Below are 43298 nucleotides of genomic sequence, written 5' to 3'. Positions count from 1 at the left end.
TCTCCTCGCAGCACGTTAGATGGCACCGATCTATTTTCCGGGCCATGACGACATCGCTGATGTCACGACATGTTGCGTGTCAGCTAAGTCAGGCACCGCCGATCAATGCATCGACAAAGGTCGCAGCCGACTCCTTCAGTTGCTTGCGGCTATATCCGGCGCGCTCCATCACCGCCAACCCGCGCGTGAATGTCACGACGACGCGCGCGAGACGATTGGCTTCCGGCAAAGCCGGACCATCGGGCGCAGCATTGATTGCCTTGCCGACGGCCCGCTCGAGCTCGCCGAGCAGGTGTTGCACACGGCCGCGCACGGCTTCGCTCGCGATCCCCGCATTGAGTGCGGTGCGCGTGGTCAGGCAGCCGCGCGGCGGCGAGCCGCCGGTCATATTGACGATGGCGCTGTCGAGGAAATTCCGCAGTCTGGTGGCCACGTCGCCATTGGCCAGCAGGTTTTCGACCGAGGCCAGGAAATCGGCCGCATATCGGTCGAAGGCACGCAGGAAGATCGCTTCCTTGTCGCCATAGGCGTTGTACAAGCTGCCGCGTTGCACGCCGGTTGCCTCGGCAAGGTCCTGCATCGTCGCCTCGCCCAGCCCCTTGCGCCAGAACACGTTCAGCGCCAGCGCGATCACTTCCTGCTCGTCAAACTGACGCACGCCGACCATTTGGCTCACCCTTCTCCGCTCCAGCCATTATCGTCATTCTTGACACCAACGTCAAGTTTGACATTATCGTCAATAATGACACGGCTGATCAGGAGGCGCCATGACTTACCGTTTCGACCCCGATCGCATCTACCGGATGCCGACGCATTTCGGACCGGCGCCCGGCCCGCGCCAGATGCCTGACGGCGTCGCGGCGGATCCGAAGAAAAGCCCGCGCCGGCTTTCCGTCGCCGCAAGTTTCCTGACCGACGGCGCGCGGCTCGAGCGGCATTTGCCTGAAGGTTTTACGCTTGCGGGCGAGCCTGTCGTCACGGTCGAATGTCACCACATGACCGAGATCGACTGGCTGGCGGGGCGCGGCTACAGCATGATCTGGGTGAGTTGGCCGGCGAGCTTTCGCGGGCGGCAGGACCGCGCAAGCGGCCGCTTTCTTGCCGTGGTCTGGGAAAATCTGGCCGATCCCATCATCACCGGACGATGCGAGATCGGTCACCCCAAGCTTTACGCTGAGATATCGGAGCCGCGCACCTGCGATGGCGTACAAATCTGCAACGCCGGCTGGATGGGTTTTCGCTTTCTCGACATCGGCGTGTCGGACTTGCGCGACGCACCGCCGGCGGCCAAGGCGCCCGCCGATGGCACGCTGATGCTCAAATATGTGCCGCGCACCGGCACGTGGGGCGAGAGCGAATTGCAGCAGGTCACGTTGTCGCCGCCGGCCGACCCGGACCTGACGATCGAACGGCAGCAGAGCGGCACCGGCAGCGTGCGGTTTCACACGGCGACATGGTCGGATCTTCCGACCATGTATCATGTCGTCAATGCGCTTGCCGAATTGCCGGTGATCGAGCCACGCGGCGGATCGCTGACCATGTCCCGTGGCGGCAAGACCTATCGGGATCAGCGCGTACTGGTTTGAAGGTGCGGCCGATCGGCAACTGCCGCCGTGGGACGCGATCTCTCAAAGCTTCCAAGTGAGATCAGAATCAATTAACGGTTGTTTCGACGCATTCATATTGAAGTGCCCGATGAATCGCCACGAGCGCAGGGCCGCTGCCAAGGGCTCCAAGACCGCCCAGACCAGCTCGGCGGCAGCGACGCCGGCCGCACTCCATGAGGCCGGTCTTCGGCACTTGACTGCGGGCAACCTGCTCGAAGCCCAGGTCTGCTGCCAGAAGGCACTCGCGCTCGATGCGGAACACGCCGACACGCTGCACCTGACCGGGCTGCTCGCGCTGCAGTCGAAGCAGTACGATCACGCGGTCGAATGGATATCGCGCGCGATCCGCAAGCAGCCCAAGACGGATTATCTGACCAGCCTTGGCACTGCGCTTCAGAAACAGGGACGGCGGGACGACGCCATCGCGATCTTCGAGAAGGCAACCCAGCTCAAGCCAGACGATGCCGCCCTCTGGGGAAATCTCGGCAAGGCGCTGGCGGAGATGGGACGCCCGGAGCGCGCGCTCCAGAGCTGTCAACGCGCGCTCGCGCTCAAACCGGATCACTGGGGCGCCGCCGACCAATGCGCGACGATCCTGCTTGTCCTCGGGCGGGCGGAAGAAGCCCTGGCCTACATCGATCTTTGCGACAGCATAAGGCCCAACCGCGCTCCGACGCTGCAGAAGCGCGCCGCCGTGCTGTTTGGTCTCAACAAATTCAACGAAGGCCTGGCCGAAATCGAGCGCGCTTATGCGCTCGATCCCGCCAATGCCGAAATCTGCAACAATGTCGGGGTATTCCTCCGGCGGCTCGGCCGCGAGGAAGAGGCGCTGGCCTTTTTCGACAAGGCGCTTGCGATCCACCCGAATTTCGTCGGCGCGCTGCACAACAAGGCGTTCGCGCTGGCTCAGTTGCAGCGCTTCGCCGAAGCCATCGCCGTCTACGACGCGATCAAGGCGATCGAGCCCGACAACGCCGAAGCCGACATGTATGCCGCGCTCCTGCATCTATTGACCGGGAATTTAGAGCGTGGCTGGGCCGGCCGCGAAGCGCGGTCGAGGATTGCGAAACTCCAGATCACCCATTTCAACTCCCAGCAGCCGAGATGGCTCGGGCAGGAGCGCCTCGACGGCAAGACCATTGTTCTGCACACCGAGGAAGGGCTCGGCGATTCCATTCAATTCGCTCGCTACGCCCCGATGGTGGCCGCGCTTGGCGCGCGCGTCATTCTCGTCGTTCAGGATGCGTTGTGCCCGCTGCTGTCGGGGATGGACGGCATTTCGCAATGTCTGCCGACGTCAGCCACCGCGTTACCGGCATTCGACTACTATTGTCCCTTGTCCAGCCTGCCGCTCGCCTTTGCGACGAGCCTTGATACGATACCTGCAGCGAGGGCGTATCTGTCGGCGCCGTCCGACAGCCGGCGGATCTGGGAAGAGCGCCTCGGCCCACACGAGAAGCTGCGCGTCGGCCTGGTCTGGTCCGGCAATCCCGCGCACCTCAACGACTACAACAGGTCGATCCCCCTGAGTAAGCTTGCGACGATTCTCGATGTCGATGCGAGCTTCCTGAGCCTGCAGAAGGACCCGCGACCCGCGGACAGAGCAACGCTGCTCACGCGGCCGGAAATCATCGACCACACCGACCACCTCACCGATTTTGCCGAGACTGCGGCCCTGATTTCGTGCCTCGACCTTGTCGTTACGATCGACAGCAGCGTCGCGCATCTTGCGGGGGCTCTGGGCTGTCCGACCTGGATCCTGCTGCCCTATACGCCCGATTGGCGCTGGCTGCTCGACCGCGACGACAGCCCCTGGTATCCGAGCGTGCGCCTGTTTCGTCAGGACCAGACGCGCGACTATGCCAGCGTCGTCGCGCGGGTCAGGCGTGAGCTGATGGCATTGATCTCTGCAAGGCCGTGAGCGCGCTCACGCCACCTTTGTGGTTTCCTTGATCGAGGACTTGTAGCGCTGAAGCGCGAACGCCTTGTCGCTGGAAACGATCAGCGCTTCCAGGATGCGCGAAATCGTCTGGAAGTCTTCGCGGCTGAGCGGGCCAAACTCGACGTCGTTGATCTCCCGCTGATAGGGCGCGAGCTTGCGGAGCAGCGCCTTGCCCTTTTCAGTGATCGCGAGCGAAATCCGGCGACGGTCGACGCTGTCCTGGGTCTTCTCGATCAGGCCAAGGGTCTGCAACTTGCTGGTCACCGTGGTGACGAACGCGCCGCTCATGTGCAGGTGATCGGCGATGGTCTTGACGTTGACATCGCCGTCGAGCCCGAGATGCCCGATCGAGATCAGGATGGTGTATTCGACACCGGCAAGCCCGACCTGCCGCGCATGACCATCGCGGATGCTTTCATGCCGCGCCATGAAAGCGAAGATGTTGTGCACGAGCTTGCGAAAGTCGCGGTCGGTGCCGTCGTTGAGAAGCTCGGGCCGGGTCACGGTCAGCGGCAGACCGCCACGCGCGGTGTTCGGCTCGGTGCGGCGCGGCGTCTGACCTCGCTCGGCTTTGGCTTTTTGGCGCGACACGGGCGTTCTCCGTTTTGAAGAAGAATCAGTTCAAAAGGTCCAGGCGATGGATCATGTGACCACCGGCAGGATGTCGATATCGTAAGCATGCTTGAGCGTGCGGTGCAGGACGGGATCTTCCAGCTCGACCTCGAACCGGCTCGACGGGCGAATGCCGCCGATCGCAGCCAGCGTGCCGCAGAACATGATCGTGCCGTCCGAAAGAGCCGCGCCATAGCGCGCGATCAGATCGCCGGGCGTGCGCATGCCGGCAAGCGTGCCTTCCTGATAGATGACGCGGCGGCCGTCGATGGTGGCAAACGCGCGCAGCCGCAACTGATCCCAATGCGGAGTGACATCGTCGAGCAGCCAGAGCTCGCGCCCCACGGGTTTGCCACAAAGCTGTTTGGAGAGCGCGATCCCCATGGTTTCCGCCTTGCGGTCGGTGTGATCGGAGCCGACCGTCAGCCACAGTCTGCCGCCATGCGCAACCACCACCGGCTCGGCCTCGCCCGAAGTGTCGGGCCCGAGCACCTGAAGCCGCTCCGCCTGTGTTACGTTGAGCGTGCTGTTGCGATAGAATACCGGCACGGAAGACGACCGCGGCACGCCGATGGCGGCAAGCTCCTCGATGTGATGGCGCAACGCCGCCTCGTCGCGGCCGGTCCAGCCGGCCACGATCAGGTTCGCGACCTTGAAGCCGATCCGCTGCCCCTCGCTTTGCCGGGGCGCTGTGTGGAATTCGAGCATGCCTTCCATGTCTCCGCAAAAAACTTTGAAAACTAGCTAAGTTATGGAGTATATAACCCAAGGCTGCCCCGGAGACCAGCATGGACCCCCATAAATTCCGCAATGCCCTTGGCAAGTTTCCGACCGGCGTGATCGTGGCCACCGCGCGCATGCAATCCGGCGAACTGATCGGAATGACCATGAGCTCGTTCAATTCGGTCTCGCTCGATCCGCCGCTGATTCTGTTCAGCATTCATCGCAAGGCGCAGAGCTTTGCCGCCTGGCAGTCGATCGCGCACTACGCGGTCAACGTGCTCAATGAGGATCAGGAACAGGTGTCCAACCAGTTCGCGCGGCCGGGTAGCAACAAATGGGAAGGACTGACGATCCTCACCGGCAACAACGGCGCGCCGATGCTGCCGAACGCCGCTGTCGTGTTCGAATGCGCGCATCACGCCCGCTATGATGGCGGCGATCACGAGATCTTCGTCGGCCGCGTCGAGGCGCTGCACGAGCACGCCTTCACCGCCCAGCGCCCCCTCGTATTCTTCGAGGGCCGCTATCGCCAGCTTGCCAGCGCCGCGAACGCCCACACCCCGCCGCCGGAAGCGGAATTGCTGCACGGCTGGTGAGAATTTCTCGACGACAACCAAGGGAACGACCGTTATGGCGATCAACAAGGAACACAAGGAATTTCACGCGCTCGACATGTCGAGCGGCTGGGAGACGCCGGCCGGCTATCCCGCCGGCATTCAGCAGAAGATTCTCTCCGGCGCGCTCGACGAGACCAACAAGCGCGGCTCGCGCTCGCGCCTTCTGCGTTTCGCGCCGGGCGTCTACACCACCAAGCCGTTCGTGCATGACTATTGGGAAGAAGTGTACCTCGTCTCCGGCGATCTCACGGTCGGCAACGACGAACAGGGCAATGGCGGCGAATCCTTTGCGCCGAACACCTACGCCTCACGGCCGCCCGGCGCCTGGCACGGCCCGTTCAAGTCCGAAAAAGGCTGCCTGCTGTTCGAAATCCACTATTTCGACCCGGCGTGAACGCCACAAAGTCATTGCCGGCTTAGCCGTCGAAGTACGGCTATGCCCGGCCATGACGAATGGTGACAGTCGCCGCTCAATGCGCCGCGGCGGCAAAATCCTGCATCACGGTTGATTTCGCCACGCGCGCCTTGCGCGTGGTGGCGGGCGTGTTGCGGCTGCGGCCGACAAAGCGCGGCACGCCCGCGGTGACCACCGCGCCGATCGCGGCGATGTCGCCGTGCTTGATGGCATCAAGCGCATGATCCTGCGTGCCGCCATCGGGCGCATCGAGCAGCACGATGTCGGCCACATGGCCGGCTTTCAGGAAGCCAGCGTCCAGCCGATAGACTTTCGCGTTGTTGCCGCTCGCCGCGCAGATCGCCTGCTCCGGCGTCATCGCGGTCAAGCTCGCAAGATGCGCCATGGTGTAGAGAATGCCGAGCGGCATGATGCCGCTCCCGGTCGGCGTATCGGTCGCGATGATGAAGCGGTCGAACGCGTTCAATTCCAGCGCGAGCTTGCCGCATAGCAACGTGGTGCGCAGGTTGCCGGCGGTGCAGACCTGCAGCGCAATCTCGCTTTCGCGAATCACGCGCTCGAAATCGCGATCCGGCATCGCGGTCGGACCGCCATTGATGTGGAACGAGACGTGCGGATGGATCTTCAACAGATGATCGCCGGTGATCGCGCCGGACCCGGGAATCGATGAACCGCCGGTGTGGCAGGTGGTGATCAGGCCCGCCGCCTTGGCGCCCGCCACCAGCGGCGCGTAGTCATATGCGGTCTTCACCGCGCCGAAGCCGGCCTTGGCAAGGCCGATACCTTTCTTGGCGAGTTCGACGAAGTCTTCGTCCTTCAAGCCGGGCTCGAGGATGACCGAGCCCGCGATCACCCGCATGCCGCCCGGGCGATAGTCGGCGAAGCAGCGCTGCGCCGCAACCGCGAGCGCCTTGACGCCTTCCACATCGCGCGGCCGGCCCGGCACATGCACCTCGGACGCCGAGATCGATGTGGTGACCCCGCCATGCAGATAGCTTTCGAGATAGCCGACCGTGCGCTGGCGCGGCGTGTAGTCACCGAAGGTGATGTGCACATGGGAATCGATCAGGCCGGGAATCGCGGTCATGCCGCCGGCGTCGATCACCACGTCGCAGGCCTCGACCGCGGCGGCGCTCGCCGTACCGACGCTGACGAACTTGCCATCGTGCGCGATCACGGTGTCTCCTCCAACGAACGGGGCACGCCAGTCGCCGGAAACGATGGTGCGGAGGTTGGTGATCGCGACTTTCATGCGCCTTCTCCGCGGTGTGTCAGTGCTTTACCCCACCAAGCTCGTCGCTCAGACTATACGAAGCCATCAGGCTTTCCACCATCGCGGTCGCGCCGTTCCAGTCATAGGTGCGGAAGCTGTGTCCGGCGGTGACGAAACGGGCGCCGGCATAGAACATCTCGTACTGCTGGTGGCGCGAGCCGAATTCGGAACCCACCGCATCCCAGCATGCCTTCAGGAATTTCACCTTGTCCTCAGGCGCGAGGTTTGCCGCGCGCTGCGTGGTATGGATGATCTTGTTGAGCACGGGATCGCCGAAATCCTTGATCGAGGACGGCAGCATGATCATGGCGCCGCCGGAGAGTTCGCGGATCGCGTTGACGAACTGGGGATAGAGGTCCTGCGTCAGGACCTGCGCCGAGTACATCATGTGCTTGTTCGGCACCCAGTACTCGCCGACTTTCGAGCCGCTCGCTTCCATGCCCGACAGCATCGCCTCCACCATGCTCGATTGCGCGGCCATGTAGCCGAGCTTCTCGCTCACGGAAGGAATGTTGGTGGTGCCGATCGCCTCGGTCAGCCGACGGGCAAGGCCCGCAAGGAAACGGATCTTCACCGAGAGGCGGATCTGCGCCTGGTAGTTCTGGTACGAATGGCCCCAGGTCTCATGGAATTGCTGCCGGCACACATCGGTGTCGCGGTAGACGAACAGGCGATCCCACGGCACTTTCACGTCATCGAAATAGACCAGCGCGTCGTTCTCATCGAAGCGCGACGACAACGGATTGTCGAACACCGACACCGCGGAAGCTTCGTAGGACTTGCGCGACAGCACGCGGATGCCCTTGGTGTTCATCGGCAGCGCACAGGAAAAGGCAAGATCCTCCTCGCCCGGCTTCAGCGGCTGCAAATTGGCCACCAGTATCTCGTTCGCCATGATCGAGGAGGTCCCCAGCATCTTGGCGCCGCGAATGGTGATGCCGGTGGAATCCTCGTCGACGATGCGCGCGACAAGGTCCGAGACCTGATCGCCCCAGCTCTTGGCGCGCTCGGCCTGCGGATTGATGATCACGTAAGTGAGGAACAGGTCGCTCTTGGTGGCGTAGTCGACATAGTCTTCCAGCGCCTTGGCGCGCTGCGGCCCGTGCTTGCGGAAGACCTCGATGCCCATGCGCTGGCCGATCAGGGCCGAGGCGACGTGATCGGGCGAGCGGCCCATGAAGCCGTAATGCACGCGTGACCAGGCCTGCAGCGCCTTGCGCCGCGTCACCATCTCGTCATAGCTCTTTGGCATCTGCCATGCGCGGTTGACGCGGCGGTTGGAGCCTTCAGGCATGAAGGTCATCAGTTCGAGATTTTCAGGCCTCGCCTGGTAATCGTACAGCGCCGCCGAGGACGCAATCGCGTTCCGGAACGCCGGATGCGTGGTGACGTCCTCAACCAGCGCGCCGTCGATGTAGACCGTTCGTCCGTCGCGCAAGGAGGCGATGTGCTCCGCACCTGTCTTTGCAACCGTCATGTTCCGCTCCACCTGAGGTTTGTTCTCTGCCGCGCCAGCCGGCGCACCGGCCGTCAGCCCGTCAAGTCAGCCCGTCCTGGCCCTTGATCTCGGATGCGGCGAGGCCGCCGACGCGATGGTTCGGCCGGCCGCGCGTGGCGTACACCGCAATGATCGCGATCTCGTTCGGCTGCGGGGCATCCGGCAGCATCACAGTCATGCCATCGTAATGCGAGCGCACATAGAGCGCATCCTTGTGCGCCAGGGGAATATCGATCGTCGCGCCCGGCGCGGCGCGCTTGGTCATCGAGGAGATCCAGGCCTTTCCGCCGCCGATCGCCTCGCGCATGACATTGCCGAACACGGTGGTGAGCATGGCGTTGCCGTGCTCCTGCCCGCCATTGCTGCCGACCACGGCGGCCTTGCCGTAACTGACTGCCTGATCCGGCGCCAACAGCCGCACAGCAATTGCGCAGATCTCGCGGCCCAGCGCTTCGCTGGCGCGCGTCAGCGGCGAAAGATCCTGCACGAAGCGGCCGGCATAGGGATTGTCGATGATGGCGACCGCGGCGGCCTTGCGCAGCGACGGCACGGTGTCGCGGCCGTCGGCCACGCGCGTCTCGTCCAGGAAGGTCAGCACGCGCTTGATTCTTATAATGTCGATGCCGGTTTCGGCCATCGCTCGCCCTCCCTCGCGCTCAACTATATTCGATAATTACATAACTAACGAAGCTTTTCAAGCTCGCTTTCCGATGCTAGCTTCCCGCAAGTAAGGCCTGAGGGGAAGCTGCTTGGGCGGACCTCTTTGGCGCAGCGTTCGCGTTGAGAAGCGCGACGAACGGGGAGATTTCCGCAAATGACGTCTGGATTGATCAGAGTGCTTTGTGCCGCGGGACTCACGGCGGCACTGTCGGGAGCGATCGCAAGCGGCGGGGCTTACGCCGCCGACAAGGAAATCGTGCTCGGCGCGATCGTGCCCTCGAGCGGCCCCTTTGCCGAATGGGGCCGCACCAATACCGCGACGCTGCAAATGCTGGAGAAGCAGGTCAACGACGCCGGCGGCATCAACGGCGCGAAACTCCGCATCGTGATTCTCGATGACGCGACCAAGCCCGCGCAAGCCACCAACAACCTTCGCAAGCTCGCCGGCGACGATCACGTGCTGGCGGTTGCCGGTCCCCTCACCTCGAGCGCCGCGGAAGTCACCTTCCCGGTCGCCAATGAAATGAAGGTGGTCGCTACCTCGCAGGCTTCGTCAAAGCCCGGCGTCGCCAAGCTCAACCGTCCCTGGGCGTTCCGCAACACCATCGACGAAGGCGTGCTCGGCCGCACCACGGTGCCGTATTACAAGCAGGCTTTCAACATCAAGAACGTCGCGATCATTTTCGACGCCAAGGACGCAACGGCGGCGACCGTCGGCAGCAAGATCATGCCGGTGCTGATGAAGGACAATGGCATCGAGGTACTCAACGCCAACGATCCGCTCTCTTTCAACACCGGCGATCTCGACGTCAGCGCACAGGTGACCAAGATCAAGGCGCTCAATCCTGATGGCGTCGTCGTCAGCGCCGACTACAGCCAGGCGGTCACCGTGCTGCGCGAGATGAAACGGCAGGGCGTGATCAAGCCGGTGGTCGGCGCGACGCAATTGATTTCTTCGGCGATCCTCAAGGCCGCGCCCGAAATCCCGATCGTAGCGCCCGCGACGTTCTATGCTTCCATGCCCGGCGACAAGCCGCAGGCTTTCGTGAAGGAACTGACGCCGATCCTGCGCAAGATTTCCGGCCTGCCGGCCGAGATCGAGCCGTCGATGTACGACGCCAACATCTACGAGATCGGCAGCATCTATATCGAGGCCATCAAGAAGGCCGGCGTCACCGGCAAGCCGGAAGACCTCGAGGCCGACCGCACCAAGATTCGCGACTACATGGCCAAGCTGTCGGGCTTCGCCGGTCTCGGCGGCCCGATCGCGTTCAACGAGGACGGCGACGCGATCAAGGCCTTCTATATCGTCCAGGGTCAGAACGGCGCATGGCAGTCCAAGGTGCGCGGCTGCAGCGCGCCCGACGGCAAGCAGGGGTGCTGAATTCGACAACGTGAGTGAAGCGGCGGTGCAGCCACGCTTGTCATGCCCGGGCTCGTCCCGGGCATCCACGCCTTACCGAGGATCACGGCAACCAAAGACGTGGATGGCCGGGTCAAGCCCGGCCATGACGGAGCGAAATAACTAGAGCCACCCGTGGCCATCACCTTCTAGCTACAACATTCCTCCACAGGGACGCCTAGGTGCTGATCCAGCAATTCGTGAACGGTCTGACGTTAGGGGCGGTCTACACGCTGATCGCGCTGTCCTTCTCGCTGGTGATGGGCATTCTCGGCGTCCTCAACCTCGCGATCGCCGAACTTTTCATGCTCGGCGGTTATTTCGGTTTCGCCGTGGTGATGGCGCAATTGCCGCTTCCGGTGGCGCTTGTCGCAGGCATGATCGGCGCAGCCCTGGTGGCTGCGATCGTCGAGCGCATCGGCTATCAACCGTTTCGCGCCGCGCCCGTCGTGACCCCGATGCTTTCGACGCTCGGCTTCTCCATCATCCTGCAAAACGTCGCAACCAATGTCTGGGGCTCCGATCCGCTGCAACTTTCCGACGAGGTGCTGAGCGGGCGCTTCAACATCGGCCCGGTCAGCGTCAGCGCGATCCAGCTCACGGTGCTCGGCGTCACGGTTGTTCTCGTGGCGCTATTGGCGTTTTTGGTCCAGCGCACATCGATCGGCCGGGCGCTGCGCGCGGTCGCGGAAAACCGCGATGTCGCGCGGCTACTTGGCGTACCCGCCGGTCGCGTTACGCTGATCGCCTTCATGCTGTCGGGTTCGCTCGCCGGGGCAGCCGGGGTTTTGATCGGCGTGCACTATGCGGCGATCACGCCCTACATCGGCGTCGAGATCGGGTTGAAGGCGATCGCGGTGATGGTGATCGGCGGTACCACGCGGATCTGGGGTGCGCTGATCGCCGGCCCCTTGATGGGGGTGGTGGAAGTGATGACGGTTGCTTACGGAGGTTCGCAGATCCGCGACTTCGTCGTCTACGGCTTCATGATCGCGATCCTGCTGCTGCGGCCGCAAGGCCTGCTCGGCGGCGGACGCAGCGATCAGGGCCAAAGGGTCTGACCATGTCGATGTATTATGCGGGACTGCTCTCCGACATCGGCATTCTCCTGTTAGGGGCGCTCAGCGTCTACATCATCCTCGCCACCGGACAGCTCTCGCTCGGCAATGCCGGCTTCATGGGCATCGGCGCCTATCTCACCTCCTGGCTGACGGTCGCCGCCGGGCTGCCGGTTACCGCGGCGCTTGTCATCGCGGCGGTGGTGTCCGGCGCGATCGGCGTCGCCGTGGGCTTTCCGGCGCTGCGCCTCAAGGGCATTTATCTTGCGATGGCAACCCTCGGCTTCGGCGAGATGGTGCGGAGTTTCTTTCTGAATTTTTCTGCGATGGGCGGCCCGGAAGGTTTTCACGGCATGCGCCATGTCTCGACCGGCTATATCTGGACTTGGGCGCTCGTCGTGCTCGCCATCGTCATGCTGATCGAGTCATCGCCGATCTGGCTCGAAATCCGCGCGGTGCGCGACGACGAGACCGCCGCCGGCCTCGTCGGGCTCAACGCCACCGAGATCAAGGTCGGCGCCTTTGGCTGCGGCGCCGCCGTCGCCGCAATCGCCGGCGGACTGTTTGCACATCATCACGTCTATATCGAGCCCGGCAACTTCTCGTTCGAGCGCTCGATCGATTTCGTGCTCGCCGTCATTCTCGGCGGCTCGACGGTGGCGCCGGGCGCGCTGGCCGGCGCGGTCCTGCTCGTCGTGCTGCCCGAATATCTGCGTTTCCTTGCCGACTGGCGCTTTGCCGCCTTTGGCGCGCTGCTGATCGGCATGCTGCTGGTGCGGCGCCAGGGCCTGCTCGACCGCGCACTGTTGCGCTTTGCGCTTCCAAGGCCGCGCCCATGACCTTGATCACGCCGCCTCGCCTGAAACTCGATCGCGTCACCAAGACCTTCGGCGGCGTGCATGCGCTGAGCGATCTTTCGCTGGAGGTCGCGCCCGGCCAGATCGTCGGCGTGATCGGCCCGAATGGCGCCGGCAAGACCACGACCTTCAACGTCATCACCGGAGCCTACCGCGCGACCTCGGGCACCGTGCTACTCGATGGCCATGCCGTCACCCTGGAGCCGTCGCACAAAATCGCGCGCGCCGGGATCATGCGGACCTTCCAGAACATCCGCCTGTTCTCCGACATGACGGTATGGGAGCATCTGCTGGTGGCGCAGCCGCACACCGGCGCTTTCGCGCGACGCCTGCTGCCGATGCGGTTTTCCAACCGCCACGTGATCGAGCGCGCCGAAGAAGTGCTCGAGTTCTTCGGTCTCGGTGAGGTGCGCAACCGCCTGGCGCGCTCACTGCCTTACGGTTTGCAGCGCAAAGTGGAGATGGCGCGCGCGGTCACGGCCCGGCCGAAACTCTTGCTGCTCGACGAACCCGTTGCCGGCATGAACCACGACGAGGCCGAGACCATCCGCACGCTGATGCTGCGGTTGCGCGAGGGGGGCTTGAGCATTCTCTTGATCGAACACGACATGGCATTCGTCATGAACCTTTGCGATCACCTCTACGTGCTCGACTTCGGCGTCTTGATCGCGCAAGGCAAGCCCGACGAAGTCAGGACCAACCCGGCGGTGCTCGACGCTTATCTTGGGCAGGCGGCATGATGTCAGTCGGCACGATGCTCAGCGTTCGCGACCTCATGGTGCGTTACGGGGCGATCCAGGCGGTTCGCGGCATCGACCTCGAGATCGCGCAAGGCGAGATCGTCGCGTTGATTGGCGCCAACGGCGCCGGCAAGACCACCGTTGCCCGCGCCATCGCTGGGCTGCTGCCCTATCGCGGCGAGATTGCGTTCGAAGGTGAGGTGCTGAAGCCGAACAGCGCCGAGCGCAACTTGAGGCGCGGTATCGCACTCGTTCCCGAAGGCCGCGGCATCCTCGGCACCATGACGGTGCAGGACAATCTGCTGATGGGTCTTTATACACGCAGCGACAAGGCGCAGGCGACGAAAGATCTTGCCGCACTGCTGGAGCGCTTTTCGATTCTCGCCGAACGCCGTCACCTGCTTGCGAGCCTGATGAGCGGCGGCGAACAGCAGATGCTGGCGATCGCCCGCGCGCTGCTGTCGAAGCCGAAACTCCTGCTGCTCGACGAGCCCTCGCTCGGGCTCGCGCCGAAAATGACCGATGCGGTGTTCGCGATGATAAGGGACCTGCGGCGCGAGGGGCTGACCGTGCTCTTGGTCGAGCAGAAGGCGCGCCAGACGCTGAAGATCGCCGACCGTGCCTATCTGATGGAGACCGGCCGCGTAATCACGTCGGGCCCGGCGAAGGCATTGATCGACGATCCCGTGGTGTCAGAAACATTCTTGGGCGGCCGCGCCGCCGGCCATGCCGGATAGCGGCTACCGTCACCGCAAAGCTTCGGTTACGGTGAAGATGAGGCGAGTGGAGCGGATTTCATGGCGGGTATTTTCGGCAAGCAAGCCGCGGCTGCGGCCTTATTCGGGTGTTCTTTGATATCGGCCTTCATCATATCGACCTTCGAGGCGCTTGCCGCCGAGCTGAAAGTCATGAGCACGGTGGCGCTGACGCCCGCGCTCGACGAGCTCAAGCTTGGCTTCGAGAGCAACGGCAATCGCCTGACGATCGTGTACAGCACGATCGCGGAATTGAAGAAGCGCATCGACGCCGGCGAAACCGCCGACGTGATCATGCTGTCGCGACCGGTCCTCGACGAACTGGCACGCCAGGGCAAAGTGACCGAGGGCAGCATCGTCAACATCGGCATGTCCTATGTCGCGGTCGGCGTGCGCGCCGGCGCGCCGTTACCCGATATCTCGACCGCGGAAAAGCTGAAGGCGGCATTGCTCGCCACCAGATCGATCTCCTATGCCGACCCGGCCAAGGGCGGCGCCAGCGGCGTCTATATCGCCAAGGTGATCGACCGTCTCGGCATCGCTGAAGAGATGAAGCCGAAGACGACCCTGGTGCCGAACGCGCAAGCCGGCGAGCTCGTCGCGCGCGGCGAGGTCGAAATGGGCGTGGCCCAGGCGTCCGAGATCGCCGCCGTCCCGGGCACGCAAGTCGTGGGTCCGCTCCCTGGCGATCTCAACAGCAGCATCATCTTTGCAATCGGCGCGGGATCGACGAGCCAGAGTCCGTCGGCCGCCAAGGCGCTGATCGAGCTGATGACCAGCCCGGCCGCGTTAGACGTGATGAAGTCAAAGGGCATGGATCCGCCCTAGCATTTTCAAGCGAAGCCTGCCCCTCGGACTTGACGCCTTCGCTCAAGCTTCGGCGCCTCAGTGAGACCACTGACTCGTGAAGGCTTGGCGGAGAGACCCCCGAAGGCGGGGCGCGGCTTAGGCCAGGACAAGGGCAAATAATCGGCCCACCCGAGCGCCGCCCCCGGCTCGAGCCTTTCAGGGTCAAGAAATCTTCGAATTTACTTTCGGGTCATGTTGTTTTCGCGCGAATTCGGGGATAGGCTTTCGAAAAATAAAAAAAATCGCAACCTCTGGGGGAGGAATCAATGCGCTTCGCAGAGCGATCAGCGTCGACTTCGCGCCGTCAGGTCCTCAAGGCAGCGGCTACGGGGGCTTTGGCTTCTATAGTCGGAGTTCAGCGCGGGCAAGCTGCCACCAAGAGCTTGACCCTCATCCACGAGAGCTCCTTCATCAAAACCTTTGACGGCTACTTCCAGAACACGCTGGCCCCGGCTTACCAGAAGCTCACCGGCGTCAAGGTCGACTACGAGTTGGCGAGCGTCGGCAGCATGCAGACCCGTGTTACGACCGTCGCCGAGACCGGGAGCGGCGCGGATCTCACGCTCAATTTCTTCAATTGGCCCTTCCTTTACGACCAGAAGTACCTCGACGTGAGCGACATCGCTGAGGACGTCGGCAAGCAGCAGGGCGGCTGGTACGAGTCGGCCAAGGAGGCGTGCGTCGTCAACGGCAAATGGAAAGCCGTTCCCTTCGGCAATGTCGGGCAGCTCATGAACTGGCGCATCGACTGGTTCAAAGAGGTCGGCTTCGAGAAGTTTCCGGACACCTGGGATGAATTGCTTGAGGCCGGCACGAAGCTCAAAGCCAAGGGGCACCCGTTCGGCTTCGAACTCGGCCACGGCTTCGGCGATAACCACGGCTGGTTGTACCCGTTACTGTGGTCGTTTGGCGGCCATGAGGTCGAGCCGGACGGCAAAACCGTGGTGATCGATTCCGACGAGACCGCCCGCGCCATCGACTTCGCACGCAAGTTCTTCAAGCAGACGATGATCGAGGACGTCCTGGGTTGGACCGACGTCAACAACAACAAAGCCTGGTTCAGCGAGCAGATCTCCTGCACCAACAATGCTGAGAGCATCCTGTGGGTGGCCAAGCGGGATTTCCCCGAGATCGCCAAGGTCACCGGCCAAGCGCAGAACCCGCAGGGCCCGAAGGGGCGCTTCCACACGCTCAACTGCTGGAGCCATTCCATCTTCACGCATACGGCGGATCACGAGGCCGCCAAGGCGTTCCTGCGATGGCTAAGCGAAAAGCCGCAGCTCGAAGGATGGTATGCGTCTGCTGATACCTACTATCAGCCGTTCCTGCACGGATATGACAACGCACCGATGTGGAACGTCGAACCGCGAAATCTGCCGTATCGGGACGCGCTGACCACAGCTCACCTGCCGGGATGGCCGGCTCCCGTCGGCCGCGCGCAGTCGGAGGTGATTGCGAAATACGTCGTCATCGACATGTTTGCCAAGGCCTGCGCAGGGGCGTCGACCAAGGAGGTCATCGCAACCGCCACCGCGCAGCTAAAGCAGATCTACGGCCAAACCTGATGGTGGCAGTCACCACGGAAGCCGGCGACGTCCCCCGGCCTTTCGCCCTCGGACGCGCGATCGGACAATGGCTCGACCGCGAGGCTGTCTTCAGCTGGCTCATGATGGCATTGCCACTGATCTTTCTGTTCGCGCTGGTCGGCTATCCCTTTGTTTATGGCATCTTCCTCAGTCTCGAGAATCGTCCGGTGGCCCAGCCCGGCGTGTTCGTCGGCCTTCGCAACTTCATCGAGGATGCCCGAGATCCTGTGTTCTGGCAGGTGGCTGGCAACACGTTCATCTACACGGCAGTTGCCACGGTGCTGAAGATGGTTGGCGGGCTGGCGCTGGCGCTTGTCCTCAACCAGCACTTCCGGATGAAAAACCTGGTCCGGGCGGCGCTGCTGTTGCCGTTCATCGTGCCGACGGTCCTCAGCACGGTGGCTTGGATGTGGATGCTTGATCCAGCCTTCAGCGTGCTCAATTGGCTGCTGGTGCACACGGGCATCGCCGATCCCGGCCCGTCTTGGCTCGGCAACCCCGTTTTGGCCATGGCCTCGATCATCGTGATCAACGTATGGCGCGGATTGCCGTTCTACGGCATCACGCTTCTGGCGGGACTCCAGACCGTTCCGGTGGAACTCCACGAGGCCGCAGCCATCGACGGCGCCGGGAGCTGGATGCGTTTCTGGTACGTCACGCTGCCGCTGCTCAAACCGGTGATCCTGATTGTGACCGTGTTCTCCGTCATTTTCACGTTCGCGGATTTCCAGCTGGTCTATGTCCTGACGCGCGGGGGGCCGGCAAACGCAACGCATCTGTTTGCAACCTACGCGTTCGACATCGCCATGGGCGGCGGGCAGCTCGGTCGCGGCGCTTCCGTCGCCCTCGCCATGCTGCCGGTGCTGGGGCTGCTGATCATTGCCCTTACGAATTATACCCGAGGACGCGAATGACCGGCGGGCCTCGATGGTGGTTGCGGCCAGTGCAGCTGTGGCTGCCGCTCGGTTTCTTCCTGCTGACCGGGCTTGCACCTTTTTACTGGATGCTGGTCACATCGCTAAAGCCAAATGCTGAACTCTACAACAAGCGCATCATGCCGCTGATCGTCTATCACCCGACGCTCAAGCATTACGTCGATCTCCTGACAGAGACCAGCTTTCTCACCTGGACCTACAACACGATGCTGGTCGCCGTGGCATCGACTGCGATATCGCTGGTGTTGGGAACCATGCTGGCATATCCGCTGGCGCGCATGCGGTTTGCCGGGGCAGGCCTCATCGCCGCGACGATCGCGGCGACTTACCTTGTGCCTCAACCCCTCCTGTTCATCCCCTTGGCCGACATCATCAATGGCCTGGGTCTTTCCAATACCCTCACCGCCCTGATCCTGACCTATCCGACAATGCTGATTCCATTCTGCGCCTGGCTATTGGTCGGCTATTTCAAAACCGTGCCGCCGGAGCTCGAGGAGGCGGCCAGGATCGATGGCGCCAGCCGATTTCAGACGATGGTGCGGATCATTCTGCCCCTCTGCGTTCCCGGGTTCATTTCAGCGGGTATTTTCGCTTTCACTCTGTCGCAAAACGAATTTCTCTATGCATTGATCTTTCTCACCAAGACGGATGTACGCACAGTACCCGTGGGCGCGATAGCCGAGCTTATCCGAGGCGACGTTTTCTATTGGGGCCAGCTCATGGCAGCCGCCTTGCTCGGCTCACTGCCGGTGGCGTTCATTTACTCATTTTTTGTAGAGCACTACGTTGCCGGTTTGACGGCAGGATCGGTGAAGGCATGATCGATGCAGACCCATACGATAGCTCTATCCTGCCAACTGACTGGGATCATGCCCTGTGACAACCAGCCTTCCGATCTCCCACAAGCCAAGTTGACCGGACTCCGGAACGGCCGCGCCACGAGATGCGCGTTTTGCGCGAGGTGACACCGTGACCAAACTGAGTCATCGCCAAAATGAGATTCTTAATATCGCCCGCGCACATGGCCGGGTGATGGTGGAAGATCTCGCCCGGCGTTTTGAAGTCTCGGCACAGACCATCCGCAAGGACCTTAACGATCTGTGCGATGAACGCTCGCTGACGCGGATCCATGGCGGCGCCATCATCGCCTCCGGCGTCGAGAACCTCGCCTACGAAGCGCGCCGTTTCGTCGCCGCCGAAGAGAAGAAGGCGATCGGCGCCGCGGCCGCAAGCCTGATTCCGAACGGCTGTTCGCTGTTCATCAACATCGGCACCACGACGGAAGAGGTGGCGAGCGCGCTTACTTCGCACGAGGATCTACTCGTCATCACCAACAATCTCAACGTCGCGATGCTGCTCTATCGTTATCCGCGTATCGAGGTGATCGTGGCAGGCGGCGCGGTGCGCCGCGCCGACGGTGCGGTGATCGGCTCGACCGCGACCAGCCTGATCGGACAGTTCAAGGTCGACTACGCCATCATCGGCGCCTCCGCCATCGATCAGGACGGCTCCCTTCTCGACTTCGACTACCGCGAGGTGCAGGCGGCGCAGGCCATCATCTCCAATGCCCGCAGCGTGATGCTGGTCGCCGACGCCACCAAATTCCGCCGCACCGCCCCGGTGCGCATCGCCGATATCAAGCAGATCAATACCTTCATCACCGACGTCGCGCTGCCATCGCGCCTTGCGGAGATCTGCCGTACCCACGGCATTCAGGTGATTGAGGCGATGCCGGGATCGCTCCAGGCCGACGAGGTCGATGCCGAGCCTCATCCGTCCGCCGGGTAAGCCGCGGCCAGACTGGGTTCTCGCAAGCGGCGGGAAAAACGACCGACCCGAGTTGCTTTCGGATTTAGTTGTGATTTAATCCAAAACGAAAGTTAAATCGCCAATAAGGCGAATGGCCGGGGAAGCGCCTTGGATCGGATTTTCGACCTCTTGATCATCGGAGGCGGCGTCAACGGCTGCGGCATCGCGCGCGACGCTGTCGGACGGGGCAATTCTGTTTTTCTATGTGAAATGAATGACTTGGCGAGCGGGACGTCGTCCTGGTCGACCAAGCTCGTGCACGGCGGGCTGCGCTATCTCGAATATTACGAGTTTCGTTTGGTGCGCGAGGCGCTGATCGAGCGGGAAATCCTGTGGGGCATCGCCCCCCACATCATCCGCCCCCTTCGTTTCGTTCTGCCCCACCACGATGGGCTGCGCCCGGCCTGGCTGCTCCGGCTCGGCCTGTTTCTTTATGACCACATCGGCGGACGGCACCGGCTGCCCCCGACCCGCTCGGTCGATCTGGCCCGCGACGCCGTCGGAAAGCCGCTAGTGCCGAACCGCTATCATAAAGGCTTCGAATATTCCGATTGCTTCGTCGACGATGCGCGTCTCGTCGTGCTCACCGCGCGTGATGCCGCCAATCGTGGCGCCGAAATCCACACCCGCACCCGCGCGACCCAGATCCGGCAAGCCGACGGCATCTGGGAAGTCACGCTGGAGAGCACCTTGAGCGGCGAACGCTCGACGGTTCGCGCGCGCGTCCTCGTCAATGCCGGCGGCCCGTGGGTCGAGCAGGTGCTGGCGGCGGGATCGGGCGTCAATGCGCGCGCCAAGGTGCGCCTCGTGCAGGGCTCGCACATCGTGGTGCGCAAGCTCTACGATCATGACCGCGCCTACATGTTCCAGAACAGCGACGGCCGCATCGTCTTCGTCATTCCCTATCAGGACGATTTCACGCTGATCGGCACCACCGATCAGGATTATCACGGCGATCCGGCGCTGGTGAAAGCGACGGCGTCAGAGATCGAATATCTCTGCGCCTCGGTCAGCGAATATCTGGCAAATCCGGTGAAACCCGCCGACGTGGTGTGGACCTATTCCGGCGTTCGCCCGCTCTACGATGACGGCGCCAGTGAAGCTAAGGCCGCGACGCGCGAATATGTGTTCGAGCTCGATGTGCCCGGCGGCGCGCCGCTGCTCTCGATCTATGGCGGCAAGATCACGACGCATCGAAGGTTGGCGGAAGAAGCGCTGGAGAAGCTTGGCCCCTACCTGAAGGGCACCAAAGCGCAGGAAGGCTGGACCGGCCAGGCGCCGTTGCCCGGCGGCGACCTCGACGTGTCGGCGATGCCGGCGCTGACGGCCGAACTGATGCGCGACTATCCGTTCCTCGAATCTGCCCATGCCAATCGCCTCGCCCATAGCTATGGCACGCGCGCGGTGCGGATATTGGGCATGGCGAAGTCGATGGACGATCTCGGCGAGAGCTTCGGCGCCGGCTTGACCGAGGCCGAGGTCAGGTACTTGATTTCGGAGGAATGGGCCTGCACCACGGACGACGTCATATGGCGGCGATCCAAGCTTGGCTTGCGCCTGACGCGGCAGGAGATCGCGCGCCTTGACAGCTGGATGTCCGCCCAACTCGCCGCGCCGAGAAGCCGACTTGCCGAGACGGGAGGACGCGCATGAGCGTTGAACTCGTCAACGTCTCGCGTCTGGTCGACGGTGTTGCGACCATTCGCGACGTCAACCTCAAGCTCGAGCGCGGCACGCTGAGCGTTTTGCTGGGACCGACCCTGTCGGGCAAGACCTCAATCATGCGCCTGCTCGCCGGCCTCGACAAACCTTCGTCAGGCCGCGTGCTGGTCGACGGCAAGGACGTCACCGGCGCGGACGTCAGACGACGCTCCGTCGCCATGGTCTATCAACAGTTCATCAATTATCCCTCGCTGAGCGTCTTTGAGAACATCGCCTCGCCCTTGCGCGTGCAGGGCAAGCCGCGCGCCGAGATCGACAGCCGCGTGCGCCAAGCCGCAAAACTGCTCAAGCTCGAGCCGTATCTGGATCGCACGCCGCTGCAGCTCTCCGGTGGCCAGCAACAACGCACTGCCATCGCCCGCGCGCTGGTCAAAGGCGCCGACCTCGTGCTGCTGGACGAGCCGCTCGCCAATCTTGATTACAAGCTGCGCGAGGAACTGCGCACGGAATTGCCGCGCATTTTCGAGGCGTCCGGCGCGATCTTCGTCTATGCCACCACCGAGCCCTCGGAAGCCCTGCTGCTCGGCGGCCGCACCGTGTGCATGTGGGAGGGTGAGGTCTTGCAGGCTGGCGAGACACCGACCGTCTATCGCCGTCCCGACACCTTGCGCGTGGCGCAGGTGTTCTCCGATCCGCCGCTCAATGTGGTCGGCATCGAGAAGAAGAACGGCTCTGTGCAATATGCCGGCGGCATCGCGGCGCCTGCGGCCGGACTTTACGCCGGCCTCGCTGATGGCGCCTACCGCGTCGGCTTCCGCGCCCATCAGCTCGAGATCGCGAACGGCGTCGCGGGACGCCATGCCTTTCATGCCACCGTGACGGTAACCGAAATCACCGGCTCGGAAAGCTTCGTGCATCTGGCGCGCGACGCGTCCAACTGGGTCGCGGTGCTGCCGGGCGTGCACGAATATGAGCCCGGCGACGTGCTCGATGCTGTGCTCGACCCGGACAATGTATTCGTTTTCGATGCGAGCGGCCGCCTGGTCGCTTCGCCTTCAACCAGCAACAGATGAGGAACATGCATGGCGCGCATTGACCTCGTCGACCTCGCCCATTCCTACGGCGGCAACGATGCGCCGGCGGAATCCTTTGCGTTGAAACCGGTGACCATGACCTGGCGCCGCGGCGGCGCCTATGCGTTGCTTGGCCCTTCGGGCTGCGGCAAGACCACGCTGCTCAACCTGATCTCCGGCATCGTCACGCCGTCGCGGGGCCAGATCCTGTTCGATGGCGTCGATGTCACCAAGCAATCCACCCAGAGGCGGAACATCGCGCAGGTTTTCCAGTTTCCGGTGATCTACGACACCATGACGGTCGGGCAGAACCTCGCCTTTCCCCTGAAGAACCGCGGCATGGCGAAACGCGAGATCGAGGCGCGCGTTGCCGAGATTGCCGCCCTGCTCGATCTGACGCCGTATCTCTTTCGCAAAGCCCAGCGCCTCACCGCCGACGCCAAGCAGAAAATCTCGCTCGGACGCGGCCTGGTGCGTTCGGACGTTGCCGCCGTGCTGTTCGACGAGCCGCTGACCGTGATCGATCCGGAGTTGAAATGGCAGTTGCGCTCGAAACTGCGAGCGCTGCACCGCGAGCTCGACGTGACGATGATTTACGTCACGCACGACCAGACCGAGGCGCTGACCTTTGCCGACACCGTCGTCGTCATGCATGACGGCCGCGTGGTGCAAAGCGGCACGCCCGCCGAACTGTTCGACCGCCCGGCGCATACCTTCGTCGGCTATTTCATTGGCTCGCCCGGCATGAACATCGTGCCCGCCGAAGTCAGGGGACGAGAGGCGCGCGTTAGCGGCCATACCATTGCGCTGAACCGCAGCTACGACCGCCTGCCTGCGGCTGCAAAAATCGAAGTCGGCGTGCGGCCGGAGTTCGTCCAGATCGCGCCTCCGGCGCCGGGGCTGCTGGGCGCCAATATCGAGCGCATCGACGATCTCGGCCGCGTTCGCTTCGCCCATGTGCGGGTCGGCGACACCAGGTTCTCGGCAAAGGTGCCGGCGGGTTTTTCGGTGCCGGGCAAGGAAGCCGCCCTCGTGTTCGATCCGTCTCGCGTGCATGTCTACGCCGACAGTCTGCTGGTCGAGGGCACCGCCTGATGGACAAGACCGTCAACCAGAAAGCGTGGCTTTTGGTGCTGCCGGTGTTCCTGGTGGTCGCCTTCTCCGCGATCCTGCCGCTGATGACGGTCGTGAACTATTCGATGCAGGACACCTTCGGCAACAACCAGTTTTTCTGGAACGGCGTCGGCTGGTTCAAGGAGCTGCTCGATCCCACGAGCGACCTCGGCTCACGCTTTTTTGCCTCGCTCTGGCGCAATCTGTTCTTCTCGGCGGTGATTCTCGCCATTGAAGTGCCGCTCGGCATCGTCGTCGCGCTGTCGATGCCGCGGCAGGGCTGGAGCGTCGCGGCCTGCCTCGTCATCATGGCGCTGCCGCTGTTGATCCCCTGGAACGTGGTCGGCACGATCTGGCAGATCTTCGGTCGTCCGGATATCGGCCTGCTCGGCTATGTGCTGAACCACATCGGCATCGACTACAACTACGTTTCCAACGAGTTCGACGCCTGGGCCACCGTCATCGTCATGGACGTCTGGCATTGGACTAGCCTGGTGGCGCTGTTGTGCTATGCCGGGTTGAAGTCGATCCCCGACGCCTATTATCAGGCCGCCCAGATCGACGGCGCCTCGCGCTGGGCGGTGTTCACCGCCATCCAGCTGCCGAAGATGAAACGCGTGCTCTTGATCGCGGTGCTGCTGCGATTCATGGACTCCTTCATGATCTACACCGAACCGTTCGTCGTCACCGGCGGCGGACCGGGCAACTCGACCACCTTCATCTCGATCGAACTGGTCAAGATCGCGCTCGGGCAGTTCGACCTCGGCAAGGCGGCTGCGCTCTCGCTGGTCTACAACCTCATCATCATCATCGTGTGCTGGGTGTTCTACACCGTGATGACCAATGCCGGCGTCGAACGCCGCAGCGAGAAAGGAGCCGCGTGATGCATTCGATCCCCGGCCGCCGCCTGATCCTGTCGCTGTTTCTGGTGTTTCTGCTGCTGCCGATCTACTGGCTGGTCAACATGAGCCTGAAAACCAATGTCGAGATCGTCTCGACCATGAACCTGTGGCCGCGCCAGCCGACGCTTGCCAACTACATCCGCATCTTCACCGACGAGAGCTGGTATTCCGGCTACATCAACTCGCTGAAATACGTCGTCATCAACACCGTGATCTCGATCGCGGTCGCGCTGCCCGCGGCCTACGCGTTCTCGCGTTATCGTTTCCTCGGCGACAAGCACCTGTTCTTCTGGCTGCTGTCGAACCGTATGGCGCCGGCCGCGGTCTACGCGCTGCCGTTCTTCAATCTCTATTCGGCGATCGGCCTGTTCGATACGCCCTGGGCGGTCGCGCTGGCCCATTGCATTTTCAACGTGCCGCTCGCGGTCTGGATCCTCGAAGGCTTCGTCTCCGGTGTGCCGCGCGAGATCGACGAGACCGCGTTCCTCGACGGCTATTCGTTCCCGCGCTTCTTCGTCAAGATCCTGATGCCGCTGATCGCGAGCGGCATCGGTGTCGCCGCCTTCTTCTGCTTCATGTTCTCATGGGTCGAACTCTTGCTGGCACGCACGCTGACCTCCGTCGACGCCAAGCCGATCTCGGCAGTGATGACCCGGACCGTCTCCGCCGCTGGCATGGACTGGGGGCTGCTGGCGGCTGCGGGCGTCTTGACCATCATTCCCGGCGCGCTCGTGATCTGGTTTGTCCGCAACTATATCGCGCGCGGCTTTGCGCTCGGCAGGGTTTAGGAGCAAGTCGATGGAAAGCCTCGCATGGATGGCCTGGACAGTGCCGACCGCGATCTTTTTCGCGCTGCTCGCGGCAACGCTTTGCGTGATGACCTGGCTTGCGATCGCCTACCCCGAGGCCGAGCGCGTCGGAGCCTTGCGCATTCCGACCACGCGCGGCGACCGCCTGTTCATCTCGCTGGTCATGGCCGCGGTCATCCACCTGTTGTGGATCGGCTTTGTCGGCACCGACACGGTGGCGACGCTGCCGGTCGGAGAAGGAATCGAATTGTCGAGCCTCTGGCTCGCCACCGTAATTTCGCTTGTTTCGGCGGTCGCGATCTTTCGCACCGTCTGACGCAAACGAAAACGAGCAGATCCGGGATCAACCTGGACCTGAACTATTTGTCAGTCGCTGCAACGGAGGAAGCACCATGCGACATCTGAAGATGAGGAATGGCCCGACGCGAACGCGCGTCCTGATGATGACATCAGCGGTGGCGCTGATGTCATCGGCGCTCACTTCGCCCGCTTTGGCGGACGAAGCCGCCGCGAAAAAGTGGATCGACAGCGAATTTCAGCCGTCGACGCTGTCAAAAGAAGACCAGATGAAGGAGATGCAGTGGTTCATCAAGGCCGCTGAGCCCTTCAAGGGCATGGAAATCAACGCGGTCTCGGAAACGCTGACCGTGCATGAATATGAATCGAAGACGCTTGCGAAGGCCTTCGAGGAAATCACCGGCATCAAGGTCAAGCACGACATCATCCAGGAAGGCGACGTCGTCGAGAAGATCCAGACCCAGATGCAATCCGGCAAGAACGTCTACGACGCCTGGATCAACGACTCCGACTTCATCGGCACGCATTTCCGTTACGGCCAGGCGGTCGACTTGACGGATTGGATGGCGGGCGAAGGCAAGGATGTCACCAATCCCAATCTCGACATCAAGGACTTCATCGGCATTTCGTTTACGACAGCGCCGAACGGCCATATCTACCAGTTGCCTGACCAGCAGTTCGCGAACCTCTATTGGTTCCGCTACGACTGGTTCTCCAATCCGGAGTACAAGGCCAAGTTCAAGGCCAAATACGGCTACGACCTCGGCGTTCCCGTGAACTGGTCGGCCTACGAGGACATCGCCGAGTTCTTCACCAACGACATCAAGGAAATCAACGGCGTCCGCGTCTATGGCCACATGGACTACGGCAAGAAGGATCCTTCGCTCGGATGGCGCTTCACCGACGCCTGGCTTTCGATGGCCGGCAACGGCGACAAGGGCATTCCGAACGGGTTGCCGGTCGACGAATGGGGTATCCGCATGGAAGGCTGCCGCCCCGTGGGCTCCTCGGTCGAGCGCGGCGGCGACGTCAACGGTCCGGCGGCGGTCTATTCGATCGTCAAATATCTCGACTGGATGAAGAAGTATGCTCCGCCGCAGGCGCAAGGCATGACCTTCTCCGAAGAGGGACCGGTGCCGGCGCAGGGCAATATCGCCCAGCAGATCTTCTGGTACACGGCCTTCACCGCCGACATGGTGAAGCCGGGTCTGCCGGTCGTGAACGCCGACGGTACGCCGAAGTGGCGCATGGCCCCCTCGCCGCACGGCGCCTACTGGAAGGAAGGCATGAAGCTCGGCTATCAGGACGTCGGCTCGCTGACGCTTCTGAAGTCGACGCCGGTCGACCGCCGCAAGGCGGCGTGGCTCTATCAGCAGTTCATCGTCTCCAAGACGGTGTCCTTGAAGAAGAGCCATGTCGGTCTCACCTTCATCCGCGAGTCCGATATCTGGGACAAATCGTTCACTGAGCGTGCGCCGAAACTCGGCGGCCTGATCGAGTTCTACCGCTCGCCGGCGCGCGTGCAGTGGACCCCGACCGGCAACAACGTGCCGGATTATCCAAAACTGGCACAGCTGTGGTGGCAGAACATCGGCGATGCCTCGTCCGGTGCCAAGACGCCGCAGCAAGCCATGGATTCGCTTGCGGCCGCGCAGGACTCGGTGATGGAACGTCTCGAGAAATCGGGTGTACAGGGCGCCTGCGGTCCGAAGCTGAACAAGAAGGAAACCGCCGAATACTGGTTCGCGAAGTCCGAGAAGGACGGCAACATCGCGCCCCAGCGCAAGCTCGCGAACGAGAAGCCGAAGGGCGAGACCGTCGACTACGACACGCTGATCAAGTCGTGGCCGGCCTCCCCGCCGAAGCGCGCATCGTTGCAGTGAGGCGGTCATAACGACGCGAGGGCCGGGAGCGATTCCGGCCCTTTTTCTTTTTGGAATTGACTTTGCCCTCCGCTGCGGGTTCGCATCCATCCCTCGAGACGGCGCGTAGCCTGTCATCGGGCGCGCGCATTCGCGCGACCCGGTGGCGCCTCCTCGGGATGAGGTCGTTCTTTGTGGCTAGACCCTCATGGTGAGGAGCCGCTACGCGGCGTCTCGAACCGTGAGGCCACTTTTCTCGGGAGACGCCCATGCGTATGATCTTTCGCTGCGATCCGGCGCTCGCCGATCACCTGCCGCGCCCCTCGCTCGCGCGCGGCGGACTGCCGGACTGGTTGCGGCAGATGCCGGCGAAAGCGCATTCGGAAATCCACGGCCGCGAGATCCGCACCGTCAAGCAATGTCCGCCCTTTGTCGATGCGATGGCGTATGGCGTGCTGATCCCGCTGCCCTGCGACGTGACAGTCGATCGCGGTTCGTTTTCCTGGAACTGGGATATTCCCGAGCCCGCGACCGCGGGCCATCCGCGCGCGCCCTTGAGTTTTCACCCGCCAGCGCAATTCGACGGCGCCCCGTTTGCGCGCGGAGATCAGGCCGCGATCAAGTTCAACAGCTTCTGGACCATCGAAGTCGATCAGGGATGGTCGCTGTTCGCAACGCACCCCATCAATCGGGACGATCTTCCGTTTCGCCTGATCACGGGGCTTGTGGATGCCGATCTCTTTCACGACGGCGGTATCAATTTTCCGGCCGCGTGGACGCGGGACGATTTCTCGGGCGTATTGCCCAAGGGCACGCCGGTGGCGCAGGTGTTCGCGGTGCCCCGCGCGGCCATAGAGCTGCAGTTCGAAGCCTTCGACGATGCGCACCAGCGCGCCTACGAGAAGACGGTCACTGAGGTTCTGGAAAGACCCAACGTTTATCGCAAGCATTTTCGCGCGCGGCGCGGACGGGCGTAGGTCTATAGCGCCTGCCTCCTTTACCTCGCCCCGCTTGCGGGGAGAGGTCGATCGCGAAGCGACCGGGTGAGGAGACTGTCCGATCATTCGAGCCTGTGTTGAGTCCCCCTCATCCAACCTTCTCCCCGCACGCGGGGAGAAGGAGCTCGCCACCGTTACAATCGAGGTTCACTTCAATAGGCCCTGGTCTTCGAGCGCGCGCCGCAGCGCGGCTTCATCGAGCCACAGACGTCCATGCGATCCCGAGGTCAGCGCCATCGCAATCCTGCCGAAACTTTCGCTCCGCAGGCGATAGGCCTGGCCATAAGCTCGCATCGCGCCCTCAGGGTCGCCCGTTTCCTGAAGCACCACGCCGAGATTGAATATCGCTTCGACATGATCCGCCTTCAGGTCGATCGCCTTTCGATAGGCTGCCGCCGCGCCCGCATAGTCTCGCAAGTCCTGCCGCGCGAGAGCGAGGTCGAACCAGACCGACGGCGGCGCATCCTGTAGCACGGCCTGTTCCAACAATTTCACCGCGAGCGCCGCATCGCCGTCTTCCCATGCAAGCCGTCCCGCGCGCGCCGCGGCCTCGGCGTGATCGGGAATGACATCGAGGATGGCGCGCCACGCCTGGCGCGCCTGTGGCCGCAGACCGGCCTGATCCAGCGTCCGCGCTTTTTCGACGAAGGCATCACGCTGAGGGCTGAGCGCGATCGCATGATCAAGATGCGACAGCGCGGCCTCGAAATCCCCCGCGGTGCGCGCAAGCCGCGCAGCGAGCAGGCGTGCCGCGGCATTGTCCGGCCGCCGCGCCAGGCTCGCTTCGACGTGCGTTCGCGCTGTTTCGAGCTCGCCGGAAGCGGCGAACACAGCCGCCAGTAGATGGCTCAGCATCGGCTCGCCCGGATCGACGCTCAGCCCCTGTTCGCACAGCCTTCGCGCCTCCTCGCGCCGGCCCGCGTTGAAGGCGGCGGCGGCGCGGCGAACGATCTCCTCGGGGGCAAGCGAAACCATGCTGCACCTTAAAACAAAGTCCGCGAGATCGGCTAATCGGGCACAAGCACGGAGCCAGGCCGCGCAGCGGACTTGTCCGCCGCCGGGGTCATTGCCTTTGGCAAACTTGTCGACTAGTCTACAAGAAACGGGGGAAGCGAAATGACCAAGGCAAAACGCCTGACCAGGGTGCTTCTGGCACTGGCTCTTTCTGTGGTTTTCTCACCTGTCCTTTGCGCGCAGGCGCAGGATGTTCCGCCGCCCGGAAAGAGCGCGCGCATCGACGCGATCAAGAAATCAGGCACCTTGCGCGTCGCGGTTCTGGCCAACGCACCTTGGCTCGTCGAAAACACCACCGGCAGCGGCGAACATTGGTCGGGCCCGGCGTGGGATCTCTCCAAGGAATGGGCCAAGCGGCTTGGGGTCAAGCTCGAGCCGGTTCTGGTCTCGCATGAAACCAAGGTGCCGGTGCTGGCGGCCAACCAGGTCGACATTTCGGTGACGCCGCTGGCGGAAAACGCCGAGCGCAACAAGGTCGTCGACTTCGTGCTCTATTCCAACACCAGCGTCTGCATGTTCGGCCGCGCCGACAACGCCAAGTTCGCGGCGGCCAAGAGCGTCGACGATCTGAACTCGCCCGATTTCACCATCGCCTATTTCGTCGGTGCCGGCGAGGAAGGCTGGGTGAAGCAGCGCTTCCCGAAAGCCAAGCTCGTCGGCGTGGTCAATTCCGGCGCGACCGCGCCGCTCGAGGATGTGATGGCCAGACGCGCCGACGCCGCGCCGATCAACCGCATTCCCTATGTGCCGATGAGCCGCAAGGTGAAGGGGCTCGCGGTGCTGCCAAGCGCCAATAACTGCCAGGACTCCACCGAAAAAGCCCAGCCGGTCGGCGCCGCGATCGACAAGAACCAGCCTGAGTTCCTGGACTGGCTGCGCGCAGTCGAGAAATCGATCCACGCGGAGCTCGTCCAGTCGGAGCAGCGTGTCGTCGACAAGATGAACTGAGCCTTTAGACGAACCGGCGGCGGGACGTTGATCGGGCCGAGCCCGATCCGCCGTCCTGCCCATCACCTCATCCGCTCGAACGGCTTCAGCGAATGGAATTCGACTGGTCACCGGTCCTGTCAAACGCCTCCTTCCTGATCGGCGGGCTGGAGCTGACGCTGCTCTTGTCACTATGTTCGGTGATCCTGAGCCTGATGCTCGGCACCGTCATCGGGCTCGCCCGCTGTTACGGGCCGCGGCCGCTGCAGCTCGCGATTGCGTTCTACGTGGATTCGATGCGCGCCATCCCGGTGCTGGTCGTGCTGGTGTGGACGTATTTTGCGCTACCGATTCTCACCGGCGCGGTGCTGCCGCCGTTCTGGGCCGCGCTGGTCGCGCTCACCGTCCACATCGCCGCCTACGTCGCCGAGATCGTTCGCGCCGGCGTCTCCTCGATCCGCAGGGGCCAGCTCTGGGCTGCGTCCGCGCTCGGCATGTCGCTGTGGCAATCGCTGCGCACCGTGATTCTGCCGCAGGCCGTGGTCCGCATGCTGCCGGCCTTCGGTTCGGTGATCTCGATCGCGATCAAGGACACCGCGATCGCCTCCGTGATCGCGGTGCCGGAATATATGAATCGCTCGCAGACGGTCGCCGGCCAAAGCTTTCACCCGATCGAAATCTTCACGGTAGCGGTTGCGGTCTATTTCCTGATCCTGTTCCCGGTCACGCGGCTCGTCGATTTCGTCTACGGGCGGTTGGCGCATCTGGGGCGGTCATGAAATTCGATTGGCTCGTCATTTGGCGCAATCTCGACGCCTTCATCGATGGCGCGAAACTGACGATTCTGCTCGCGGTGGCGACGATGGCGATCGCGGTGCCCGGCGGCATCTTGCTGGCGATGATGCGAATCTCGGGTATCCGCGTTCTGTCGGTCATCGCGACGGCCTTCATCGAATTGTTCCGCAACGTGCCGCTGATCCTCGTGATCTACATGGCCTACTATGTGCTGCCGGTGATGAGCGGGCTCAGCGCCTCGCCGCTCGTGACCGGGCTGATCGCGCTCAGCCTCAACGTCTCGGCCTATAACGGCGAGACTTTCCGCGCCGGCATTGCCTCGATCCGCAAGGGACAGAGCGAAGCCGCTTTCGCGCTCGGCATGAGCCCGTGGCAGACATTCCGGATCGTCGTGCTGCCACAGGCGGTCAAACGCGTGCTGCCGATCCTGGCCTCGACCTGGATCTCGCTGTTCAAGGACACCTCGCTGGTCTCGGTGATTTCGGTCGGCGAACTGTCCTACGTCTCGACCCGCGTCAGGGCGCAAAGCTTTCGCGTGCTGGAAGTACTGACCGCGATGGCGGCGATCTACTGGGTGCTGGGCTATCCGCAGGCCAAGCTGGTCGACTGGATCAACAAACGCTGGGGAAGCGCCGAATGACACCGTCTTCCGAAACTCCGCCTGCGCGCAAGGCAGCCGGCACGACGCCGGTGGTGAGCTATAGCGGCGTCATCAAGCGTTTTGGCAATGTCACGGTGCTGACCGGCGTATCCATGGAGGTGCGCAAGGGCGAAGTGGTTTGCCTGATCGGTCCGTCCGGTTCGGGCAAGTCGACGCTGCTTCGCTGCACCAACGGACTTGAGCGCATCGACGGCGGCGAAATCCTGCTCGACGGCCAGCGCCTGCCGAGCGACGGCAAAGGGCTGCGGCTGATGCGCCGGCGGATGGGCATGGTGTTTCAGAATTTCGAGCTGTTCCCGCACAAGACGGCGCTGGAGAACGTCGCGGTCGGCCCGGTCACCGTGCTTGGCATTTCCCGAAGCGAAGCCGAACAGCGCGCCACCACGCTGCTCGCGAAAGTCGGCCTTTCGGACCGGGCCGGCAATTATCCCTCGCAGCTCTCCGGCGGCCAGCAGCAGCGCGTTGCGATCGCACGCGCTCTCGCAATGGAGCCCGAGGTGATGCTGTTCGACGAGCCGACTTCGGCGCTCGATCCCGAGACCGTCGGCGAAGTGCTGGCGGTGATGAAGCGCCTCGCCGAAGAAGGCATGACCATGCTCGTTGTTACGCACGAAATGACCTTCGCGCGGCGCGTCAGCGACTGGGTCGTCGTCATGGACAAAGGGGCCATCATCGAACAGGGACCGCCGCAGCAGATCTACGATGCGCCGCAGGTGGCGCGCACCAGAGAGTTCCTCTCTCACCTCGGCTGGTCGGGCTAAAGCGGCGATTCACTCAACTAAAGAGACCGTGTCGCAGCAACTCGGCGCCTGCCGCAATAACCGCGATCAACACCAGTTTCCTGAACGTCTCGGGCGCAATTCTATCGCGCATATGTTGTCCGGCGTACATACCGAGCCCAACCGGCAACATCGCCGCCGTCGAGATCAAGAGGTCAAGCCAACTGAACTCGCGGCTCGCCGCCAGAAGAATTGCCAGCAAAGCGGAGGAAATGACAAGATAAAGCGACGCTTCCTTGGTAAAGGCTTTTCCCCGTAGTCCCTTTGCCAGCATGAATATGAAAACGAGCGGTCCCGCCATCGCGGCGAGGCCGCCCAGAATGCCGCCGAAAAATCCGAATGCGATGCCGGCCGGCAGCACCAAGCGCGGCGGAAGCGCGAGCTTCGGCGCGAACAGCGTGATGCCGCCAACCCCAATCAGCACCAGGCCCGCAACAATCCTTGCCGTATTCGCATCGATCGCCAGCAGGATGCGAACGCCAAGGAAGAGGCCGGGGATCATGCCGATACCGACCGGCGTCAACTGCATGAGAGAGCGTGCGGTCTTTCCGCCCTCCAGCGCCTGCGGCAGGTTGCTGAAGATCAAAGGCATGCTCAACAACATTGCGACCGATTTGACGTCGATGAACAGCGACAGCAGCGGCAACGCGATGACCGGCATGCCGACCCCGATCGTTCCCTTCAGCAGGCCGGCGACGATCAGGCTGCAGACCACAGCCGCAACGATATGAGGCTGATCGATATAAAGGATGCGGATCAACACGGCGTTCAACTCCAACCTTCGAACCGGTCTGTTTGCCGAGATTCTTGGCGCGACGACGCGCGATTGTCGCGCGCGAACAGTTCGGCCTATGCCGAACTGTTTTCGGTTGATATGCGCATCGCATCGGGGATAGAGTTTGAGGATGGTCGCCGCGGCAAATCTGGTCGAAGTCGCCGCTCTCGTGGGCGATACCGCGCGAGCAACGATGCTTAACGCCCTGATGGGTGGCCAGTCGCTGACTGCAACTGAACTGGCTTACTGCGCCAACATCTCACGCTCGACGGCCAGCGGTCACTTGAGCAAGCTGGTTGCCGCGGGGCTCCTTACCGTCACTCACAAGCGTCGTTTCAGCTATTATCGCATCGCCTCCCCGCTGGTCGCGGCTATGCTGGAGAGCAGCAAGGTGGTCGCGGCCATCGACATGCCGCCCCGCCGTCATCCACGATCGATCAACGACGATGCACTCCGCTTTGCCCGAAGTTGCTACGATCACCTCGCCGGCCAGCTTGGTGTCGCGGTGACCGACGCCCTCGTGGCTATGGGACACATCATACTCACCGATGAAGGCGGTGAGGTCACGCCTTCAGGCGAACGTTTCCTTTCCGCATTCGGCGTTGACCTGAAGCCGAGGACGCGACGGATCTTCTGCCAGCCTTGTCTCGACTGGAGTGAGCGCCGCTATCACATCAAGGGACTCGTCGGAGCTCGCATTCTGGATCGGTTGTTTGAGCTCGGATGGCTAAAATCCGTGCCGGGCGGCCGAGCGCTGCAGCTAACGCCGTCTGGACGGAGAGGCTTGTTCGAAATCTTCCAGGTCGAGATCGAGAGAGGGGCCGTCCAGCCGGTTGACGATGCGACCCGTGGCGGCCGGCAGCTTAAGCTGAGCGACCTACTTAATCCCTAGAGCGGCAGATCGCGCGCGCGCGCAATGCCCAGCATCAACCCGCGCAACTCGGCAAGGCCCTTGAGGCGGCCGATCGCGGAGTAGCCGGGAAAGCTGCTTTTCCCGACGTCGTCGAGCAATTCATGGCCGTGATCGGGGCGGAACGGCAGCCGCCAGGCGACATCGCCCGCATCGCGCCGGCGCGCCTGTTCGCCCAGGAACGCCTCGACGACCGCGAACATGTCGGTATCGCCCGCCAGATGCTCGGCCTCTTCGAACGAACCGTCAGACTCCTTTCTGACGTTGCGCAAATGGACAAAGTGCGTCTTGCCGGCAAATCGCTGCGCCATCGCCGGCACGTCGTTCGCGGCGCCGGCGCCGAGCGAGCCGGTGCAGAACGTCAGTCCGTTCGAAGGTGAATCGACCGTCGTCAGAATCTTCTCGATGTCTTGAGCGGTCGAGACGATCCGCGGCAGCCCCATCAGCGGCCGGGGCGGATCATCCGGATGGATCGCAAGCCGGATCCCGCATTCCTCGGCGGCCGGGATCACTTCGCGAAGGAAGCGCGCCAGGTGCCCATGCAACACCTCAGCCGTGACGCCCTGATAATGATCCAGCATCCGCTGCAGGCCGGCGATGTCGTAACGGTCGAACGCACCCGGCAGGCCGGTCATGATGATCGAGATCAGGCGGTCGCGCTGGCTTTGCGAAGAACGGTCGAACCAGTCGCGCGCGCGCGCCAGCACGCCTTGCGAATAGTCGGCTTCGGCGCCGGGCCGCTTCAGCATCAGGCAGTCGAACGCCGCGAATTCATGCGCGTTGAAGCGCAGCGCGCGTCCGCCACCGGCAATCGGGTGGTAAAGCTCGGTGCGCGTCCAATCGACCACCGGCATGAAATTGTAGCAGATCACCTTGATGCCGCAGGCGGCGAGGTTGCGCATCGAGGCGCGATAGTTGTCGAAAATCGCCGTCAGATCGCCCTCGCCGAGCTTGACCCGTTCATGGACGGGCAAGCTCTCCACGACGTTCCAGCGCAGCGCGAGCGAGGCATCGGCCGCGATCTGCGCCTTGCGCGCCTCGATATCGGCGATGCTCCAGACCTCGCCATAGGGAATATCGTGCAACGCGGTGACCACGCCGCTCGCGCCGGCCTGACGAATGGCGCGCAACTCGACGACATCACCCGGTCCAAACCATCGCCAGCTTTGTTCCACGTTTTTTCCTCAGATGTTGGACGGGGCTAAAAGTGTTGCGGTCGCGCGACGAATGCCATGGCGAGCGATCGAGACATAAGCCGCAAGCACGGCATCGCCAAAGGCGTTGCTATCCGAAAGCCCCGCGAAGATCTGCTCAAAGCGCAAGACGGCGGCGACTTTTGCTTCGGCGGTGCTGCCCGCTGACGCAAGCGCCGCTCGCAGTCTGTCCTTGTAGGGATCGTCCACCGCGATCGCTTCGCCGCGATCATCGTTTCCTTCGAGATAACGGATCCAGGCCGCGACGACATGCGCCAAGCGCGAAACCGCCTCGCCTCGCCGCAATCGCTCACCGACCGTGCCGAGCAGGCGCACCGGCAGCTTCTGCGAGCCGTCGGAAGCAACCTGCGCCGTTCGGTGCAGGATAGCCGGATTGTCGAACCGACGAAGCACCGCTTCGGCATATCCGGACGGATCGACGCCTGCAGGCGCCGCAAGCGCCGGGATGATTTCGCGGTGCCATAGTTCCAGGACGAATTGCCGAAACACCGGATCGGCGGCGGCCTCGCCGATGGTCGCCTCGCTCGCGAGGCAGCCGAGATAGGCGAGCGCCGAATGCGCGCAGTTCAGGACGCGAAGCTTCATTCGCTCGAACGCGCCGACGTCGCCGACAATCTGTGCGCCGACATTCTCCCAGGCGGGACGATCGTCCCCGATGAACCGGTCCTCGATCACCCATTGGCGGAACGGTTCGTGGCTGACGGGCGCCAGATCGAGCAAACCTGTGACGCTGCTTGCCGTGGCCAGATCGGCCTCCGTGGTGGCAGGCACGATGCGATCGACCATGGTCGAAGGAAACATCACGTTATGCGCAATCCAATCGGCCAGACCCTCGTCCTGACGACGAACGAAGGCGTCAAGCAGTCTCGCGAGCAGCCGGCCGTTTTCCGGCAGGTTGTCGCAACAAAGGATGGTGAAGGGTGCAAGCCCGGCATCGCGGCGCGCCCGCAGCGCCGCGGCAAGGAAACCGAACACCGAGCGCGGACGGGAACGCTCGCGCAGGTCGGCCAGGATCGCCGGATGCTCCAAATCGAGTTGACGCGAAGCGGCATCGAAGCAATAGCCTTTTTCCGTGACCGTCAGGCTGACGATGCGGCAGCTTTCGTTTGCCATGGCGTCGATCACCGCCGACGGATTTTCCGGCGCAACCAGAACCTGCTTCAGGCAACCGATGATGCGAGGCCGAACCTGCGACCCCTCGCGTTGCAGCGCCGTGTACAGGCCATCCTGCGGCGCGAGGCGGTCGCGCTGATCGGGCCGTTGCAGGCTGACGCCGATGATGCCCCAGCCGCGCTCGCCGGCCTCGAGCGCATCCTCGACATAGTCGGCCAGATGAGCACGGGCAAAGTTGCCGAGCCCGAGATGAACGATGCGGCCGCTGAGATCATTTCGGGCATAGGACGGAAGCCGCACGCCGGGCCTGGCCTGAACCAGGGAGCGATCATCGAGGCGGGGCGGCGGCACGTGCATGGCGTTGGGTTTGTGGAGGCGGACAGACGGCGACGTGCCGACCGGCGATGGATTTGGTATTGCCAAGGCGAGATGTGGCCTTTAGCTTGTACCGCGCCCTGGTCGACTAGTCGACCAGAATTCGTTTCCCCGTCAGCCGACGACGCACCGAGATCTTGCAAACATGCCGACGGTTCGCCCGCAGTTGGCGGCAAACGAGGTGGAGGCCGATAGCTCGATCTACGCGACGCTGCGGCGCGACATCGCCGCGATGCGGCTTCGGCCCGGCACGCGGCTCTCCGAGAACGAACTCGCGACGCGGTTCGGCACCAGCCGCGCGCCCGTGCGTGAAGCGCTGATCCGGCTGGTCGAAGATGGGCTGATCGAGGTCCGGCCGCAGCGTGGCAGTTTTGTCAGCGCGATCTCGCTCGCCGCGATGGAACAGGGCCGACTGGTGCGCGAGGCGCTGGAGGTTGCGATCATCCGCCGCGCCTGCGCGCAGAAACTCTCGAGCGAGGCGATCGCGCGATGCGAGGCGGCGATTTCGCAGCAGGTGGCATCCAAGCGCGATCCCGAGCGCTTCACCTATTACGACGACATATTTCATCGCGCGTTCGCCGAAGCCACTTCGCTGCACGGCGTGTGGGCGATCATCGAGCGCGAAAAAGTCCAGTTCGACCGGTTGCGCATCCTGAGCCTGCCGGACGTGACGCCGGTGAACCACCTGATCGCGCAGCATCGCGACATTCTCAATGCGGTGGTCCGCGGCAATGCCGACAAGGCCGAGAAAGCCGTGCGCGCGCACCTCGTAGAAGTGCTGCGCATTGCCGACGATCTCGCGCTTCGCCATCCCGAACTGATCGCTCCCACCGCGTAACCGCCGAGCGGACAAGCCATGAAGGTTGCTTCCATCGGCGAATGCATGATCGAGTTCTCGCAAACGCCGGACGGTGCGTTCCGCCGCGGCTTCGGCGGCGATACGCTCAACACCGCGCTCTATCTGTCGCGTCTCGGCGTTGAGACGTCCTACGTGACCGCGCTCGGCGACGATGCGCTGAGCGAGGCCATGCTGGCGACCTGGCGCAGCGAAGGCATCCGCACGGATCTGGTGCTGCGCATCGCTGGACGCCTGCCCGGCCTCTACATGATCGAGCGCGATGCGCGCGGCGAGCGCACGTTTCTTTATTGGCGCGACCGGGCGCCGGCGCGCGAATTGTTCGAGCGCGCGGACGCGTCGTTGCTCGATCGCCTGGCGCAATTCGACTGGCTGTATCTCTCGGGCATCAGCCTGTCGCTTTACGGCGACAACGGGCGCGCCCGCTTGCGCGAGCTGCTCGCCAGCACCCGGCAAAACGGCGGCAAGGTCGCCTTCGACGGCAACTATCGTCCGCGCGGCTGGCCGGACAGGATAGCCGCCCGCCGCGCCTTCGAGGAAATTCTGCCCCTGGTGGATCTCGCCATGCCGACATTCGAGGACGAACAAGTGCTGTTCGACGATGACGACGTACGGTCGTGCCTGGCACGCTTGAGCGCGGCGGGAGTTGGCGAAATCGTCGTCAAGCGCGGCGCGCTAGGATGCGTCGTCCGCGCCGGCGGCGAGGAAATCGATGTACCGCCGCCGCGCGTGGTGCAACCGGTCGACACCACGGCAGCCGGCGATTCCTTCAACGCCGCCTACCTCGCCGCCCGCATCAGGGGCGCCGCGCCGCGGGAAGCCGCGTTCGCCGGCCATCGGTTGGCGGGCGCCGTCATCCTGTCGCCGGGAGCCGTGATCGAGCGCGATCAGATGCCGAAAGACATCTTCAACAGCGGAGAAGCCGCATGAGCAGGTCCAACGGCCAAGCCAGGGGGCAGGCACGCCTGAGCGAGATTTTGGCGCTGGCACCGGTCATTCCCGTGATCACGATTGCCGACGCTGCGCAGGCGCTGCCGCTGGCGCGCGCGCTGGTCGCCGGCGGATTGCGCGCGATCGAGATCACCTTGCGCACCGATGCGGCTGTGGAAGCCGCACGGGCCATCATCAAGGACGTGCCGGACGCAATCGTCGGCATTGGCACCGTGCTGACACCGCAGGATCTTGAGCGCGCCCAAAAATTCGGTGCGGCCTTTGCGGTCAGCCCCGGCGTGACGCAAGATCTGCTCTCTGCCGCACGCGAAACGGATCTGCCGTTCGCGCCGGGTGTCCAGACGGCTTCGGACCTGATCGCCTGCGTCACCGGCGGGTTCGAACTGGTAAAGTTCTTTCCGGCGATTCCGGCCGGCGGCCTTGGCGCGCTGAACGCGCTCAGCGGTCCGTTTCCGCAGGTGCGCTATTGTCCGACCGGCGGCATTGGCGAGACCAATGTGCGGGAATGGCTCGTCCATCCAAAGGTCGCGGCGGTCGGAGGTTCCTGGATCGCGCCAGCATCCGACATCGCGGCCGGCGCCTGGGACAAGATCGAGCAGCGCGCCCGCGCCGCGGCCGCGCTGCGGCCCGCATCGCAGAGGTAGGCGACTTCCGCAAAGTGGTTGACCCTGGTGGGCGCACCAGGGCGGCTCGAACCTGGGACCCGCTGACTAAGAGACAGCGCCGGATTGAGAACAATCAATGGCTTGCTGATCGTACCTCTGGGCTTATCCGGCGGAAAACGGGCATTCGTCGCACGATTGTAGTTCTCCATTGCGCTGCCTGTCCGGGTGCTCAGAACGCTTAGCCCCCCGAGACAAACTTTGGCGTCCAGTTCAGGCCGCGTATCAGGCTACGCGACCCAAATGGGAGAGGCAGGCAGGGGCCGGTTTGCCGACCGGATTGACGTTGACTGCGATCGCGGGGGCTACCCTCGCAAGCAATCTACTCCGCAGCGAGCATACGATCGCGCCGGTGCAGCAACAGCCGATCCCATACGTGAGCGAGCGCTTCAGCCAGCCCATCGATCAGCGCATCGTAATGATAAGGCGATGGCGTAATACGCAGCCGTTCCGTGCCTCGCGGCACCGTGGGGTAGTTGATCGGCTGAACATAGATATCGTGCTCGGACAGCAGCAAGTCGCAGGCCGCCTTGCACTTTTCTGGGTCCCCAACGTAAATCGGAACGATGTGTGTTTCGCTCGGCATGACCGGCAGGCCTGCCTTTGCGAGCACGTGCTTGACGCGGGCGGCACGATCCTGGTGCCAGTCGCGCTCCCAGGTGGACTGCTTCAAATGCCGGATCGCGGCGATCGCCGCCGCGCAGACGGCCGGGGGCAACGCCGTCGTGAAGATGAAGCCCGAAGCGTAGGACCGCACCGCATCGATCAGAATGCTCTTTCCCGCAATATAGCCGCCGAGGCAGCCAAAAGCCTTGGCCAGCGTGCCTTCGAGAATGTCGATACGATCCATGACCCCATCGCGCTCGGCTATGCCGCCGCCGCGCGGACCGTACATGCCGACCGCATGAACCTCGTCGACATAGGTGAGAGCGCCGTAGCGCTCAGCGAGATCGCAGATCCGATGCAGCGGAGCCACATCTCCGTCCATAGAGTAGAGGCTTTCGCACAGGATCAGTTTCGGCCGGTCGCGGTCGGCAGCACGCAATAGCCGCTCCAGATGGCCAGTATCGTTATGACGCCATATCTGCTTCTCACCACCTGCCCTGCGGACGCCTTCGATCATGGAATTATGATTGAGCGCATCCGACAGCAGCAGGCAATCCGGCAATAACTTCGCGATGGTCGGAATCGCAGTCTCGTTGGAGACGTAGCCCGATGTAAAGACCAGCGCCGCTTCCTTGCCATGCAGATCGGCAAGCTCATGCTCCAATTCGACAAGAGGATGATTGGTTCCCGCGATGTTGCGCGTGCCGCCGGCGCCTGTCCCCATGCTCTTCGCCGCTTCCACCATCGCATCCACGACTTTCGGATGTTGGCTCATGCCGAGATAGTCGTTCGAGCACCAGATCACGACATTCCGCCGACCGTTGGCGGAGTGCCAGATCGCATGCGGAAACTCTCCAACCTGGCGTTGAAGGTCGACAAAAACGCGATATCGTCGTTCGTGGTGCAGCTTGCTCACCGCCTGCTCGAAATACAGATCATAATTCATGATGCCGTCACCTCTCTTGTCGCTATTGCGCGTCGTCAGCCATTAACCTCACGTCTCAATAGAGCTGGCGCGACCACGTTACTCGCTCAGTCCGAGCTCGCGGGCCACCGCCACAATCCGGTCTCGCTGCCCCGCATCGTCGGAGAAAACGTCCGTGCCACGGGTGAGCGCTTGTTTGGCTTGCTCTGTCTGCCCCAGCACGATGCGCGAACGGATCAATTTGATCCAGCCTTCCGCATCACGCGGCGATTTCTCCAGTCGTCTGGCAAGACCATCGACCATGTTATGGACCATCGCCGAGCGATCGGCTGACGACATCGCGTCGGCAGCCTGCAAATCCTCTACGCTTGGTCCTTTCTCGACCACTCGAGGCAACCAAGATTCATTTTTCGACATTGAAGGTACGTCTTGCGAGTTCGCCAGTTTCGATTCCGCCGCCGAGATCGGGGCGCTGACGCCGAGATCGCGTTCGAGGCCGTTGATGCTGCTTTTCAGCTCGGACAGCCAGGGTTCGTCGGACTTTACCTTCGCAAGCAGATCGACCCACTCAACCAGCGCCGCGGCCTTGTCCCCGCTTTGGGCCTTGGCCAATCCTGCGAAGAAGCGCGCCCGGGTGTTCTGGGGATCGATCTTCAGCACCTCTTCGATCGCTTTCGCGGTCGCAGCCGACACCTTGCCGTCGGAAGATCGGAGCATGACCTCGATGCGCGCCGTTCTAAGCTCAGCGTTGCCGGGAAGGAGCTCGATCGCCTTCGCGTAGGCATTGCTTGCTTCGGAAAATCTGCCGACGTTGAGGTAGGACCAGCCAAGCGTGCGCCAACCCTCGGCATCCCCGGCATTTTTTTCCAGTCTCGCAACGAGACGCTGAATCATCTCCTCGACCGATGGCAGGCCGGAGCGCGGTTGCGGCTGTGGTGCCCACCAATCCGTCGAACCGGTCGTCTGCGTGGCGGCCGCCAGGCGCTTGACGGCTGGCGCATCCTCCGCGGCCAAATCGCGCGTCTCTCGCCCCACGATCGGCCCCTTGATCGTGGACACGTCGGCGTCTTTCGCCGTTACGTAAAGCCCGGCGACGCCGGCAATCGCGACCCCGGCGATACAGGCCAGGGTAAATTCCAACCGACCAGCCTGCTGTCCGTTGCTTGCCGAGGCACGTTGCACCCAGGCGTGGCCGAACCATCGCACGAACAGTAACGACAGCAACACCGCTATTGCAGATGTCGCAATCGTTTGAGCGAACCACACTGCCATGCCTTACTCCTCTCTCCATCCAGGGAGCCAAAACATTCGATACTTGGTCTCGTCCATCATCTTGTCGATGTCGGCGAACAATTGGTGCCATCGGGGCGGGCGCTGTATCGGCAAAGCGCCGCCGCGGCAGGCGCCCCGAATTTGCTCTTTTCATCGACCGGCTTGCCATCGGTATAGAAATCGTAGCGGAAGCCGACCGTGGCCATGAGTTCGGTATCCTGGCTCTTGATCCCGCTCTGAAGCATGTTCGTCCATTGCGCGCCGATTTCGAACTCAAGGCTCAGGCTCTTGGTCCATTGGAAATCAACCAGAACGGACGGGAGCACCGTGTACTCCGTCAGATTCGTTCCTCTGCCCGTCATGTAGCCCAACCTCAATCGCGGACTGATGCGCAAGTCCGGCGTCGCCGGAATTCTTGTGTTGAAGTCCAACACGTACAGGTCTGAGGTCGTCATCTGCGAGTAACGCAGGGCGGCGATATACATGTCGCCGTCCCTTACGATGTTGTTTCCGATCAGCTGGGCCGAATAATAGTATTCATTGCCAGCCGGTAATGAAGCCAACGAAGGGTCCAGGCCAATCGGCACAATCGGCTGAGTCAAATTGACGACGGTCGCGTCCGCGCTGACCTGCAACTTGTCGTTCAGAGGATGCGAGAAGCCGATCATGGCCGACTTGTAGATCGGGGTCTGATCGAGCGCGAGTTGTTGCAGCTGCTCGTTGGTGTTGAACTTGAGCATATCGTAGAGCGTGGCGAACGGCTGATTGAGCAGCGCATTCCAGGTGGAGAGGAACGGCGTTCGGCGATAATCGGCGCCGCCGTAGATTGTCGACTTGTCGGGCAGAATCCAGGACCCCGAGAAGATCGCCGCGTTCAGCCGGTTGAAGTGAACGTCGTAATCGATGTTTCCGAACGCAAACTTGCTCTCGTCAAAGTAACGCAGGTCCGTGCCGACGGCCTCTCGATCCACCAGCCAGCGGTCACGCTGCTCGATCGCATAAAGCGTCGTTTCGAACCCGTTAAACGGACCGAGACCGATGGCTGCGGCGTAGAAATACTTGTCGTCCTTGAACGGCAGATCATAACGGCTGACAGCGGGCGAGCCCGCGACGACGTCCAGCCGCAACATCGAAAGGGATTGCCAGCTTATGAGCGCGCCGTCGAAGCGGCCAAGCACGCCGTCCGTATTCAGTACCTGTCGACCGAACACCGAACGAAGATTCCAGTCCTTTACCAGCGTGTCGACCGAAAGCGCGGCCACTCCGAGGAGATCGCTCGAGGTGGGAGCGAACATATGCTCCTCGCTGCCCGAAAACCGGATTTTTCCCTTGGTCTGGTCGTTATTCCAGGTCGCTGTCGCATCCAGGCTGGAGAGTATTTCGTTTTGGTGCACGCGGTGGGAGTCTGG

Annotated in this window: 42 protein-coding genes and 1 pseudogene; 30 read left to right on the top strand and 13 right to left on the bottom strand. The window is 62.9% G+C overall.

Annotated features, from left to right (window positions below; translation table 11 throughout):
* Positions 1-88: 88 nt before the first annotated feature.
* Positions 89-667 (bottom strand): TetR/AcrR family transcriptional regulator, encoded by a 579-nt coding sequence (locus tag VFL62_RS21985; RefSeq protein ID WP_325174496.1) that lies wholly within the window; start codon positions 665-667, stop codon positions 89-91.
* A 100-nt stretch (positions 668-767) separates the two neighbouring features.
* On the opposite strand from VFL62_RS21985, the gene VFL62_RS21980 reads away from it, so the two are divergent.
* Positions 768-1586: an acetoacetate decarboxylase family protein gene (locus VFL62_RS21980; protein WP_325174493.1), complete on the top strand. Its 819-nt coding sequence runs from the start codon at positions 768-770 to the stop codon at positions 1584-1586.
* Positions 1587-1695: 109 nt separating this feature from the next.
* Positions 1696-3528, top strand: coding sequence for a tetratricopeptide repeat protein (locus tag VFL62_RS21975; RefSeq protein ID WP_325174492.1), 1833 nt, complete (start codon positions 1696-1698; stop codon positions 3526-3528).
* 6 nt (positions 3529-3534) lie between these two features.
* Here VFL62_RS21975 and VFL62_RS21970 read toward each other — a convergent pair whose 3' ends face one another.
* Together VFL62_RS21970 and VFL62_RS21965 are read right to left on the bottom strand one after the other, a co-directional pair.
* Positions 3535-4140 carry a MarR family winged helix-turn-helix transcriptional regulator gene (locus tag VFL62_RS21970; RefSeq protein ID WP_325174491.1) on the bottom strand — a complete coding sequence of 202 codons (606 nt, stop codon included), beginning with the start codon at positions 4138-4140 and terminating at the stop codon, positions 3535-3537.
* A 51-nt stretch (positions 4141-4191) separates the two neighbouring features.
* Positions 4192-4869, bottom strand: coding sequence for a DUF2848 domain-containing protein (locus VFL62_RS21965; protein ID WP_325174490.1), 678 nt, complete (start codon positions 4867-4869; stop codon positions 4192-4194).
* A gap of 80 nt (positions 4870-4949) precedes the next feature.
* On the opposite strand from VFL62_RS21965, the gene VFL62_RS21960 reads away from it, so the two are divergent.
* A complete protein-coding gene (locus VFL62_RS21960) occupies positions 4950-5480 on the top strand; it encodes a flavin reductase family protein (RefSeq protein ID WP_325174489.1) in 531 nt (176 codons plus the stop codon).
* A 34-nt stretch (positions 5481-5514) separates the two neighbouring features.
* A complete protein-coding gene (locus tag VFL62_RS21955; protein ID WP_325174488.1) occupies positions 5515-5895 on the top strand; it encodes a cupin domain-containing protein in 381 nt (126 codons plus the stop codon).
* A 76-nt stretch (positions 5896-5971) separates the two neighbouring features.
* Here the strand turns inward: VFL62_RS21955 and VFL62_RS21950 are convergent, their stop codons facing one another.
* The 3 genes from VFL62_RS21950 to VFL62_RS21940 form a co-directional block, all read right to left on the bottom strand.
* Positions 5972-7168: an amidohydrolase family protein gene (locus tag VFL62_RS21950; RefSeq protein ID WP_325174487.1), complete on the bottom strand. Its 1197-nt coding sequence runs from the start codon at positions 7166-7168 to the stop codon at positions 5972-5974.
* 19 nt (positions 7169-7187) lie between these two features.
* A complete protein-coding gene (locus VFL62_RS21945; RefSeq protein ID WP_325174486.1) occupies positions 7188-8666 on the bottom strand; it encodes a 4-hydroxyphenylacetate 3-hydroxylase family protein in 1479 nt (492 codons plus the stop codon).
* 61 nt (positions 8667-8727) lie between these two features.
* Positions 8728-9324, bottom strand: coding sequence for an amino acid synthesis family protein (locus tag VFL62_RS21940; protein WP_325174485.1), 597 nt, complete (start codon positions 9322-9324; stop codon positions 8728-8730).
* A 177-nt stretch (positions 9325-9501) separates the two neighbouring features.
* Here VFL62_RS21940 and VFL62_RS21935 point away from each other — a divergent pair, with 177 nt between their 5' ends.
* From VFL62_RS21935 to VFL62_RS21850, 18 genes are all read left to right on the top strand, one after another.
* Complete coding sequence (locus VFL62_RS21935) at positions 9502-10731, top strand: ABC transporter substrate-binding protein (RefSeq protein ID WP_325174484.1); 1230 nt, start codon at positions 9502-9504, stop codon at positions 10729-10731.
* A 200-nt stretch (positions 10732-10931) separates the two neighbouring features.
* Complete coding sequence (locus VFL62_RS21930; RefSeq protein ID WP_325174483.1) at positions 10932-11810, top strand: branched-chain amino acid ABC transporter permease; 879 nt, start codon at positions 10932-10934, stop codon at positions 11808-11810.
* A 2-nt stretch (positions 11811-11812) separates the two neighbouring features.
* Positions 11813-12646 carry a branched-chain amino acid ABC transporter permease gene (locus VFL62_RS21925; RefSeq protein ID WP_325174482.1) on the top strand — a complete coding sequence of 278 codons (834 nt, stop codon included), beginning with the start codon at positions 11813-11815 and terminating at the stop codon, positions 12644-12646.
* Positions 12643-13404, top strand: coding sequence for an ABC transporter ATP-binding protein (locus VFL62_RS21920; RefSeq protein ID WP_325174481.1), 762 nt, complete (start codon positions 12643-12645; stop codon positions 13402-13404). The genes VFL62_RS21925 and VFL62_RS21920 overlap by 4 nt, the downstream gene beginning before the upstream one ends.
* Positions 13401-14141, top strand: coding sequence for an ABC transporter ATP-binding protein (locus tag VFL62_RS21915; RefSeq protein WP_414644809.1), 741 nt, complete (start codon positions 13401-13403; stop codon positions 14139-14141). Before VFL62_RS21920 ends, VFL62_RS21915 begins: the two co-directional genes overlap by 4 nt.
* 60 nt (positions 14142-14201) lie before the next feature.
* A complete protein-coding gene (locus tag VFL62_RS21910) occupies positions 14202-14987 on the top strand; it encodes a substrate-binding domain-containing protein (protein ID WP_325174480.1) in 786 nt (261 codons plus the stop codon).
* A 404-nt stretch (positions 14988-15391) separates the two neighbouring features.
* On the top strand, positions 15392-16573 hold the full coding sequence (locus tag VFL62_RS21905) for an ABC transporter substrate-binding protein (protein ID WP_325174479.1): 1182 nt from the start codon (positions 15392-15394) through the stop codon (positions 16571-16573).
* Positions 16573-17508 (top strand): sugar ABC transporter permease, encoded by a 936-nt coding sequence (locus VFL62_RS21900; RefSeq protein WP_325174478.1) that lies wholly within the window; start codon positions 16573-16575, stop codon positions 17506-17508. Before VFL62_RS21905 ends, VFL62_RS21900 begins: the two co-directional genes overlap by 1 nt.
* Complete coding sequence (locus VFL62_RS21895) at positions 17505-18350, top strand: carbohydrate ABC transporter permease (RefSeq protein ID WP_325174477.1); 846 nt, start codon at positions 17505-17507, stop codon at positions 18348-18350. The genes VFL62_RS21900 and VFL62_RS21895 overlap by 4 nt, the downstream gene beginning before the upstream one ends.
* Before the next feature lie 148 nt (positions 18351-18498).
* Positions 18499-19317 (top strand): DeoR/GlpR family DNA-binding transcription regulator, encoded by an 819-nt coding sequence (locus tag VFL62_RS21890; RefSeq protein ID WP_325174476.1) that lies wholly within the window; start codon positions 18499-18501, stop codon positions 19315-19317.
* 129 nt (positions 19318-19446) lie between these two features.
* A complete protein-coding gene (gene glpD, locus VFL62_RS21885; protein WP_325174475.1) occupies positions 19447-20991 on the top strand; it encodes a glycerol-3-phosphate dehydrogenase in 1545 nt (514 codons plus the stop codon).
* Positions 20988-22073, top strand: coding sequence for an ABC transporter ATP-binding protein (locus VFL62_RS21880; protein WP_325174474.1), 1086 nt, complete (start codon positions 20988-20990; stop codon positions 22071-22073). The genes glpD and VFL62_RS21880 overlap by 4 nt, the downstream gene beginning before the upstream one ends.
* A gap of 9 nt (positions 22074-22082) precedes the next feature.
* Complete coding sequence (locus VFL62_RS21875; protein WP_325174473.1) at positions 22083-23168, top strand: ABC transporter ATP-binding protein; 1086 nt, start codon at positions 22083-22085, stop codon at positions 23166-23168.
* Positions 23168-24070 (top strand): sugar ABC transporter permease, encoded by a 903-nt coding sequence (locus VFL62_RS21870; RefSeq protein WP_325174472.1) that lies wholly within the window; start codon positions 23168-23170, stop codon positions 24068-24070. Before VFL62_RS21875 ends, VFL62_RS21870 begins: the two co-directional genes overlap by 1 nt.
* Positions 24070-24876, top strand: coding sequence for a carbohydrate ABC transporter permease (locus tag VFL62_RS21865; protein WP_325174471.1), 807 nt, complete (start codon positions 24070-24072; stop codon positions 24874-24876). Before VFL62_RS21870 ends, VFL62_RS21865 begins: the two co-directional genes overlap by 1 nt.
* Positions 24877-24886: 10 nt before the next feature.
* Complete coding sequence (locus tag VFL62_RS21860) at positions 24887-25213, top strand: DUF2160 domain-containing protein (protein WP_325174470.1); 327 nt, start codon at positions 24887-24889, stop codon at positions 25211-25213.
* A gap of 76 nt (positions 25214-25289) precedes the next feature.
* A complete protein-coding gene (locus VFL62_RS21855) occupies positions 25290-27077 on the top strand; it encodes an ABC transporter substrate-binding protein (RefSeq protein ID WP_414644808.1) in 1788 nt (595 codons plus the stop codon).
* Between the two features lie 248 nt (positions 27078-27325).
* Positions 27326-28033: a hypothetical protein gene (locus VFL62_RS21850; RefSeq protein WP_325174469.1), complete on the top strand. Its 708-nt coding sequence runs from the start codon at positions 27326-27328 to the stop codon at positions 28031-28033.
* Positions 28034-28201: 168 nt separating this feature from the next.
* Here the strand turns inward: VFL62_RS21850 and VFL62_RS21845 are convergent, their stop codons facing one another.
* Entirely contained in the window at positions 28202-29029 is an 828-nt protein-coding gene (locus tag VFL62_RS21845) for a tetratricopeptide repeat protein (RefSeq protein ID WP_325174468.1), read from the bottom strand.
* A 141-nt stretch (positions 29030-29170) separates the two neighbouring features.
* Here VFL62_RS21845 and VFL62_RS21840 point away from each other — a divergent pair, with 141 nt between their 5' ends.
* The 4 genes from VFL62_RS21840 to VFL62_RS21825 all read left to right on the top strand — a co-directional run bounded on the left by VFL62_RS21840 (position 29171) and on the right by VFL62_RS21825 (position 32212).
* A complete protein-coding gene (locus tag VFL62_RS21840) occupies positions 29171-30016 on the top strand; it encodes a substrate-binding periplasmic protein (RefSeq protein WP_325174467.1) in 846 nt (281 codons plus the stop codon).
* Between the two features lie 92 nt (positions 30017-30108).
* Positions 30109-30774: an amino acid ABC transporter permease gene (locus VFL62_RS21835; RefSeq protein WP_325174466.1), complete on the top strand. Its 666-nt coding sequence runs from the start codon at positions 30109-30111 to the stop codon at positions 30772-30774.
* On the top strand, positions 30771-31430 hold the full coding sequence (locus VFL62_RS21830; RefSeq protein WP_325174465.1) for an amino acid ABC transporter permease: 660 nt from the start codon (positions 30771-30773) through the stop codon (positions 31428-31430). The genes VFL62_RS21835 and VFL62_RS21830 overlap by 4 nt, the downstream gene beginning before the upstream one ends.
* Entirely contained in the window at positions 31427-32212 is a 786-nt protein-coding gene (locus VFL62_RS21825) for an amino acid ABC transporter ATP-binding protein (protein WP_325174464.1), read from the top strand. The genes VFL62_RS21830 and VFL62_RS21825 overlap by 4 nt, the downstream gene beginning before the upstream one ends.
* 13 nt (positions 32213-32225) lie before the next feature.
* Here VFL62_RS21825 and VFL62_RS21820 read toward each other — a convergent pair whose 3' ends face one another.
* On the bottom strand, positions 32226-32993 hold the full coding sequence (locus VFL62_RS21820) for a sulfite exporter TauE/SafE family protein (RefSeq protein WP_325174463.1): 768 nt from the start codon (positions 32991-32993) through the stop codon (positions 32226-32228).
* A 142-nt stretch (positions 32994-33135) separates the two neighbouring features.
* Between VFL62_RS21820 and VFL62_RS21815 the strand changes: the two genes are divergently transcribed.
* Positions 33136-33897, top strand: coding sequence for a winged helix-turn-helix domain-containing protein (locus VFL62_RS21815; RefSeq protein ID WP_325174462.1), 762 nt, complete (start codon positions 33136-33138; stop codon positions 33895-33897).
* On the opposite strand, the gene uxuA is transcribed toward VFL62_RS21815, so the two are convergent.
* Together uxuA and VFL62_RS21805 are read right to left on the bottom strand one after the other, a co-directional pair.
* A complete protein-coding gene (gene uxuA, locus VFL62_RS21810) occupies positions 33894-35090 on the bottom strand; it encodes a mannonate dehydratase (RefSeq protein ID WP_325174461.1) in 1197 nt (398 codons plus the stop codon). The two genes, VFL62_RS21815 and uxuA, sit on opposite strands and share 4 nt — an antisense overlap.
* 9 nt (positions 35091-35099) lie before the next feature.
* The gene (locus VFL62_RS21805) at positions 35100-36593 is read right to left on the bottom strand and encodes a mannitol dehydrogenase family protein (RefSeq protein WP_325174460.1); all 1494 of its coding nucleotides are present in this window, start codon (positions 36591-36593) and stop codon (positions 35100-35102) included.
* Positions 36594-36762: 169 nt separating this feature from the next.
* Here VFL62_RS21805 and VFL62_RS21800 point away from each other — a divergent pair, with 169 nt between their 5' ends.
* The 3 genes from VFL62_RS21800 to eda are packed head-to-tail and all read left to right on the top strand — an operon-like array spanning position 36763 to position 39068.
* Entirely contained in the window at positions 36763-37455 is a 693-nt protein-coding gene (locus VFL62_RS21800) for a GntR family transcriptional regulator (RefSeq protein ID WP_325174459.1), read from the top strand.
* An 18-nt stretch (positions 37456-37473) separates the two neighbouring features.
* Positions 37474-38403: a sugar kinase gene (locus VFL62_RS21795; protein WP_325174458.1), complete on the top strand. Its 930-nt coding sequence runs from the start codon at positions 37474-37476 to the stop codon at positions 38401-38403.
* On the top strand, positions 38400-39068 hold the full coding sequence (eda, locus tag VFL62_RS21790; protein WP_325174457.1) for a bifunctional 4-hydroxy-2-oxoglutarate aldolase/2-dehydro-3-deoxy-phosphogluconate aldolase: 669 nt from the start codon (positions 38400-38402) through the stop codon (positions 39066-39068). The genes VFL62_RS21795 and eda overlap by 4 nt, the downstream gene beginning before the upstream one ends.
* A gap of 340 nt (positions 39069-39408) precedes the next feature.
* On the opposite strand, the gene hemA is transcribed toward eda, so the two are convergent.
* From hemA to VFL62_RS21775, 3 genes and pseudogenes are all read right to left on the bottom strand, one after another.
* Positions 39409-40638: a 5-aminolevulinate synthase gene (hemA, locus tag VFL62_RS21785; RefSeq protein ID WP_325174456.1), complete on the bottom strand. Its 1230-nt coding sequence runs from the start codon at positions 40636-40638 to the stop codon at positions 39409-39411.
* Between the two features lie 78 nt (positions 40639-40716).
* Positions 40717-41823, bottom strand: a complete 1107-nt coding sequence (locus VFL62_RS21780; protein ID WP_325174455.1) for a tetratricopeptide repeat protein — start codon at positions 41821-41823, stop codon at positions 40717-40719.
* Positions 41824-41945: 122 nt separating this feature from the next.
* A pseudogene (locus tag VFL62_RS21775) lies at positions 41946-43298 on the bottom strand (hypothetical protein); the annotation flags it as partial.

The organism is Bradyrhizobium sp. (assembly GCF_035701725.1).
Lineage (GTDB): Bacteria > Pseudomonadota > Alphaproteobacteria > Rhizobiales > Xanthobacteraceae > Bradyrhizobium.
This window is presented reverse-complemented; position numbering and strand designations above follow the sequence as displayed.

Bases quoted from the DNA above. Each gene is read 5' to 3' on its own strand.
- VFL62_RS21975 (WP_325174492.1), top strand. From the start codon at position 1,696: ATGAATCGCCACGAGCGCAGGGCCGCTGCCAAGGGCTCCAAGACCGCC.
- VFL62_RS21880 (WP_325174474.1), top strand. From the start codon at position 20,988: ATGAGCGTTGAACTCGTCAACGTCTCGCGTCTGGTCGACGGTGTTGCG.
- VFL62_RS21840 (WP_325174467.1), top strand. From the start codon at position 29,171: ATGACCAAGGCAAAACGCCTGACCAGGGTGCTTCTGGCACTGGCTCTT.
- VFL62_RS21935 (WP_325174484.1), top strand. From the start codon at position 9,502: ATGACGTCTGGATTGATCAGAGTGCTTTGTGCCGCGGGACTCACGGCG.
- VFL62_RS21795 (WP_325174458.1), top strand. From the start codon at position 37,474: ATGAAGGTTGCTTCCATCGGCGAATGCATGATCGAGTTCTCGCAAACG.
- VFL62_RS21830 (WP_325174465.1), top strand. From the start codon at position 30,771: ATGAAATTCGATTGGCTCGTCATTTGGCGCAATCTCGACGCCTTCATC.
- eda (WP_325174457.1), top strand. From the start codon at position 38,400: ATGAGCAGGTCCAACGGCCAAGCCAGGGGGCAGGCACGCCTGAGCGAG.
- VFL62_RS21895 (WP_325174477.1), top strand. From the start codon at position 17,505: ATGACCGGCGGGCCTCGATGGTGGTTGCGGCCAGTGCAGCTGTGGCTG.
- VFL62_RS21860 (WP_325174470.1), top strand. From the start codon at position 24,887: ATGGAAAGCCTCGCATGGATGGCCTGGACAGTGCCGACCGCGATCTTT.
- VFL62_RS21850 (WP_325174469.1), top strand. From the start codon at position 27,326: ATGCGTATGATCTTTCGCTGCGATCCGGCGCTCGCCGATCACCTGCCG.
- VFL62_RS21960 (WP_325174489.1), top strand. From the start codon at position 4,950: ATGGACCCCCATAAATTCCGCAATGCCCTTGGCAAGTTTCCGACCGGC.
- VFL62_RS21940 (WP_325174485.1), bottom strand. From the start codon at position 9,324: ATGGCCGAAACCGGCATCGACATTATAAGAATCAAGCGCGTGCTGACC.
- VFL62_RS21965 (WP_325174490.1), bottom strand. From the start codon at position 4,869: ATGCTCGAATTCCACACAGCGCCCCGGCAAAGCGAGGGGCAGCGGATC.
- VFL62_RS21835 (WP_325174466.1), top strand. From the start codon at position 30,109: ATGGAATTCGACTGGTCACCGGTCCTGTCAAACGCCTCCTTCCTGATC.
- VFL62_RS21950 (WP_325174487.1), bottom strand. From the start codon at position 7,168: ATGAAAGTCGCGATCACCAACCTCCGCACCATCGTTTCCGGCGACTGG.
- VFL62_RS21800 (WP_325174459.1), top strand. From the start codon at position 36,763: ATGCCGACGGTTCGCCCGCAGTTGGCGGCAAACGAGGTGGAGGCCGAT.
- VFL62_RS21900 (WP_325174478.1), top strand. From the start codon at position 16,573: ATGGTGGCAGTCACCACGGAAGCCGGCGACGTCCCCCGGCCTTTCGCC.
- VFL62_RS21825 (WP_325174464.1), top strand. From the start codon at position 31,427: ATGACACCGTCTTCCGAAACTCCGCCTGCGCGCAAGGCAGCCGGCACG.
- VFL62_RS21875 (WP_325174473.1), top strand. From the start codon at position 22,083: ATGGCGCGCATTGACCTCGTCGACCTCGCCCATTCCTACGGCGGCAAC.
- VFL62_RS21915 (WP_414644809.1), top strand. From the start codon at position 13,401: ATGATGTCAGTCGGCACGATGCTCAGCGTTCGCGACCTCATGGTGCGT.
- VFL62_RS21845 (WP_325174468.1), bottom strand. From the start codon at position 29,029: ATGGTTTCGCTTGCCCCCGAGGAGATCGTTCGCCGCGCCGCCGCCGCC.
- VFL62_RS21815 (WP_325174462.1), top strand. From the start codon at position 33,136: ATGGTCGCCGCGGCAAATCTGGTCGAAGTCGCCGCTCTCGTGGGCGAT.
- VFL62_RS21865 (WP_325174471.1), top strand. From the start codon at position 24,070: ATGCATTCGATCCCCGGCCGCCGCCTGATCCTGTCGCTGTTTCTGGTG.
- VFL62_RS21955 (WP_325174488.1), top strand. From the start codon at position 5,515: ATGGCGATCAACAAGGAACACAAGGAATTTCACGCGCTCGACATGTCG.
- VFL62_RS21945 (WP_325174486.1), bottom strand. From the start codon at position 8,666: ATGACGGTTGCAAAGACAGGTGCGGAGCACATCGCCTCCTTGCGCGAC.
- VFL62_RS21910 (WP_325174480.1), top strand. From the start codon at position 14,202: ATGGCGGGTATTTTCGGCAAGCAAGCCGCGGCTGCGGCCTTATTCGGG.
- hemA (WP_325174456.1), bottom strand. From the start codon at position 40,638: ATGAATTATGATCTGTATTTCGAGCAGGCGGTGAGCAAGCTGCACCAC.
- VFL62_RS21920 (WP_325174481.1), top strand. From the start codon at position 12,643: ATGACCTTGATCACGCCGCCTCGCCTGAAACTCGATCGCGTCACCAAG.
- VFL62_RS21925 (WP_325174482.1), top strand. From the start codon at position 11,813: ATGTCGATGTATTATGCGGGACTGCTCTCCGACATCGGCATTCTCCTG.
- VFL62_RS21980 (WP_325174493.1), top strand. From the start codon at position 768: ATGACTTACCGTTTCGACCCCGATCGCATCTACCGGATGCCGACGCAT.
- VFL62_RS21855 (WP_414644808.1), top strand. From the start codon at position 25,290: ATGCGACATCTGAAGATGAGGAATGGCCCGACGCGAACGCGCGTCCTG.
- VFL62_RS21870 (WP_325174472.1), top strand. From the start codon at position 23,168: ATGGACAAGACCGTCAACCAGAAAGCGTGGCTTTTGGTGCTGCCGGTG.
- VFL62_RS21985 (WP_325174496.1), bottom strand. From the start codon at position 667: ATGGTCGGCGTGCGTCAGTTTGACGAGCAGGAAGTGATCGCGCTGGCG.